Source organism: Pseudomonas sihuiensis (assembly GCF_900106015.1).
GTDB classification, from domain to species: Bacteria; Pseudomonadota; Gammaproteobacteria; order Pseudomonadales; family Pseudomonadaceae; genus Aquipseudomonas; species Aquipseudomonas sihuiensis.
This window is the reverse complement of the sequence record NZ_LT629797.1, coordinates 2043246-2100916: the sequence shown is the minus strand read 5'-3', so window position 1 is coordinate 2100916 and position 57671 is coordinate 2043246. Positions and strand designations below refer to the sequence as shown.

Below are 57671 nucleotides of genomic sequence, written 5' to 3'. Positions count from 1 at the left end.
GAAACCACTGGCGTCGACGTACGCCTGAACACCCGCGTGTCGGTGGACGATCTGCTCAAGGGGGGCTTCGACGAAATCATCCTGGCCACCGGTATTGCCCCGCGCACCCCGGATATTCCGGGTATCGAGCATGCCAAGGTGATCAGCTACCTGGACGCGATTCTCGAGCGCAAGCCGGTCGGGCATAAGGTCGCTGTCATCGGTGCCGGCGGTATCGGTTTCGACGTGTCCGAATTCATCACGCACCAAGGCAAGGCCACCAGCCTCGACCGTGACGAGTTCTGGAAAGAGTGGGGCATCGACACGGCGCTGGAAGCCCGTGGTGGCGTGGCGGGTGTCAAGGCGCATCCGCACCCGGCGGCGCGTCAGGTATTCCTGCTGCAGCGTAAGAAGTCCAAGGTCGGCGATGGCCTGGGCAAGACCACCGGCTGGATTCACCGCACCGGCCTGAAGAACAAGAACGTGCAGATGCTCAACAGCGTCGAGTACGTGCAGATCGACGATGCCGGCCTGCATATCCGCATTGCTGGTGGCGAGCAGCAGGTGCTGCCAGTCGATACCGTGATCGTTTGCGCTGGCCAGGACCCGCTGCGTGAGCTGCAGGAAGGTCTGGAAAATGCCGGCCAGCGTGTGCACCTGGTCGGCGGTGCGGATGTCGCCGCCGAGCTTGACGCCAAGCGGGCGATCAACCAGGGCTCGCGCCTGGCGGCCGAACTCTGATCGAACCGACGCCCCGCCTTGTGCGGGGCGTCTGCTTAGTGGCTGAGAATAACAAGGAGACGCCCATGTCGCTCGATGCTCAACTCAACCCATCCGCCGCAGCCAGCCTGGCACGCTGGCACCAGTTCGTCGCCGCCAAGGACCTGAGTGCCTTGCCCGAGTTGCTGCACCCTCAGGCGGTGTTCCGTTCGCCCATGGCGCACACCCCTTATCCGGGCGCGCAGGTGGTCAATCTGATCCTCAATACCGTGCTCAAGGTGTTCGAAGATTTTGCCTATCACCGCGAACTGGCTACTGCCGATGGCCTCAGTGTGGTGCTGGAGTTTTCCGCGAAGGTTGGCGGGCGCGAGTTGAAGGGCATCGACATGATTCGCTTCGACGAGTCGGGACGAATCGTCGAGTTCGAGGTGATGGTGCGCCCGATGAGCGGACTGCAGGCGCTCGGCGCGGAAATGGCGCAGCGCCTGGCACCCTTTCTCGCAGCCGCCAAGGGCTGAGGGGCGCTCTACTTGAGAACGCCCACCTCACGATAGAAGCGCTCGGCGCCGGGGTGCAGCGGAATCGGCAGACCACTGGTCGCCCGTTCCAGTCTGATGTCCCTGGCGGCTGGATGCGCTTCGGCCAGTCGGTCGAGGTTCTCGAAGAGCAACTTGGTCATCTGATAGGCCACGGCGTCGGAAACGCTGGTCTGACTGACCAGAACGTTGGTGATGGTCGCCGTCGTCACGTCGTTGGCCTGGCCCTTGTAGGTGCCGGCAGGAATGGTGCCCGACTGATAGGCGCTGCTGCCGATACGTGACACCACCTGCTCTGGGATGGCGACGAAGGTGATCGGCACGCGTTCGGCCAGGTCGCGAATCGCCGCCATACCCAGGCCGGCCGACTGCAGGGTGGCGTCCAGTTGGCCTTTCTCGATCAGTTCGACCGATTCGGCGTAGGGCTTGAATTCGACGTGGCCCATATCCGCGTAGCTGAGACCCGCGGCCTTGAAAATGGCCCTGGCGTTGAGCTCGGTACCCGAGCGCGGCGCCCCGACGGAAATACGTTTGCCGCGCAGATCCTCCAGGCTGGTGATCCCCGATGCCTTGCTGGCAACGATCTGGATGTAGTTCGGGTAGATCCCGGCGATAGCGCGCAGGCGATCACGCGGGGCTCTGAAGCCAGCTTCTTCATCGCCTTTCCAGGCATCGGCAACGGAGTCGCCCAGGGCGAAGGCCAACTGGCCACGGGCGATCTGCAGCAGGTTGAGGTTCTCCACCGAGGCCTTGGTAGCCCGCACGCTGGTGGTCGAGTCTGCGATACGCTCGCTGTAAAGCTCGGACAGGCTCATGCCCAGCGGGTAATAAACGCCACTGGTACCGCCGGTAAGGATGTTGATCGAGGTTGGGTTGGCGTGAGCGTTGGGGCTACTGGCCAAAATCGCGGCAGCGGCGAGCAGGCCAAGGCGCTTGGCTAAGTACATGAGAATTCTCCGTTGTTGTTATTTTTAGCTAAGGACGCGGCAGTGCTGTGCAGGCAGTCTTCTGGCGCCGGGATAGGCACTCGCGAAGCGGATTGAACGATGAGGGGTTGGCAGTGAAGTGATGGCGGAACATGGCTGACCTCTTGTCTTTTTTATCAGTCCGGCCGCGCGACAGGCGCGCGAGCTTGTAAGAGCCAGAGCAGGTCACGTGCCAGGTTGTCGGACCACCGCTCTAGAGCGGATGAGCCCAATGGCACTGGCTGGAATAGGCAAAATTCCGCTTGTGAGGCATGGGTGAAAAGCAAGAATCCGCCGATCGAGTTGTGCTTGGCAGGCTGTTAACCATCCAGGCGGACCGGACCGCTGGCAGCTTTCGTACTTTCCGGTCTTGTCACATTTTTGCGCTAAGCGGTGGTCTATTCGGCCTGGCTCGCAGAGTGAGTGCCAACCCAGTCACATTGCTGTGGTCGGGTTTTCCCCTAGACTTGCCTCAGATATCAAGGACGATATCAGTACCGGAGTATGCGCTGCTCCGGCACGCGACTATGCGCGCGCGTATTCCCGGTTGGTCCAGAGGGTCCTCAATGAGCATGCAGAACAAGCCGCAGATGGTGGAAGCCGTGATGTTCTTCAGTGAACGCGGTATCTGCAAACAGATGATGTTCCCTGAGTTCGAAGCCTTGCTCGATGGTGTGGTGAACATGCCCGAGTTCGCCGACGAACAGATGCGCGCGGTATTCGTGGTGATCAACCCGCGGCTGCTGGTGAGGGCGGCGGTATTCTTCTTTCTGGATTTCGACGAGGACGGTCGCCCCGACAAGGGTTGGAACATTCCTCTGCAACATCTGGCAGAACGTGCCGGCCGTGGCCCGGACCTCGGCGCCGGGCCGATTCGTCTGGCTTGTCGCAGTCAGTGCCCGGTGTCCTGGCACCAGATGCACCTGTGGGACCCCAGCCTGGCGCCGGGGCAAAACGATCTGGTTTTGCTGCGCGATGCAGTCAAACGTAACCAGCTAGGGCTCCTGATCGAGGACGACAGTGCCCAGTCGGTGGTTGCCGAGCGTTTGCAGGTAGCTTCCGAAGACAAATGGTATGCGCCGGATCCGGCCAAGGAAGTGGCCGAGCAACTGGCGCAGAAGATGGATCATGAACATCGCGCCAAGACCGCGCAGCTGATTCAGCAGCAGCGCCTGCGCATCACCAGCCTGACCCAGCAGCATGAAGACGAACTGGCCAAGTTCAAACTGGCCAGCGAGGAGCAGAGCAAGAATCTGCAGGCGCAGATCCATGGGCTGCATCAGGCGCTGCGCCAGCAGGAGGAGCTCAACGCCAACCTCAAGGCGCAACTGGCCGCCCAGGCCGAAAGTTTCCAGAGCAGCCGTGAGGAAATGACTCAACAACTGCGTGCCCTCGAGCGTCATGGTCGTACCGAGGGCGATATCCTGCGTGCGCAGTACGATGGTGAAATGCGCGCCAAGGTCGCTGCGGCTGTGGCGGAGTACAAGGAACAGATCGCCATACGCGACGTCGAACTGGCCTATCGCAACGAGCTGGATGCCCAGTTGCAAGCGGAAATCGAACGCCTCAAGCGTGAGCGCGATGCATTCGCCAGTCAGGGCGGTGACCAGGTGCTCGATCGTCTGGCCAAGCTTGGCGTGGTATTCGTGGTGTACCATCCCGGCGCCGGGCACCTGACCATTCCCCTGCAGGATGTCGCCCGCTATCAGGACAATCCCATGGCCTACGCCGCTGGCAAATGCTTCGTTTCCGAAGATCAGTATCGGCACTGGTTGGCGCATTATCAGCAGCCCAGCTGCGACGCATCCTTGCCCAGTGGGGAGCGCTGCGCCATTCCCATCGATCGCGTCGATACGCCCAGCCGTTTCACCCTGGGTGATTCGAACTGCTGCGCGCGGCACAAGGCGAGCAGTCGTCTGCGCACCGTCAGCTGACCTTGCCAATACGGATTCCCACCTGGCGCCCGCGGGCGCCGCTACAACCTCTGCAACTGGACTGGCTCGAGGCCGCCGGCGTCGAGCTCGCTTGCCTGCGCCTGGATCTTGTCGACCCACTGCTGTCCGGCAACAAGTGGTTCAAGCTCGCGCCCTATCTTGAGCAGGCCGCTGCGGCTGGTGCGCAGGGGGTGATCAGCCTGGGGGGAGCGCACTCCAATCATTTGCATGCGCTGGCCGCTGCGGGCCGGCGTTTCGGTTTCGCCTGCGTCGGTCTGTTGCGTGGTGAAGCGCAGCAGACCCCGACCGTCGATGATCTGCAGCGCATGGGCATGGCGCTGCACTGGCTGGGTTACAGCGGCTACCGTGCGCGGCATCAGCCGGACTTCTGGGCGCCCTGGCTCGCCCGCTATCCGGGTTTCCAGGTGATCAGCGAGGGCGGTCTGGGCCTTCACGGCGCTAGTGGCTGTAGCTGTCTGGTGGCGATGGCCGAAGCGCAGTTGGCCGATATCGGCTGGCCTGATTTCGATGCCTGGTGGCTGGCTACGGGGACCGGCACCACCCTGGCCGGTGTGCTGCTGGGTGATGTTCGGCGCTGCGTGTTCGGCGCGCAGGCGGTACCGAGCGACCACGGCGTCGCCACTCAGGTCGCCAGGCTGCTGGACGAGGCCGGGGCGTCGGAGCGACGCTGCCAACTGATCGACGCCGCGCGCGGCGGTTTTGCCCGGCTCGACGAGCCACTGCGCCAGTTCATCCTGGAGACTGAGCAGGCCAGCGGTGTGCCGCTGGAGCCTGTGTATACCGGCAAGGCGCTTATGGCGCTGCGCGATTTCTGCAAGCGCGGTCATCTTGCGCGCGGCAGTCGGCTGATATTCATTCATACTGGCGGCTTGCAAGGGCGTCGGGTGTTGATGGGCGCCAGCGCCGACTACACTCAGGTCTGACCAGCGGAGCCTGGAAATCCTCATGAGCGAACCCCTTACCCCCGAACAACTGCGCAGCCTGACGCCGCTCAACGTGCTTTCCGAGCAGCAGTGGCGCGAGTTGCGTAGCCAGCTGGTGCCGCAGCCTCTGTTGGCCGGGCAACTGCTGTTTCGTCGGGGGGATCAGGCGCGCCTGACCTGCTATCTGCTGGCCGGCGAGTTGCAGCTGCAGGATGCCGAGGGCAGAACGCAGAGGGTGCAGGCTGGTAGCGAGATCAGCTGCCACCCGTTGTCGCCCGGCCTGCCGCGGTTACATGACGCCCGCGCCGTGAGCGATGTCAGCGTGCTGATGATCGACAGTGCCACGCTCGATCGCCTGCTGACCTGGCGCTTGGCGCATCAGGACCTGTTGCTGGCGCTGCAGCAGAGTGGCGCCGATGTCGAGTGGCTGGAGCGGCTGTTGGAAAACCCGTTGTTTGCCAAGGTGCCGCCGGCCAACGTGCAGAACATGCTCGCTCGCTTGCAGAAGATCGAGCTGGCGGCTGGCAGCCAGATTATCGAAGAGGGTGCCACTGGCGATTGCTGCTATTTCCTGGAAAGCGGCCGCGCCGAGGTGATTCGGGGCGCTGGTAGCGAGCACCAGGTGCTGGCGGAGCTGGAGGTTGGCGCTTGTTTCGGCGAGGAGGCCCTGCTTGCCGACCGGCCGCGAAATGCCACGGTGACCATGGTCGAGGCCGGCAGTGTGTTGCGTCTGGATCGTCAGGATTTCTTTGCCCTGCTCAAGGCGCCCGTGGTGGCCGAGGTGTCGCTGGGCGAGGGCGCCAGGTTGCTGACGCAGGGCGCGCAGTGGCTCGACGTACGCCTGCTGGAAGAGTACGAAAAGGCGCATGCGCCGCAAGCGCTGCATATGCCGCTGCAGCTGTTGCGTCTGAAGGCGCGCCTGCTGGAGCGATCACGCACCTACCTGTGCTACTGCGACAGTGGCAAACGCAGCAGCGGCGCGGTGTTTCTGCTCTCGCAGCTGGGTTACAGCGTTTACGCCTTGCGCGGTGGCCTGGACGCCTTGCCGGCGGTGCAACGCGATGCGCTGCTCTGTGAGAGCGGCGCAGGGTATCTGGCCCGTTCCGGTGGGCGTACCGAACGTAGCCGTTGATCGGCGCAGGCTCTGGGGCAAGCGTAGCCCGGATGAAATCCGGGGATTGCAGACGCATGCGTCCCGGATTGCATCCGGGCTACGAGTGCGTCGGCCACTGATCATTGACCAGAAAGATCCGCTCCACCTCCCGCCAATCCCCGGCGTGATCCTCCTCCAGTCGTACCAGCAGTTGCGCCTGAGCCTCCGGGCGCAACGTGCTCAGCCATTGCTGGAGCATTTCATCAGACCAGACCCCGTCGGCATTCACCAGAGCCGGCGCTAGCCAGGCCAGTCGCGGTAGCGGCTGCCAGTGCGCGCCTGGCTTCGTCGCGGCGAAGTCATTCCAGTCGCGCTGGTACAGCCAGCGCCCCCGGCAGTGTTCGGACGTGGCGCCGTGAGGCGCGGGGGAGTCGTCGGGCCAGGGATAGAACAGGTAGCCGCCGAGCCAGAAGGCGGATCGGGTTTCGCCCAGTTGCAGGTCGTTCAGCGCTCCCCGTGCCTCGCTGCGCGAAGACAGGGGTAACTGGTGCTGCGCGAGGTGGCTCAGTTTCAGATCGAGCCGATCATGACTGCCCGGGCCTAGCCAGTCAGCGGCGTCGCTGCCGTCCGTGCCGAGATAGAACTTCACTGCCAATTCAAGATGGTGTTCGCCTTCTGCGTCGCGCAGCAGCAGGTCCAGTTCGCCCAGGGTCTGACCGTTCTGGCGGATCGGCAGGTTGGCGGCGACGACCTCGACATCCGGTGCCGCATGCAGGGCGAACTGCCACAAGCGTTCGTAATAGAGGCCAAGGCGGCGCACCGGTTTCGCGGCCAACCAGGCATGCAGGGCACCGGCATCGTTGTCCTGCTGCACGAGCCAGTCAGCCAGCCGCTGCGGTTGCCGCGTCCAGCAACTGGCCTGTAGCGGATGACGCTGGACTTTCGGGGTCTCACCCAGCATGGGTGGCGAGAACAGCGCCCAGGCCAGGTCACGCACAGCCGGGGTACGCAAGCCCAGCAGCAGATCGTGCAGCGAGTCGGGAGCAGTCATCACCCGAGCATAGCGCAGTAACAGTGCTGGTTTGCTGCCGCCCAGGCCTTTGGCCGATAATCTCTCTTCGTTTCTTATCTGTCTGGCAGGAGTCCCATGGAGCAATTTCGCAATGTCGGCATCATCGGGCGCCTGGGCAGCACGCGGGTGCTGGAAACCGTGCGGCGACTCAAGCGCTTTCTGATCGACCGTCACCTGCATGTGATCCTCGAGGACACCATCGCCGACGTGCTGCCGGGACACGGCCTGCAAACCTCCTCGCGCAAGATGCTTGGCGAGGTCTGCGACCTGGTAATCGTCGTCGGTGGCGACGGCAGCATGCTTGGCGCCGCCCGCGCCCTGGCGCGGCACAAGGTGCCGGTGCTGGGGATCAACCGTGGCAGCCTGGGTTTTCTCACCGATATTCGCCCTGACGAGCTGGAGCTCAAGGTGGCGCAGGTGCTCGAAGGCCAGTACCTGACCGAGAATCGCTTCTTGCTCGAGGCTGAGGTGCGTCGTCAGGGCGAGGCCATCGGCCAGGGCGACGCGCTCAACGACGTGGTGCTGCACCCCGGCAAGTCGACGCGGATGATCGAGTTCGAGCTGTATATCGACGGTCAGTTCGTCTGCAGCCAGAAGGCCGACGGCCTCATCGTCGCCACGCCCACGGGTTCTACCGCCTATGCGCTGTCTGCTGGCGGGCCGATCATGCATCCCAAGCTCGATGCCATCGTCGTGGTGCCGATGTACCCGCATACGCTGTCCAGCCGGCCCATCGTGGTCGACGGCAATAGCGAGCTGAAGGTGGTGGTGTCGGCGGACATGACCATCTATCCGCAGGTGTCCTGCGACGGCCAGAACCACTTCACCTGTGCCCCGGGCGACACCCTGCACGTGGCCAAGAAGGCGCAGAAGCTGCGTCTGATCCACCCGCTGGATCACAACTACTATGAGGTCTGCCGCACCAAGCTTGGATGGGGCAGCCGCCTGGGAGGGCAGGACTGAATGTCCCTCGACCCCCATCGTGGCTATGACCTGATCGGTGATATCCACGGGTGTGCGCAAACCCTCGAACGCTTGCTCGAACGGCTGGGCTACAGCCGCCAGGGTGGCGTGTGGTGCCATCCGACGCGCATGGTGATCTTCCTCGGTGACCTGGTCGACCGCGGCCCGGGCATTCGTGAAACCCTGCATCTGGTGCATGACATGGTTCGCGCCGGCCAGGCGCTGTGCATCATGGGCAATCACGAGTTCAATGCCTTGGGTTGGAGCACGCCGGCGCCGCCGGGTAGTGGCCGTCAGTACGTGCGCGAACACAGCCCGCGCCACCAGCGCCTGATGCGCGAGACATTGGCGCAGTTCGAGGATCATCCGCAGGAGTGGCGTGAGTTCCTGCGCTGGTTCTACGAGATGCCGCTGTTCATCGATGCCGGGCGCTTCCGCGTGGTGCACGCCTGCTGGGATGATGAGTTGATCACGCCGCTCAAGGCGCAATTCCCCGATGGCTGCATCGATGAACATTTTCTGCAGGCCTCGGCGGTGCCCGGCAGTTTCGCCAACATGGCGCTCGATCGCCTGTTGCGCGGGACCGACATGCGACTGCCGCATGGTCTGACCCTGACCAGCGGTGACGGCTTCACCCGCTCGTACTTCCGCACCAAGTTCTGGGAGGAGGACCCGAAGACTTATGGCGATATCGTCTTCCAGCCCGATGCCTTGCCGGAGCTGGCGGCGCAGACGCCGTTGACCGAACTGCAGAAGGACGAGCTGCTCAGGTACGGCGCGCATGAGCCGCTGCTGTTCGTCGGTCACTACTGGCGGCGTGGCAAGCCGGCGCCGATCAGGCCCAACCTGGCCTGCCTGGATTACAGCGCGGTGGTCGGTGGCCGCCTGGTGGCTTATCGTCTGGATCAGGAAACACGTCTGGACGCGGGTAAATTCGTCTGGGTCGATGTCGACCCTCAGGAGGCGCCGCGATGACGGCTGTGGTTGTGTTGCGCTTGCCGCTGGATCGCGATTTGAGCGGTTTCATCGCTCTGCTGCAGCGTTTGCGTGTGCCGCACCGGGTATCGGAAGAGGGCGGCGAGCAGGTGCTCTGGGTGCCGGGGCAGGAGCTTGCAGAGCAGGTGCGCGAGCTCTATGCGCGTCATCCGCAGGGCGATGATGCCGGAGAGCTGCCGCCAAGCGTCTCCCCTGTGCGCGAGAGTTTCGCCACTCAGCTAAGGAGCAGCCCGGTCACGGCGTTGATGTTGCTGACCACCTTCATCGTCTTTGCGGTGACCCTGGCGGGCGAGAACTTTTCCACCATTCGCTGGCTGAGTTTCGTCGATTTTCGCCTCGACGGTGAGCACATCTATCTGACCTATCTGGATGCCACCCTGGGCAGCGGTCAATGGTGGCGCCTGATCACGCCGATGCTGATCCACTTCGGTTGGTTGCACCTGGCGATGAACAGCCTGTGGTACTGGGAGCTGGGGCGGCGCATCGAATTTCGCCAGGGGGCCATCGGCCTGCTCGGGCTGACCCTGTTGTTCGGCCTGGCATCGAACTTCGCCCAATACTGGTGGGCCGGGCCGTCGTTGTTCGGCGGGTTGTCCGGCGTACTTTATGGTCTGCTCGGGCATTGCTGGATTTACCAGCGCCTGGCGCCCAACCCGGCGTATCGCCTTCCGCCCGGCGTGCTGGTGATGATGCTGGCCTGGCTGCTGATCTGCATGACCGGCATCTTCGAGTTGTTGCAGTTCGGCGCGATCGCCAACGCCGCGCACGTCGGCGGCTTGCTCACCGGCTGCCTGACCGGGCTGCTTGGCGGTATGCTGGCCCGACGTAGCGCTTGATTCGACTTTTTGACCTGTAGGGCGGGTGCAACCCGCCAGCTCGGCGTTTCGGCGGGTTTCACCCGCCCTATGATTCACTTGGAGAGCTGTATGTCGTCCTTTCTCGATGCGATTGAAAACATCACCCCGGAAATCTACGAGAGCCTCAAGCTGGCCGTGGAAATCGGCAAGTGGCCGGACGGCCGCAAGCTGACCCAGGAACAGAAAGAGCTGAGCCTGCAGGCGATGATCGCCTGGGAAATGCAGAACCTGCCGGAAGAAGAGCGCACCGGCTACATGGGCCCGCAGGAGTGCAGCAGCAAGTCCGAGCCGGTACCCAACCTGCTGTTCAAGTCCTCGGATACCCTGCACTGATGAGCGAGTTGGGACGTGGCTCGCTGAGCAAGATGAAGGCGCATCTGGATGCGCCGGTGCAATACGCCTTCCGTCTTGGCGACGAAGAAGTGCCGGTCAACCCGCTGGTGGGCAAGCACCTGCGCCTGGAATACCTCGGCGCCATCCATTGCACGCACTGCGGACGCAAGACCAAGACCAGCTTCAGCCAGGGCTACTGTTACCCCTGCATGCAGAAGCTGGCGCAATGCGACGTCTGCATCATGAGCCCGGAGAAGTGTCATTACGATGCAGGCACCTGCCGCGAGCCGAGCTGGGGCGAGCAATTCTGCATGACCGATCACATCGTCTACCTGGCCAACTCCAGTGGTGTGAAGGTCGGCATTACCCGCGCCAGTCAGGTGCCGACGCGCTGGATCGACCAGGGTGCGACCCAGGCGCTGCCCATCCTGCGCGTGGCCACCCGGCAGCAGTCCGGTTTCGTCGAGGACCTGTTGCGTAGCCAGGTGGCGGACAAGACCAACTGGCGCGCGCTGCTCAAGGGCGATGCCGTGCCGGTCGATCTGCTGGCGATTCGCGAGCAGTTGTTCGATAGCTGCGGTTCGGGCATCACCGGGCTGCAGCAGCGCTTCGGCCTGCAAGCCATTCAGCCGCTGAGCGCAGCCGAAGTGCTGGAGATTCGTTACCCCATCGAGGCCTATCCGGCCAAGATCAGCAGCTTCAATCTGGACAAGCAGCCCCTGGCCGAAGGTACTCTGCTCGGTATCAAGGGCCAGTACCTGATGTTCGACACCGGCGTGATCAATATCCGCAAGTACACCGCCTATCAGCTGGCCATCCACGAGATCGCCGCCTGACCCCCGATTGCCACCGGCGCCCGGGGCGCCGCAGACGAGAGGCCAAGAGCCATGCGCACCGAACAATCCAAGACCATTTATCTGAAGGACTATCAGGTTCCCGACTACCTGATCGACGAGACCCACCTGACCTTCGAGCTGTTCGAGGATCACAGCCTGGTGCACGCGCAGTTGGTCATGCGTCGCAACCCCGAAGCGGGGGGCGGGCTGCCGAAACTGGTACTGGATGGCCAGCAGCTTGAATTATTGCACCTCAAGCTCGATGACCGCGAACTGGGCGAGGACGACTACACGCTGACCGACAGCCACCTGACCCTGCAGCCGACGCAGGAACGCTTCGTGGTCGACAGCAGTGTGCGCATCCACCCGGAGAGCAACACCGCGCTGGAAGGCCTGTACAAGTCCGGCACTATGTTCTGCACCCAGTGCGAGGCCGAGGGCTTTCGCAAGATCACCTTCTACCTCGACCGCCCGGACGTGATGAGCACGTTCACCACCACGGTCAGCGCCGAACAGCATGCCTACCCGGTGCTGCTGTCCAACGGTAACCCGATTGCCAGCGGCAGTGAGGAGGGCGGTCGTCATTGGGCCACTTGGGAAGACCCGTTCAAGAAGCCGGCCTACCTGTTCGCCCTGGTCGCTGGTGATCTCTGGTGCGTGGAAGACAGCTTCACCACCATGAGCAGCCGCGAAGTGGCGCTGCGCATCTATGTCGAGCCGGAGAACATCGACAAGGTGCAGCACGCCATGGACAGCCTCAAGCGCTCGATGAAGTGGGACGAGGAGGTCTATGGCCGTGAGTACGATCTGGACATCTTCATGATCGTCGCGGTCAACGACTTCAACATGGGCGCCATGGAGAACAAGGGCCTCAACATCTTCAACTCCAGCTGCGTGCTGGCCAAGGCCGAGACCGCCACCGACGCCGCGCACCAGCGCGTCGAGGCGGTGGTGGCGCACGAGTACTTCCACAACTGGTCGGGCAACCGCGTGACCTGCCGCGACTGGTTCCAGCTGTCGCTCAAGGAAGGCTTCACCGTGTTCCGCGACAGCGAGTTCTCTGCCGACACTCACTCGCGTACCGTCAAGCGCATCGAGGACGTGGCCTACCTGCGTACTCACCAGTTCGCCGAAGACGCCGGCCCCATGGCCCACCCGGTGCGCCCGGACGCGTACATGGAAATCTCCAACTTCTACACCCTGACCATCTACGAGAAGGGTTCGGAAGTGCTGCGCATGATTCACACCCTGCTCGGGCCGGAACTGTTCCGCAAGGGCTCGGATCTGTACTTCGAGCGTCACGACGGCCAGGCCGTGACCTGCGACGATTTCGTCAAGGCCATGGAAGATGCCAGTGGCATCGACCTGACCCAGTTCAAGCGCTGGTACACCCAGGCCGGCACGCCGCGTCTGGAAGTCAGCGAAGCCTATGACGAGGCGGCGCAGACCTACAGCCTGACCTTCCGCCAGAGCTGCCCGGCGACGCCGGGGCAGAGCGAAAAGCTGCCGTTCGTGATTCCCGTGGCGCTCGGCCTGCTCGATGCCCAAGGCTTTGAGCCGCCGCTGCGCCTGCAGGGCGAAAGCGCGGCGCAGGGCACCAGTCGCGTTTTGTCGGTGACTGAAGCCGAGCAGACCTTCACCTTTGAAGCCGTCGCCGAGAAGCCGCTGCCGTCGCTGCTGCGCGGCTTCAGTGCGCCGGTCAAGCTGCACTTCCCCTACAGCCGTGACCAACTGATGTTCCTGATGCAGCACGACAGCGACGGCTTCAACCGCTGGGAAGCCGGCCAGCAGCTTTCTGTGCAGGTGCTGCAGGAACTGATTGGCCAGCACCAGCGTGGCGAAGCCCTGGTGCTGGATCAGCGCCTGGTCGCCGCGCTGCGCACCCTGCTTGAAGACGAGTCGCTGGATCAGGCCATGGTCGCCGAGATGCTCTCGCTGCCGGGCGAGGCCTATCTCACCGAGATCAGTGAGGTGGCGGATGTCGAGGCCATCCACGCCGCGCGCGAGTTCGCTCGCAAGGCGCTGGCCGACGCGCTGTTCGCTCCACTGTGGGCGCGCTACCAGGCCAACCGTGAAGTCTCCAAGGCCACGCCTTACGTGGCCGAGGCAGCGCACTTCGCTCGCCGCAGCCTGCAGAACATTGGGCTGTCCTATCTGATGCTCAGCGAGAAGCCCGAGGTGTTGGCGGCCTGCGTCGACCAGTTCGACAACGCCGACAACATGACCGAGCGCCTTGCCGCGCTGGCCGTGCTGGTCAACTCGCCGTTCCAGGAAGAGCAGGGCAAGGCCCTGGCCATGTTCGCCGACTTCTTCAAGGACAATCCGCTAGTGATGGATCAGTGGTTCAGCGTGCAGGCCGGTTGCCCACTGCCGGGAGGCCTGGAGCGTGTGCATGCACTGATGCAGCACGAAGCCTTCACTCTGAAGAACCCGAACAAGGTGCGTGCGCTGATCGGTGCCTTCGCCAACCAGAACCTGATCAACTTTCACCGCGCCGACGGGGCGGGCTACCGCTTTCTCGCCGACCAGGTGATCACTCTCAACGCCCTCAACCCGCAGATCGCTTCGCGCCTGCTGGCGCCGCTGACCCGCTGGCGCAAGTACGGCTCGGCGCGTCAGGCACTGATGAAGGCCGAGCTGGAGCGCATCCTCGCCTCCGGTGAGCTGTCCAGCGATGTCTATGAAGTGGTGAGCAAGAGCCTGGCCTAAGACTAATGCCGATCAGATAGGGCTCCTGAAGCAGTCTTGGTAGCAGCCCCGCCTCGGGGCGATCGCCGGTTTGCGGCGGGGCGCCGCTCATACACACTCGGTGCGTCGACGCTTGACTGGTTGGCTTTAGGCCTGAAGCGGGTTTTGCTCCACAAAAAAGTGTTACCGATCTCTGGTTGGTAACACTTTTTTGTTACCCAATGAAATATGCACGCACTCCGTTATGCCTTTGCACACTTAAGTTCGGGCTTCGTCGCTTGACAGCGAGGTGATATTCGTCGCCCAACTGCGCTGCGAGGCGCGTGGTAAGTGGCATAAAGCGTCGGATCGTAGGACAAAGTGCGCCAGTTTTTCTGACGTATTGGTCAGTGGCTGATCAGTCACGAAAAGAAACTGGCCAACAGCTCTTCCAAGCCTGTTTGCGCTGATACACCTGTTTGAATTGGCACCATGGTTGCAGTACCGAGCTGGATCTGACCGCGTGCGAGCGCACGCTGGTCGTTGGAACATGTCGCTGCAAATAAAAACAGAAGCCGTCGTCAGTACGGCAATCGCGACCCGGATACGGGATCGCTCAAAAGAATGATCTGTCCACGGAGTGAGTCTCGATGGAAATTAAGTCCCGCAAGCCCGTTCTACGTTTTGCCCCGGCCAAGGCCGGCTTTGCGTTCGCAGGCGTTCTGCCGTTGCTGGTCGCCGCCCAGGCTCAAGCGGTGGAGTTCAGCTTCGCCGATAACGAAATCACCGGTTCCATCGACACCACCGTCTCCTACGGCCAGCTATGGCGCGTACAGGGCCAGGACAAGACCAACAACGACATCAATACCAACGATGGCAACCGCAACTTCGATACTGGCCTGGTTTCCGAGGTATTCAAGATCACCACTGATCTGGAAGCTTCCTATCAGAACTACGGTGTATTCGTTCGTGGTACTGCTTTCTATGACACCCAGATCATGGACAAGCGCAACGACTACTACGACGCAAATACTCCGGCTCAGCCCAGCCAAAGCTATCCGCGCGACAACAGCTTCACTCGTGAAACCCGCCACAAGGCCGGTCGCGATGCTCAGATTCTCGACGCCTATGTCTATGGCAACTGGGACGTGGCCGATATGCCGGTCTCTGGTCGTTTCGGTAAGCAGGTATTCAACTGGGGCGAGGGCCTGTTCTACCGCGGTGGGGTGAACACCACCAACCCGGTCGATGCTGCCAAGTTCCGTTTGCCAGGTTCAGAAGTTAAAGAGGTGCTGGTGCCGGTTGAGGCGCTGAGCTTCAACATCGGTTTGACCGATAATCTGTCGATGGAGACCTTCTACCAGTTCAACTGGAAGGAAACCGCAGTCGATCCGGTCGGAACTTATTTCTCCGAGACAGATCTTTTTGCCGACGGCGGGAATACGGCTTATAACGACTTCTCGCAAACCGCACTCGGGGCCAGGAACCCACTGCTGCTCAATAATACCGTGCTGGGCGTATACAATAACCCAGCCCTCATCGGCCAGAGTCAGGCTGTTTTCGGTGCGTTGGGTTTGTACCAAGGGCCGGGTGGGAAGACGTTCGTTTATCCGGGTGATCAGATTGCGCAAGTGGCTAAGATTGGCGGTGATCTGAATGCAAAGAATGACGGTCAGTATGGTGTTGCGTTTCGCTATATAGCAGAGGAACTCAACTCTACTGAGTTTGGTTTTTACTTCGTAAACTACCACGGCAAAGAACCCAGCATCTACGCGGACTTGAACGGTTATCAAGGTGTCAACGTAGGTGCTCTTGCTGGTGCGCTGGGTAATGCGTCGCTTGCTGGTGGTTTGGCTACTGCGGATCTGTTGGCTAACGTGCAGGCTCGCAGGGAGTATGCGGAAGATATCCGTATGTATGGCCTCAGCTTCAATACAACGGTTGGCCAGACATCGGTCTTCGGTGAGCTTTCCTATCGTCCTAACCTGCCTATCGGTATCGCTGCGACTAACGATTTGTTGGGCGACCTGGTGGGGCAGGGGGCACAGCTTGCCGATAATTCTGGTGCGCTGCCAAACGCCGGAACTGCGGTAATCGCTGGGCAGCAGGTCGCTCGTGATGGTTCCATCAGCAACTACACCCGTGTAGAAGCCTTCAATACTTCCCTTGGGGCCATTCATAACTTTGGGCCGACGCTGAGCTTTGACTCTCTGTTCGGTATCGCAGAACTCGCTTCCGAGCATGTGCGTGGCGATAGCCTGAAGTACACGGATTATCAGGGTAATGTTCGTTATTATGCTGGGCGTCCAAACAATTCCTACATTTCGGACTATGGCCGCGACGACCAGATCAACAAGAACGCCTACGGCTATACCCTGGTGCTCTCCGGCACCTGGAACGACGTTTACGCTGGCGTGAACCTGTCGCCGTTCGCGGTGTTCAAGCATGACTTCGAAGGCAACTCGCACCAGACCGGCAACTTCATCGAAGGTCGCAAGGCGTACACCCTCGGTATGCGCGCCAGCTACCTGAACAGCCTGGAAGCCGAGATCCAGTACACCGAGTTCTACGGCGCAGGCCAGAACAACGGTGCGCGTGACCGCGACAACATCGGCCTGAACGTCAAGTACTCCTTCTAATACCTATAACCAGAAATACGTCGGGCGCTCTCGGGCGCCCGGCAATACTCTTCACGGAGAATTACCCATGCTGAACAAGCACAGGCTGATGGCTGTAGCCGTTGCGCTGGCGTTTTCTGCCGGTTCCGCGCTGGCTGCCGTTTCCCCGCAGGAAGCCGCCAAGCTCGGCGATACCCTGACTCCCTTCGGCGCCGAGAAGGCTGGCAACGCTGCCGGCACCATTCCGGCCTGGACCGGTGGTATCACTCAGGCGCCGGCTGGCTACACCCGTTCGGGCCAGCACCACGTCAATCCGTTCCCGGAAGACAAGCCGCTGTTCACCATCACCGCGGCCAACCTGAGCCAGTACGAGGCTAATCTGACGCCGGGTCAGATCGCCATGTTCAAGGCTTACCCGGAAACCTATCAGATGCCGGTCTACCAGACCCGCCGCTCCGGTTCCGCGCCGCAGTGGGTCTATGACAACACCGTCAAGAACGCCACCAGCGCCAAGCTGGTCGATGGCGGCAACGGCTTCTCCGATGCCTACGGCGGTATCCCGTTCCCGATTCCGCAAAATGGTGTCGAGGCGCTGTGGAACCACATCGCCCGCTACCGCGGTACCTACATCGTGCGTCGTGCCTCGGAAGTGGCAGTACAGCGCAATGGTGCTTACTCGCTGGTTACTTCCCAGCAGGAAGCGCTGTTCAAGTACTACCTGCAGAATGGCTCCTTCGCCGACCTGAACAACATCATGTTCTACTACCTGTCCTTCACTACCAGCCCGGCGCGTCTGGCCGGTGGTGCAGTACTGGTTCACGAGACCCTGGATCAGGTCAAGGAACCCCGTCAGGCCTGGGGCTACAACGCTGGTCAGCGTCGCGTACGTCGTGCACCGAACCTGGCCTACGATACCCCGATCGCCGCGGCTGACGGTCTGCGTACCGCCGACGACACCGACATGTTCAACGGTGCCCCGGATCGCTATGACTGGAAACTGGTGGGCAAGAAGGAAATCTACATCCCGTACAACAACTACAAGGTCACCAGCCCTGACGTTAAGTACAAGGATCTGCTGCAGGTCGGTCACCTCAACCCGGCTCTGACTCGTAACGAGCTGCACCGTGTGTGGGTCGTCGAGGGTACGCTGAAGTCCGGCGCCCGCCATATCTACTCCAAGCGTACCCTGTTCCTCGACGAGGACAGCTGGCAGGCTGCGGTGGTGGATCAGTACGACGGCCGTGGTGAGCTGTGGCGCGTTTCCATCGCCTACCTGAAGAACTACTACGATCTTCCGACCACCTGGTCCGCGCTCGATGTGTTCCATGATCTGCAGGCGCGTCGTTACCACGTGCAGAACCTGGACAACGAAGAGAGCAATACCATCGACTTCACCCAGGCCACTCCCGACGACGGTTATTTCAAACCGGCCGCCCTGCGTCGCCGCGGTACGCGATAATAGTCGTGTAGTCTCACGCGAAGGCCGCTACAGTAGTAGCGGCCTTTTCGTATCAGCTTGGCGAATAGGCTTCTATCACGCGGGTTTTGCCTTAACAAAACATAACGTCACGCCAATTGTCAGGGCTTTCCGAAGCTCGCTAGGATGAGCGGCCTGCTAATCAGCAGTACCGCCTATAACAAGAAAGGGGGAAGGTATATGAGTGAGCCCGTCATGCGGCGCACCCAGTCCGGTCTGGCGCCCATCCTGGCGCGCAAATCGGCGCTCCGTGTCCATTCGCCGCTGGCTAAAGCGCTCTCGCTGTGCAGTGTGCTTTCCATTCTGGCTTTCGCTGCCGCACCCTTGCAGGCCGAGACCTCGGCTGCGGCTGATGCCGGCTATGCCATCGAGTCGCCCAAGGCTGTGCACAGCCTGTTGCTCGATGTGGTCAACACCGGCGAGCGCCTGGTTGCCGTCGGTGACCGTGGCCATGTTCTCTATTCCAACGACCAGGGGCAAAGCTGGCAGCAGGCCAAGGTTCCGACCCGCCAGATGCTGACTTCGCTGTTCTTCGTCGATGCCCAGCATGGCTGGGTGGTCGGTCATGATGCGCAGGTTCTCACGACCACCGATGGCGGCCTGACCTGGACCAAGCAGTTCGAAGATCTTGAGCGCGAAGCGCCGCTGCTGGATGTCTGGTTCAAGGATCTTCAGACCGGTTACGCCGTGGGCGCCTATGGCGCGCTGCTGGAAACCACCGATGGTGGCCAGAACTGGGAAGACGTCAGTGATCGTCTCGACAACGAAGATGCCTATCACCTCAATGCCATCACCGCTGTGAAGGACTCGGGCCTGTTCATCGTCGGTGAGTTGGGCCAGATGTTTCGTTCCGCTGACTGGGGTGAGACCTGGGAGCGCATCGAGGATCTGCCCTACGAGGGTTCGCTGTTCGGTGTGATCGGTACCGACCAGCCTGCCACGCTGTTGGCCTATGGTCTGCGCGGCCACCTGTTCCGCTCCACCGATTTCGGTGACAGTTGGCAGCAGATCACGCTCAACACCCCGAACAATGGTCCGCTGGAATTCGGTCTGGCCGATGGCGCGCTGCTCGATGATGGCAGCGTCGCTGTAGTCGGGCACGGTGGCACCGTGCTGCGCAGCAAGGATCACGGCCAGACGTTCAGCCTGATCAACCGTCCCGACCGCCTTTCGCTGGCCGGGGTAGCTGCACTGGATAACGGCAACCTGATCCTGGTGGGGCAGGGCGGCGTTCACCTCGCCGCCTCGACTGGCGCCGATCTGGGCCAACAATAACAAGCCGGGAGCCTTTGCATGACCAAGCATCAACAACAGCCTGCTTCCTTCCTCGAACGGCTGATTTTCAATAATCGCCCGGCGGTGATCCTGATCTGCCTGCTGATCAGTATCTTCCTGTTCTATCAGGCCGCGCAGGTACGTCCGCAGACCAGCTTCGAGAAAATGATTCCGCTGGGGCACCCTTATATCCAGAAGATGCTCGAACACCGTAACGACCTGGCCAACCTGGGTAACACGGTACGCATTTCGGTGGAGGCCACCGACGGCGACATCTTCAGCAAGGAATACATGGAAACGCTGCGGCAGATCCATGACGAGGCGTTCTACATTCCCGGCGTCGACCGTTCCGGTCTGAAATCGCTGTGGAGTCCGAGCGTGCGCTGGACCGAAGTAACCGAAGAGGGCTTCGCCGGCGGCGAAGTGATCCCGCAGACCTACGACGGTTCTGCAGACAGCCTCGAGGATCTGCGTAGCAACATCCTCAAGTCGGGTCAGATCGGTCGCCTGGTGGCGAACAACTTCAAGTCCAGCATCGTCGATATTCCGCTGCTCGAGTCCTACCCGGACCCGAATGATCAGAGCAAGCTGATCAAGCTGGACTACCAGAAGTTCTCTCACGAGCTTGAAGACAAGATTCGTGAGAAGTACGAGGCGCAGAATCCCAACGTCAAGGTGCATATCATCGGCTTCGCCAAGAAGGTCGGTGATCTCATCGATGGCCTGATCGGTGTGGCGTTGTTCTTTGCCGTGGCCATTGGCATCACCTTCGTGCTGCTGTTGTGGTTCACCCACTGCATTAAGAGCACCTTGGCGGTACTGATCACCACGTTGGTCGCGGTGATCTGGCAGCTCGGTCTGCTGCATACCCTGGGCTTTGGTCTCGATCCCTATTCGATGCTGGTGCCTTTCCTGGTATTCGCCATCGGTATCTCCCACGGGGTACAGAAGATCAACGGGATCGCCATGGCGTCGGGTGAGGCGACCGATGCGCTGTCTGCCGCGCGCATGGCCTTCCGTCAACTGTTCATCCCGGGGCTGGTGGCGCTGCTGTCCGACGCCGTCGGCTTCGTTACCCTGCTGCTGATCGATATCGGCGTGATCCGTGAGCTGGCAATCGGCGCATCGATGGGTGTGGCGGTGATCATCCTCACCAACCTGATCCTGCTGCCGGTCGTGATTTCCTATATCGGTATCGGTAACCGTGCGGTGAAGAAGAGTCGCGAAGAGGCCGCCAAGGATCATCCGGTCTGGCGCGCCATTTCCAACTGTGCCCATCCGATGGTGGCACCGATCTCCGTTGTCGTTGCCGTGGTGGCGCTGGCTGGTGGTGTCTGGTACGGCCAGAACCTGAAGATCGGTGACCTTGATCAGGGCGCGCCGGAACTGCATCCGGACTCGCGTTACAACCTGGACAACGACTTCGTCATCCGCAACTACTCGACCAGCTCCGACGTACTGGTAGTCATGATCAAGACCGGCCCCGAAGGCTGCTCTACCTATGACAGCCTGGCCGCCATGGACGAGCTGATGTGGAAGATGGAGAACACCGAGGGCGTGCAGTCGGCCATCTCCATGGTCACCGTGTCCAAACAGGTGATCAAGGGCATGAACGAGGGCAACCTGAAATGGGAAACCTTGTCGCGCAACCAGGACGTACTGAACAACTCCATCGCCCGCGCTGAAGGCCTGTACAACGCCGACTGCTCGGTGGCGCCGGTACTGGTGTTCCTCGAAGACCACAAGGCCGAGACGCTGTCGCGTGCCGTGGGTGCTGCCGAAGAGTTCGCCGCCCTGCACACCACTGACGAGCTGCAGGTGGTACTGGCAGCGGGTAACGCCGGTATCGAGGCGGCTACCAACGAAGTGATCGCTGCCTCCGAGACCACCATGCTGATCGCGGTCTACGCGGCGGTGAGCATCATGTGTCTGCTGACCTTCCGTTCGCTGGCAGCGACCCTGTGCGTGATTCTGCCGCTGGTGCTGACTTCGGTGCTGGGCAACGCACTGATGGCTTTCATGGGCATCGGGGTTAAGGTCGCCACTCTGCCGGTGATCGCGCTGGGTGTGGGTATCGGTGTCGACTACGGCATCTACATCTACAGCCGTCTGGAGACCTATCTGCGTCAGGGCATGCCGCTGCAGGAAGCCTACTACGAGACGCTGAAGTCTACCGGTAAGGCGGTACTGTTCACCGGTGTCTGCCTGGCGATCGGTGTGGCGACCTGGATCTTCTCGGCGATCAAGTTCCAGGCCGATATGGGCTTGATGCTGACCTTCATGTTCCTGTGGAACATGATCGGTGCGATCTGGCTGCTGCCGGCTCTGGCTCGTTTCCTGATCAACACCGAGAAAATGCGCGCCAAGGCTTGATGCCTATCGCGTAGAACGAAAACCGCGGCCCTTGGGCCGCGGTTTTTTTATGTGCGTAGCGCCGGTATACGAGATGGCAAGCCGACTGCTGGATGGCTGCCTGGGGTAGGAGCCCCGCCTCGGGGCGAATGCTTTTGTTGCCGGCGTGTATGGCCCCCCGACCGTTGCAGCTGAGGTTAGGCAAGCTGCTGTGGGTGTGCAGATTCGCGGCGAGGCGCCGCTCCTACAAATGGACCGCGTCGCCGCTCAACGCATACATAGCACTAGCCCCGTCCGCCAATGTTCAGCCCCGTGTAGCCCGGATGAAATCCGGGGGGCGTCGTCGACAGTCATATCCGCAATGCCAGGCCCAAGTCTCGCGGCTACCGGCCAGGGCGAATGCCCGGCTACTGGCCACGGCAGAGCGAACCCTCTGGCGGGGACAGTGCCATGGTCGATTGGTGCGCGGCGTATCCTGCAAGCCCATCGCACGCCTAGCGCGGATACAGCGGCGGCAGCGCGCTGCTTTCCTGCGGCGCTGCGCTTGGCTCCTGTGCGGCGGGCAGGTTGCGAATCGCCTTCCACAGCTCCTCGCCTTGCCATTGCTGGCCAACTTCGCTGTACAGCGCGCCGTTGAGACCGTCCAGGGCGTCCGACAGCGGCACGTAGCGTGCGGCCATATCGGCGAGGGTTTCCGGTTGTTGGCGAGCCCAGGCGTCGAGTGCATGACGAGTGGCCTGGGCATCGCCGGCCTGGCAGGCACGCTTGATGTCGTCGAGCAGCGTGCGCGGGCTCGGGCCACTCTGCGCCGCGCGCTGGATCGCCGGTTGCCGGCGGGCATGCCACCACAAGCCGAAGCCGAGCAGCGTGGTCAGGCTCAGCACTGCGCAGGCCAGTTGCCAGGGCCACAGTTCCGGCCCCTCGATCACCTGGGTCGTTACCATCGGCGTATTGGGTTGTTCATCGTTCTGCAGTTGCGGGTTTTCCGCGACCTGCAGCGTACGGGCGGAGAGGGTGGTGCGCTCCAGCGTGTCGGTCTGGGTGTTCCACCACAGCACTTCCAGGGGCGGCAGATCGAAACTGCCGCTGCGATTGGGTACCAGCGCCTCGCGTTCTTCGCGGGTACCGATGATGCCCGTTTCGCTCTTCTGGTCGCTCATTTGCGGCTGATCCGGGTAGCGACGCAGGCCGTCGACCTGGGTTGCCGGCAATGGCGGCAGCTGGGCGCTGGAAAGGCCATCGACCTTGAGAATCAGGCGGCGGGTCAGGGAATCGCCAACCTGGCTCTGCTCCGGTTGCGGGTTCCAGGTTTCCGCCAGGCCCAGGGCACGCGCCGGTAGCCAGGGCGCGTCAGCCGGGTAATCGGCCGGCTTGGGTTTGACCTGCAGCGGAATGTCCGGTGATTTGACCCGCGAGACCTTGCCGGTGCGGGGGCCGAAGGGCAGGAAATCATTGTTGCGCGAGCGGTCGACCAGGGTGGCGCTGAAGGTCTGGCCCGGGATCACCAGTTGTCCGCTGCGCTGCGGGTAGATGGCGTATTGCAGCTCGATCACGCCGTGCAGCACGCCGCCAATGCTCTTCTCGTAGGTGCGTGGTTCGCCCAGTTGCTCGACACGCGCATCCGCTATGCGCAGGGGCGTCAGGCTGCTGTCGTCGTACATGGACACCGAGTGGTAGATGCGCAGGGTCAGCACGGCCTGGGCCTGAACGTAGACGTTGTCCTGATCGAGGCTGGCATCGATGAATACCGGTGCCAGCTGTTCGCCGTTGCCGGCGCTGACGGCTGCTTCGACGTTCAGCGTGATCGGCAGGGTTTCGGCGTCTTCCAGGCGGATTGCCGGGATCGTCACCTCGCCGTTGCGGCGTGGCTGCAGGGTCAGGATCCAGCGAGTGCTGGCGCGTGGCGTATCGCCGATGCTGCTCAGGCGATTGACCTGGCGGCTGCCAAGTACCTCGAAGTCTTTATCCAGCGGGCTCAGGTCGGGTCGGCCGAAGCGGGTCGGGTCGGTCGACTCCAGCGTCAGCACCACGGTTTCGCCCTCGCTCAGGCGAGTGCGGTCGACGCTGGCGAAAAAGCCCTCTGCATGGGCCTGCCCCGCGAGCAGTAGAAGAAGCAGGAAGACCAGACGCTTCATTGATTCGAGTCCTGACGCTGTTGCTGTTCGTACCAGAATTTGCGCCGCAGCAGTTCGGCCGGGTCATCCGGGATCTGCCGCAGCCATTGTTCCAGCGCCTGTCGGCGTTCCGCCGCCGTGCCCAGATCGGCTGCCGTGCGGGGTGGCGCAACGGGCTCGGCGTCGCTCGGGAGTTCACTGCTGGTGCTGGGCTGGGTGTCTTCCCCGGCGCCATTGGCGCTGCCCTGTACGTCGCTGTTTTCACTGCTCTCACCGCTACTGCCCGGCTGGGTAGGCTGTGCGGCAGTACTCTCGGCGGGCTGGCCGGCCGGCGATTCATTCGGCTGTGACTGCTCGTTGGCGTGTTCCTGCTGCTCGGTCGAATCACCCTCGCCGGATTGCTGCTGATTTTCGCGCTGACGTAGCGCTTGTTCCACCAATGCTTTGTTGTGCTGCGCCGCGGCCAGCTCCGGCTGGCGCTCCAGGGCCTGCTCATAGGCATCCAGCGCTGCCTCCAGTTCGCCGGCCTTGGCCAGGGCATTGCCGCGATTGTAATGATCGGCTGCGCTGTCGCCCTTGGCGAAACGTTCTGCGGCGGCGGCATAATCCTCGGCCTCATAGAGTGCCTTGCCTTGCCACTGCGGCTCGACGAAGCGTTGCGCGGCCTCGGCCGGGCGTTGCGCCTGAAGCAGGCGCTGGCCCTGCTGATCGGGGCGCAGCCAGAGATCGTCGAGTTCGAAGGCATGGCTGCTCTGTGGTGGCAGCATCAGCAGCAGTGGCAGGCAGAACAGCCAGCCGCGACGACCGGCGCAGGCGGCGAGCAACAGCAGCGGTAGCAGTAGCCAGTAGCCCTGGTCGATATGGCTGTCGAGCTGTGTCGGCTCACCCGCTGCGCGCATGGCCTGCGGGCCGTCGAGCAGGCCCAGGCGACGCAGGTCCTCGTCGTCCAGGCGGCTCGCTGCGTAGCGGCCGCTATGGGCTTCAGCGGTTTCACGCAGGCCGCGCGCATCGAGGCGCGGAATCAGGATGGCGCCGTGCGAATCCTTGAGGAAGCTGCCGTCCTCCTGCACCACCGGCGCGCCTTCGCGACTACCCACGCCGAGGATCAGCAATGGTACCGAGCGCTTTTGCAGCGCTTGCTGGATGCCGCTGCGTTCCTCTTCAGAGAGGGCACTGGTGATCAGCAGCAGGCGACCCTGGCCCAGCTGCGCTTGGTCGAGCAGCTGCAGTGCACGGGCCACGGCCAGGTCGGCACGGCGACCCGGCTCGGGCATCAGCGAGGGCTTCAGCGCTTCGAGCAAATTACGGCTGGTGGCCAGGTCATCGGACAGCGGCACCAGGCTGTGTGCGCTACCGGCATAGACGATGATCGCCGTCTGTGCATCGCGACGCGCTTCGAGCAGATCGAGCAGCTTGCGCCGGGTCTGTTCCAGGCGGTTGGGGCGACCGTCGGTGGCGAGCATCTGCGGCGTCAGTTCGAGCAGCACCACCAACGGATCGGCAGGCTTCTGGTTGCTCTGCTCGACGCGCTGCCAGCTGGGACCGAGCAGCGCCAGTACGGCCAGCAGCCAGGCCAGGCCGAGTGCCAGCCAGGGCAGCTTGCTGGAGCGGCCGCTGCCACCCTTGAGCAGCGCCTGATGGAAGGCCGCTGGTAACAGGAGTTGCCAGCGCCCGCTCTGGCGCTCGCGATGCCACAGGCGCCAGAGCAGCCAGGCCAACACAGGCACTGCCAGCAGCCACAGTGGGCGCAGCCATTCCGGCCAGAGCAGGCTCATGTACGCCTCCGCAGCCGCTGCAGCAGCTCGGGCCACAGTACCTGACCGACCAGCAGCAGCGAGCCCAGTAGCGCCAGCGCCAGCGGCCAGGGATAGAGGGCCAGGACCGGGCGGGCGAGGGTAGGTTGCTGGGCGACCGGCTCGAGACGGTCGAGGGTCAGTTCGATCTGCTCCAGCTCGGCCTGATTGCGTGCACGGAAATACTCACCGCCAGTGACGTCGGCGATCGCGCGCAGGCTGGTTTCGTCCAGATCCAGGGCGCTGAAGCCGAAGCTGCCGAATGCACCGCTTTGCTGCGGATCGGCGCCGATGCCGATGGCATAGATGCGCACGCCCTCATCGGCGGCCAGTTGCGCGGCGACCATCGGATCGATCTCGCCGCCGTTGTTGGCGCCGTCGGTGATCAGCACCAGCACGCGGCTCTGCGCCGGGCGCTGGCGCAGGCGCTTGACCGCCAGGCCGATGGCATCGCCGATGGCGGTGTTCTTGCCGGCGATGCCGATCATGGCTTCGTCCAGCCAGGTGCGCACCGTGTGACGGTCGAAGGTCAGCGGTGCCTGCAGATAGGCCTGGCTGCCGAACAGGATCAGGCCGACCCGATCGCCACGGCGGCCTTCGATGAAATCGCCGAGCAGGCGCTTGACCAGTTCCAGGCGGCTGATGGGCTCGTCGTCCCACTGCATGTCGGCGTAATCCATGGAGCCGGAGACATCCACCGCCAGCAGCAGGTCGCGGCCGCTGGCCGGCAGCGGCAGCGGTTCGCCGACCCACTGCGGCCGTGCGGCGGCGCACAGCAGCAGAAACCAGAGCAGCGCCAGCGGTGCTTGTTGGCGCCAACTGGGCAGTGCGGCGCGGGCGCGGCGCCCGCTCAGGGCCTGCAATTCGTCGAGAAAGCCGACGCGCAGCGCCGCATCGCCGCTGTCGGCTGGAGGCAGCAGCAGGCGCAGCAGCCAGGGCAGCGGCGCGAGCAGAAAGACCCAGAGCCAGGCGAACTCAAACATGCTTGCGAATCCAGATGGCGATGGCCTGATCGAGCTCCACGATGGCCTTGTCGCTCAGGGTGCACTGCGGCCTGTAGCCGCCATCGACGAGGATCATCCAGCGGGTCAGGCCGGCTGCCGGGCAGCGGTTGTCGAGAAACGCCAGCCAGGCGCGGCTGCTCAGGGTGTGGCTGGCGCTCTCAGGATAGCGTTCGCGGCACAGGCGCTTGAGCAGGGCGTTGAGCTGCTGTAGCCAGGGGCCTGCCGGGGCGCCGTCATAGGGTTTGCTCAAGCGTGCCAGCTCATCGAGCGCGGCCTGACGCAGTGGGTCGAGTGTCTGCTCGGCCGCCACTTTGGGCGTAGGCCGGCGCCAGTTGCGTAGCAAACGCCACAGTGCCCAGCCGAGCACCGGCAGCAGCACGGCCAGCACCCACCAGCCCGGAGCCGGCGGCCACCAGTGTACGGGGGGCGGGTCGATCAGCGGCTGCAACTGGTCGATGGGGTTCATAGCGACTTTCTCGAATGCAGGGCGCTGAGTTGCTCCTGCAATTGCTCGACCAGTTCGAACTGGGTGCTCAGCGGCAGCAGCGGCACGCCGAGCTTCTGCGCCAGACGCTGCCAGCGCGCTTCACGGGCCTGAGCCTGGGTGCGGTAGGCCTGGCGCAGGTCACCATTGTGGCTGTCGAGCTCCAGCTGAGCGCCGTTCTGGGTAAAGCGCAGCAGGCCGGCGGCGGGCAGGGCGTGGTCGAGCGGGTCGGACAGCGGCAGCAGTAACAGATCGGTGTGGCGCGCGAGCAGTGTCAGCTGCTGTTCGGCGTTATCGCTGAGGGCGCGTTCGTCGCACAGCACGATCACCAGGCTGCCTGGGCGTAGTACTTCACGAGCGCGGCGCAGGGCCAGGCCGAAGTTGTCGCGGCCCGTGTTGGCCTGGCTCTCCGGGCCGAGCGCCTGGTTGGCACGGGCCAGCAGATTGAGCAGTTGCAGCAGGCTCTGCTTGCTGCGCCGGGGTTTCACTTCGTGATGTTCGTTGTCGGCGAACACCAGGCCGCCGATGCGGTCGTTGTGGCCCAGTGCGGCCCAGCCGATCAGCGCTGCAGCACGCGCGGCCAGCACCGACTTGAAGCACTGGCCGGAGCCGAAGAACAGGCGCTGGCTCTGCTCGGCGATGATGAAGATGGGGCGCTCGCGCTCCTCATGGAACAGCTTGGTGTGCGGCTCCTGGGTGCGTGCGGTGACGCGCCAGTCGATGGTGCGCACGTCGTCGCCCGGCTGATAAACGCGCACCTGGTCGAAGTCCACGCCGCGACCGCGCAACTTGGAGTGGTGCAGGCCGATCAGCGGGCTGCGCCGAGCCGGGGTGGAGAACAGCGGCACTTCATGCACCTTGTGGCGCATGTCGATCAGCTCGCCGAGGGCGATATGGATGCCGGGTTGGCTGGCCGGGGTTTGCATGGGCTTCAGCCCGTAGCCCGGATGCAATCCGGGGAGGCAGCGTGATCAGCCCCGGATTGCATCCGGGCTACGTGGGACAGGCGCATGGTGCGCGGCTGCATCAAGCCACCGCCACCACGTCGAGGATGCGCTGGATCACGCGGTCCTGATCGACGCCCGAGGCTTCCGCCTCGAAGGAGAGGATGATGCGATGGCGCAACACGTCGAACAGCACCGCCTGGATATCTTCCGGGCTGACGAAGTCGCGCCCGGCCAGCCAGGCGTGGGCGCGGGCGCAACGGTCGAGGGAGATGGAGCCGCGCGGGCTGGCGCCATAGGCGATCCAGTCGGCCAGCTCGGCGTCGAACTTGGCCGGGGTGCGGCTGGCCATCACCAGTTGCACCAGGTACTCCTCCACGGCATCGGCCATGTACAGGCCGAGAATTTCCTTGCGCGCGGCGAACACCGCCTGCTGGCTGACCCGGTGCTCGGGCTTGGCCTCACCGTTGAGCGCATCGCCACGAGCCTGGGCAAGAATCTTGCGCTCCACCGCCGCGTCGGGAAAACCGATCTTCACGTGCATCAGGAAACGGTCGAGCTGCGCTTCCGGCAGTGGGTAGGTGCCTTCCTGCTCGATGGGGTTCTGCGTGGCCATGACCAGAAACAGCGGCGACAGGTCGTAGGTGCTGCGGCCCACCGACACCTGGCGCTCGGCCATGGCTTCGAGCAGCGCCGATTGCACCTTGGCCGGGGCACGGTTGATCTCGTCGGCCAGCACCAGGTTGTGGAAGATCGGCCCCTGCTGGAACACGAAGCTGCCGGTTTCCGGACGGTAGATCTCGGTGCCGGTGATGTCCGCCGGGAGCAGATCGGGGGTGAATTGGATGCGATGGAACTCGCCTTCTATGCCTTCGGCCAGTTCCTTGATCGCCTTGGTCTTGGCCAGACCAGGGGCGCCTTCGACCAGTAGATGGCCGTCGGCGAGCAGGGCGATCAGCAGGCGCTCGATGAGCTTTTCCTGGCCGAGAATCTGGGTGGAGAGAAATTGGCGTAATGCGACCAGCGCTTCACGGTGTTCCATCGTCGGGCTCTTCTGGCGGATGGGCGGGCTTTTACTGCCGCGCGTGCAGACCGCCGACTTTAATGCATTTGCGGCTTCGGCCGCTATGTGCGGCGCGGGTCATGAACAGTCTGGCAACAGAAATGCGAGGGATGTCGCCAGCGCTGAAATGACCCGCCGTCGACGAGGGCGGGTCATGCAGCCAGGTGCGACGCTATTGCCACTGCGCCAGGAGCCGGCGCTGGGTGAGCAGGGCGCTGTCCTGCGTGGTGGGAGCAAGCTGTATGGTCTGCCCCGGCAGGCATTGCGCCAGCCGAGCCACGGCCTGTGGCGTCAGCGCGCCGAGACGCGGGTAGCCACCGATGGTCTGGCGGTCGTTGAGCAGGATGATCGGTTGGCCATCCGGCGGCACCTGCACGGCGCCCAGCGGGATGCCTTCGGAGATCATCGAACTGCGCTGGCATTGCAGCTGCGGGCCGTTGAGACGAATGCCCATGCGGTCGGCGCGCTGATCGATCAGCCATTGGCTGTTGAAGGCGTCGAACAGGCTCTGGCCGCGAAAGTCACCGATCTGCGCACCCAACACCAACTGCAGGCGCGGCGCATCCTGATACTCGGGAATGAACTCGGCGGGCATCTGCCGCGTTGCGCTGGTGCTACCGGTCCAGCCCAGAGCATCGCCGACAGAGATGGCGCGGCCATCGCCCTGCAGGCCACCAAGGCCTTCACGTAGCATGCTGGCGCAACTGCCCAGCACCAGCGGCGCCTGGAATCCACCTGGCGCTGCGAGATAGGCGCGCGCGCCCTGGCGCGGCTGGGCGAAGCTCAGACGCTGGCCCTGGCGCACCTCGAAGCTGCGCCACGGCGCCAGCGGCTGCTCGTCCAGACGCGCGCCGAGGTCGGCACCGGTCAGCGCCAGTGTGGCGTCACGGCGGCATTCGAACTCGGCGTTGCCCAGGGTGATCTCCACCACAGCGGCAGTCAGCGGGTTGCCCAGCAGCCAGTTGGCCCAGCGATGGGCGATCCAGTCCAGGGCGCCGCACTGGGTCACGCCGAGGTGGCGTACGCCGAAGCGGCCAGCATCCTGCAGTTGAATGAACGGGCTGCTGCGCAATACGCGCAGGCCGCCATCGATAGCGCTCATTGGCTGGCCTCCAGCGGGCTGTCGTCGCCACCCAGGCGGATGAATTCGGCGCGCTCGATGGGCACGAAACGCACCCGATCACCGGGTTGCAGCAGGCTGTAGCCTTCGATGTCGCTGCCGAACAGGCGGCTCGGCGTGCGCCCGATCAGGTTCCAGCCACCGGGCGAAACCACCGGGTAGGCGGCCGTCTGCCGTTCGGCGATGCCGACGCTGCCGGCGGCGATGCGCTTGCGTGGTGTGCTCAGGCGCGGCGCGGCGAGGATTTCCTCGACCAGCCCCATGAAGGCGAAGCCGGGCGCGAAACCCAGGGCGAATACCTGATAGGCATGGCCGCTGTGTCGGGCGATCACCTCGGCCTCGCTGAGCCCGCTGCGCCGGGCCAGCAGTTGCAGCTCCGGGCCGACGCTGCGGTCGTACCAGGTGGGCAACTGGTGTTCGCGACCGCCTTGCAGATCGGCAGGCTGCAAGCCATCGAGTGCTTCGGCGACCTTCGCTCGTGCCTGCTCGCTATCGAGCTGGCACAGGTCGTAGTGCAGCAACAGCGTGGTGTAGGAGGGGACGAGGTCGATCAGCGCGCCGCCGAACACTTCCTGCAGGCGCGTGCGTGCGGCCAGCATCCACGGCATGTTGGCTTCATCAATAAAGTCGAACAGGCGCAGGATCACACTATCGATGCCGGCGACTTCCAGCCGGGCGTTGGGCGCCTTCATGCCTGAACCAGGCTGTCGAAGGCCTGGCGGATGCGTTGCACGGCAGCCACCGAACTGGCGTTGTCGCCATGCACGCACAGCGTCTGCGCGGCCAGGTGCAGTACGCTGCCGTCGCTGGCCTGCAGGGCCTCGCCACGCGCCAGGGTGACTGCCTGGCTGACGATCACCTCGCTGTCGTGATGCACGGCCCCCGGCAGGCTGCGGCTGACCAGGAAACCGGCGGCGTCGTAGGCGCGGTCGGCGAAGGCTTCGAACCACAGGGTCAGGCCGAATTCGTCGCCCAGTACCTGGGCTGCGCTGTTGTCACGGGTGCACATCAGCATCAGCGGCAACTGGCGGTCGTACTTGGCCACGGCGCTCATCACCGCGCGCAGGGTGGCGGGCTTGCGCATCATGTCCTGATACAGCGCGCCGTGAGGTTTGACGTAGCTGACACGGGTGCCCTGGCTGCGGCAAATGCCTTCCAGTGCACCGATCTGGTAGAGCATCAGGTCTTCGACTTCCTGCGGCGTGCAGTCCATCGAGCGGCGGCCGAAACCGACCAGATCCTGGTAAGCGGTGTGTGCACCGATGCGTACATCGTGGGTCACGGCCAGGGCCACGGTCTTGCGCATCACGCTGGGGTCGGAAGCGTGGAAACCGCAGGCGATGTTGGCGCAGTCGATATAGGGCATGACCTCGGCGTCCAGGCCCATGGTCCAGGCGCCGAAGCTTTCGCCGATGTCGCAATTCAAAAGCAGGCTGTTCAAGTGAGCATCCTAATCATGAGGTGCATGGATATGGCCGGACAGCTTTGAGCTGTTCTGGGAGTTGGCCTCATTTTTCCGGCGTCGCCCAGAGGCGTCCAACTAATAAAAACATCCGCCGGAGATAGGAAAAGCTGATGGTGTCGGACATCGGATTTTCTGATCGCCACACGCCGGTTTTTCCCGTTGGACAGTGCCGACCGTCGCGCTCGACAGTGAGTCGGGTGAACGCTCCTTGGCGCCGTTCTGGTGCACCCCCGGTGTCTCCCGTACCCGGGGGCTTTTGCGTTCCTTTCGAGTCGACTCAGTACCTGGCTACCAGTCTACGGGGGAACCCCAGTGAAGACCGCACCCTGTCTGTCCGCGCTCTGCGCCTTGCTTGTCGCTCTACCCATGGCTTTACCCGTACACGGCAGCGAACGCTGGTCGATGTCGGTGGAACAGCCGGCCGGCAATTTCATCAGCCGTGTAGCGGTGGAGTTTGCCAGGAATGTTCGCCAGGCCACCAATGGCCAGCTGAACATACGCGTTCACCCCAACTCCACCCTGTATCGCCGCCCTGAGGTCAAGCCTGCGGTAACCCGCGGCGATATTCAGATCGGCGATGTGTTCATGTCTGCCCTGGGCAATGAAGATCCGATCTACGAGCTGGACAGCCTGCCGTTTCTCGCCACCGACTACGAGCAGGCGCGCAAGCTCTGGGCGGTGAGCCGTGAGGCGGTGGAGCGACGCCTGCTGGCCGATGGCGTGCGCCTCGTTTACGCAGTGCCGTGGCCGGCGCAGAGCCTGTTCAGCAATCGCCCGTTGCAGGCTGCGGAGGATGTTCGCGATCTGCGTTTTCGCAGTTACAACCCGACCATCTCGCGTCTGGCCCATTTACTTCATGCGCAACCGACGACCATCAATACCGAGGACGTACCGCAGGCCTTCCGCGACGGTCAGGTGGACATCATGCTCACCTCCAGTGCGACAGGCATGGACCTGCGCGCCTGGGACTTCGTCTCGCATTTCTATGACGTACGCGCCTTCATCCCGAAGAACATCGTCATCGTCAACGAGCGTGCCTTCCAGCGTCTACCCGAGGCCCAGCGCAGCGCCTTGCTGCATGCCGGTGAACGGGCCGAGCGGGCAGGGTGGGAGTTATCCTGGGCCTTGACCGGTTATCAGACGCGGATGCTCGCCAGGCACGGCATGACTGTGGTGCAGGACATTGACCCGCAATTGCGCCGGGAGCTGACCGAAGTCGGTCAGCAGATTACCGAGGAGTGGCTGGCGCGTGCCGGCGATGAGCATGCGCAGATCATCGAGGCGTATCTCGACGGGCAGTCACGTTAGAGCGCCTGCGCGAATGCCCGGTCGGCATTGCGACCGGGCTCTAACTGCATTCAGGCCAGTCGGAACTGCCTGGCGCTACGTCCCAGTGCATCGACCTGGGATGACAGCCCCTCGGTATGGCCGCCCAGAGTATGGCGCAGGTCCTTGCTCTGCCCGGTGTGCACGTGGATGGTTTCCATCTTGTCGGCGATGTCCTCGGTGGTGGTGGACACTTCCTCGATGGCCACCACGACCTGGTTCATCTCGCCGGTCAGGCGCTCCATCGCCGAGGTGATGGAGCTGATGGCGTCGGCCACCTGAGCAGCATGTCGCTCGCTGTCGGCAGCCAGGTTCAGGCCGTTGCTCATCAGCTGGTGCATGTGCCGGGTCTGTTGCTGGAACTCACCGACGATGGCGCTGATGTCGGTGGTTGCCGAGACCGTCTTCTGCGCCAGCGAGCGCACTTCATCGGCGACCACCGAGAAGCCGCGGCCGGCGTCACCGGCTCTTGCCGCCTCGATTGCCGCGTTGAGGGCGAGCAGGTTGGTCTGATCGGCGAGGCTGTTGATCACATCGACGATACCGCTGACCCGCGCGCTGCTCTGGCCGAGGGCATCGACCTGGCTGTGGGTGTCCTGAATCAGCTGCGCCAGGCGACTCATGCTGTCGACGCTGGCGGCGATCACTTCGCCGCCGTTACGCGCGGCATCGTAGGCGCTGGTGGTGGCGGTGCCGACTTGCGCCGTGCGCTGCGCCATGTCGTTGAGGGTGGCGCTGATCTGGTGCGAGGCCGAGGCGGCCTGCTCGGTCTGCATTTCCACCTGGGTGCTGTTGTCACCCAACTGACGCATGGCATCGCCCAGGTGATGGTGCAGGCGGCTCAGCTCGCCGTTGGCGCGCACCACTTCGGCAACGATACCGCCGATGCCCTGGATCATGCGGTTGGCGGCGTCGGCCAGCTGGTTGAATTCGTCACGCGGATTGCTGCCCACCGGCAGCTTGCCGGTGAGATCGCCGGAGGCGACCTGAGTGAGCAACTGAATGACGTTGCGCAGGCGGCTGACCAGGGTGCGTGAAGCCTGCAACAGGGTGAAGCAGAGCAGGGCGGCAACGGCGAGGAAGCTCAGCCCCATCATCCACAGTGCGGACAGGCGGGCCTGCTCGGCTTCCTGGGTGCGGCGCAACAACAGGCCGCTCTGCAGCGCCTGCGCTTGTTCGTCGATGCGCGTCTGCAGTTGCTCGCCCAGTTGGCGCAGGCGCTGATTGGTCGCGTTGATGCGCTCGATGTTGCCATGGATATCAGTGAACGCCTGGGCGTAGCCCTGCACGTTCTTGCCGATCGGCGTGTCCTGCCATTCGAGATCCGCGATCTGCTCCTGCAGCTTACCGATCGCCGTCAGGGCAATCTGGGCGAACGCCGGGTCGAAGGTCGACAGATAGTCACGCTGGCTGCTCAGAGCGCTGGTAATGAAAGGTTTGATCAGGTCGAAGCTGATCGCTTCCAACGCCTTGCCTTTTTCCGTCAATGTTTTGCGCTGGCCCTCGAAAGGCGTCAGGCCCAGGGCCTGATTGAGGCTCAGCCACTGGCGCTGCTGGGCCAGTTCCTCGAGCAGCACGGCCTGGATCTGCTGGGCGTGTTGCAAGGTGGCGTCGTCTTCCAGTGCCTGGGCTTGCGTCAACAGTTGTCCGATGAGTTCTTGCAGCTCATTGAGACCGCTGTCGAACGCTGCCTGCAGGTCGGGGGTGATCTGTTGGCGCAGTGCGTTCTGTTGCCACCAGTGGTTCATCAACTGGGTACTGGCGCTGGCATAGGCTGCCGCCTGTTCCCTCGCCTGTAATGCGCTGCTGACGCGATGGTTGGCCCATAACGAAGCGGCCGCCATCAAGATCAGGCTGATCAGGGTGAGCGCGATAAGGGCGCGGAATTTTTGTTGCCAGGACAGTAAAAAGCTCACGATAACGCCTCGCCATCTTCTTCAGGATGATTCTCAGGAGTCGGCAAGTTGTCATACAACTTGATTAAAAGTCTATGGCCTTCTTGCTTCCCGAGAAATGCAAACGGGGCCGTGATGGCCCCGTCATCGGGTTGAAGTGCTTACCAGAGCGCCAGGGTGTAGCTGAGAATCAGGCGGTTCTCGTCGAGATCGTTGCCGAAATTGGAGCGAACGGTGGCGTTACGCCATTTCAGCCCCAGGTTCTTCAGCGGACCGTTCTGCACCACGTAGGCGATATCGGTATTGCGTTCCCATTCCTTGCCTTCGCTGCTGCGGCCGGCGACCTCGACGTTGTCGCCGGAGATGTAGCGGGTCATGAAGGTCAGGCCGGGGATGCCGATGCTGGCGAAGTTGTAGTCGTAGCGCACCTGCCAGGAGCGCTCCTCGACGTTGGCAAAGTCGTTGATCTGCACGAAGTTGACCAGGAACGGGTCGCTGCTGGCGATGTACGGGAACGGATCGTCACCGCTCATGCGCTGGTAGCCGGCGCCGACGGCGTGGCCACCCAGGCTGTAGGTGAACATGGCGCCGAAGGCCTTGTTGTCGAGGTCACGGAAGTTGCCGTCCTCGCGGCTTTGCGAGTAGCGCAGGTCGGTTTTGAACGACTGGCCATCGCCCAGCGGCAGTACGTGCACCAGCGTGCCGTAGTACTGCTGGTAGATATCCTCGAGGGTGCCGTAGTGCAGGCCGGCGGTCAGTTGCGGGGTGATCTTGTACTCGCCGCCGCCGAACACGAAGGAGTCGCTGTTGCCGCCGATGCGGTTGCCGCTCATCTCGGTGTAGTCGGTGGAGCTGTTGGCCTTGATCCGGTTGATCTTGCCGCCCTGCAGGGTCAGGTTGTCGATTTCCTGAACATTCAGCAGTGCTCCCTGGAAGGTCTGCGGCAGCAGGCGTGAATCGTTGGCCGAGACGATCGGGCTGCGAAAGTGCAGGGCGCCAGCTTTCAGTGTGCTGTTGGATACCTTCACTTTGGCGGTCAGGCCGAGCTTGGAGTACTCATCCTGCGAGCCGCCGGAGCCATCGGCCGGGAGCAGGCCGCTGCCAGCGGTGCCGTCACCGGAGTCGAGTTTCACACCGAGCATCCCCAATGCATCGATACCGAAACCGACGGTGCCCTCGGTGTATCCGGACTCCATGCGCAGCAGAAAGCCCTGCGCCCATTCCTCGGCCTTGTCACGGGCGCCGCTCTGGCGGAAGTCACGGTTGAAGTAGAAGTTGCGCATCTCGACGCTGGCCTTGCTGTCAGCGATGAAATCGGCATGCGCGAGGGTTGGCAGGCCGCTGCCGAGCAGCAGCGCGGATGCCAATGGGTAATGGGGTTTCATGGTGCAGTGTCTCCTGTTGGGAGCGCGCAGCCGACGAGAGCGGCTGCTTGGCAGAGCGCGTTTTGAATGATGTTGTTGTGGTCTGCGCAGAGCGCGGCGCCATTCTTCAAAGCGTTGTTCGGCTGCGTCCAACGAGAAAAAACAGGGGGCCAGCGATAGGAAAATTCATCGGCTGGGCGAAAAACCTCTGGCATACAACCTGCTACGCCTGAGGCTGCGTGGGCGCTGCAAATCAGCCCCTGAGAAGAACATTGCGAAGAGGCGTTACGGCATGAATTTGAGATTTCTCGAGACCTTCGTCTGGGTGGCACGGCTCAAGAGCTTCCGCCTGACAGCCGAGAAGCTGTTCAGCACCCAGGCGTCCATTTCCAGCCGCATCGCTGCGCTCGAGGATGAACTCGGCACGCGTCTTTTCCTGCGTGATTCCAAGGGCGTATCGCTGACCCCGGAAGGGCAGAAGGTGCTCGAATATGCCGAGCGCATGATCGACACCATGCAGGCCTTGAAGCAGTCGATCAGCGATACCGGCAACATTCAGGGGCGTATTCGCGTCGGGGCTATGGATACCGTCATTCACACCTGGTTGAGTCCGTTCGTAACACGGGTGATGGAGCGCTACCCCGCGGTGGAGATCGAGCTGACGGCCGACACCGCACGCAACCTCAACGAGCAATTGCTCAAGGGCTATCTGGATATCGTGTTCCAGACCGACATGGTCAACGGCGACAGCGTGCGCAATCTGGAACTGGCTGCCTTTCCGGTGCGCTGGATCGTCCCGACCGGTTCGCTGTACCACCGCTGCTACGCCTCGATGGAGGAGCTGGCACGTGAGCGCATCATCACCTTCTCGAAGAATTCGCGGCCGCATCAGGACATTCTCAACCTGCTGCATGCCGGCAGCGTCAGTGCGCCACGCATCAATTGCGTCAACTCCATCGCCGCGATGACGCGTCTGGTGCGCGACGGTTTCGGTATCGGCGCGCTGCCGCCAGCGCTGGTACATGACGAACTCAAGCAAGGCCTGCTGACCATTCTCGACGAGGTTCCCGAGCCGCCGCCCTTGCCGGTGGTAGCCACCTGGCGTACAGGCGTGGGCCTGGAACTCAGTGAAGACATCATCGCCCTGGCCTGCGAAGCACTGGACGTCTACGCCGAGGAAATGGGCGAGGCCTGCATGGCGCGAGTCGCGCCAGCGCCGGAACAGCAAAGCGCCTGATTAACTTCCATTCGCTGGTCTGCGGGCCCGGAAACGGCTGCCCGCTGCTGGTGCATTTGTCGCGAAAACGCCCCTTTTCATCCCATAACGATTTCCGATCATGCGCCTCCGGTTTTTCTAGTTGGACAGGGTAGTGCGATGCGCTGAGACTCGAAATCGTCTTCCAGCCGCGCCTTGCGGCGCACAAAAAACAATGAACAGGAGAGCACCATGAAAAGCATCGCATCGCGTTTCGCCATTACCGCTCTGGCTTGCGCACTGGGCTTCGGTGCCCAGGCCGCCGAGCGCTGGAACATGACCGCCGAGAACCCCGATGGCAACTTCATCACCACCGTGGCCAAGGAGTTCGCGCAGGATGTGGAGAAAGCCAGTAACGGCGAACTGCTTATTCGCGTGCACGCCAACTCGGTGCTGTTCAAGCGCCCCGAGGTCAAACGTGCCGTACAGACCGGCCAGGTGCAGGTGGGTGACGTGCTGATGTCGGTACTGGGTAACGAAGATCCGATCTTCGAAATCGACAGCGTGCCGTTTCTGGTGCGCAACTACGAGCAGGCCCAGGCCCTGTGGGACGCGAGCCGCCCGGCTGTGGAAGAGCGCCTGGCCAAGCAGGGCATCAAGCTGCTGTACGCCATGCCCTGGTCGCCGCAGAGCATCTTCACCAAGACGCCGATCGCGAGCATGGATGACTTCAAGGGTATGAAGTTTCGTGCCTACAACCCGGCCACTTCGCGCATGACCGAATTGATGGGCGCAGTGCCGACCGTGATCCAGACCGGCGAAATACCGCAAGCCTTCAGCACCGGCATGATCAACGGCATGCTCACCTCGCCGACCACCGGTGTGGACTCCCAGGCCTGGGACTTCTCCTCCTACTACTATGACGTCAAGGCGTTCATTCCGAAGAACTTCGTCATCGTCAACGCGCGTGCCTTCGCCCGCCTGCCGGAAGCGACTCAGGCTGCCGTGCTGGCTGCCGCTGAGCGTGCCGAAAAACGTGGCTGGGCGATTGCCCAGGAAAAGACCAGTGAGCTGGTCAAGACCCTGGCCGACAATGGCATGCAGGTATCCGAGCAAGCCCCGGCGGCGGTAGAGAGCGGCTTCGAGCAGATCGGCCAGAGCATGACCGATGAGTGGCTCAAGCGTGCTGGTGCCGATGGCAAGGCGATTCTCGACACCTACCAGCCGTGATTCTGCTGCCCGCCGCACTGGTTGCGGCGGGCTTTTCTCGTGGCTTGACCAGGGAGCCCGTTGTTAATGACCCCACTGCACAAGCTCTACACCCTGTCCGGATGGTTGTCCGGCGTGTTTCTCGTCCTGATCTGTATGCTGGTCGTGGCGCAGATCGTCGCCCGCCAACTGGGCACCATGGTGCCCGCCGCCGATGAGTTCGCCGCCTACGCGATGGCCGCATCGGGCTTTCTCGCCTTGCCCTACGCCCTGCAACGTGGCGCGCACATCCGTGTGGAACTGCTGTTGCGTCTGCTGCCCGCTGGCGGTCGCCGTGTGGTCGATGTATTGGCCACGCTGGTCGGTTTGGGGATCGCTACCTATATGGCCTGGTACTGCGCGTTGTTCGTTCTGGAGTCCTACGAGTTCAAGGAGGTGTCGTCCGGCCTGTTGCCGATTCCCATGTGGCTGCCACAGCTGCCGATGCTGCTGGGCACGCTGATTCTGGTGGTGGCGATGGCCGAGCGCCTGGTGCTGACCTGCCAGGGCAAGCGCTTCGAAGCTGCCGAAGCCGGTACGGCGATGAGCGAGTGAGCCCGCTGGCTCGACCTTTAATTGCGGCCAGCGCCGCACTGCATTCGTGAGTGAACCCGTGGACTACACAATCATTACAATCACCCTGCTGCTGGCGCTGTTCGTGCTGCTTGGCGGCGGCGTCTGGGTTGCCCTGTCGTTGCTCGGCGTTGGCATCATCGGCATGGAGCTGTTCGGCGGTGCGCCGGCCGGCTCGATTCTCGCCTCCACCAGCTGGGCTTCCAGCGCCAGCTGGACATTGACGGCGCTGCCGCTGTTCATCTGGATGGGCGAGATTCTCTATCGCACCCGACTTTCCGAAGACATGTTCAATGGCCTGGCGCCGTGGATGCGGGGCCTGCCGGGGCGGTTGTTGCACGTCAACGTGTTCGGCTGCGGCCTGTTCGCCGCGGTCAGCGGCTCTTCCGCTGCCACCGCTGCCACCATCGGCCGTATCTCTCTGCCCGAGCTGAAGTCGCGCGGCTACCCGGAATCCATCGCCATGGGCTCGCTGGCCGGTGCCGGCACGCTCGGTTTGCTGATTCCGCCGTCGATCATGATGATTGTCTATGGCGTGGCGGCGCAGGTATCGATCTCGCGCCTGTTCATCGCCGGCATTCTGCCGGGCCTGCTGCTGCTGGCGATCTTCAGCGGCTACCTGATGCTCTGGTCTGCCTGCAATCGCAGCAAGCTGCCGGAGGAGGGCGAGCGCCTGCCGTTCATGGACAAACTGCGCCGAGCCAAACTGCTGATTCCGGTACTAGGGCTGATCGTCGCGGTGATCGGTTCGATCTACGGCGGCATCGCCACGGCCACCGAGGCAGCGGCTGTGGGGGTGGTCGGTGCGCTGCTGATCGCGCTGGTCTCGGGGGCGCTGACTCGCGAAACCTTCATGGCCAGCCTGATGGGCGCGGTGTCCACCTCGTGCATGATCTTCTTCATCCTGCTCGGCGCGGCGTACCTGACCTCGGCCATGAGCTTCACCGGCCTGCCGGCGGCGCTGGCCGACTGGATCATCGCCAAACAGCTGTCGCCATACCTGTTGCTGCTGGCGCTGACGTTGTTCTTCATTGCCCTGGGCTGCTTCCTCGACGGTATCTCGATCATCCTGCTGACCACCGCAGTGATTCTGCCGGCAGTGCAGGCTGCCGGGATCGATCTGCTGTGGTTCGGCATCTTCGTCATCCTGGTGGTGGAAATGGCGCAGATCACCCCGCCGGTGGGTTTCAACCTGTTCGTCATCCAGAACCTCACCGGGCGCAACCTGGGCGCGGTGGCGCGTGCCAGCTTTCCGTTCTTCCTCCTGCTGGTGCTGGCGGCGATCCTGATCACCTTGTTCCCGCAGATCGTACTGGCGCTGCCCCAAGCGATGCGCGGCACCTGATCTCTCTCCCTGGCCCGCTCGCGCTCCGCTGGCGGGCCAAGGCTTTTCTTTTTGCACCGTGCCGGTGCAGCCTTGAAAGAAAATGTCGCAGCGCCGCAAGCGGTTGCGGGCCATCCCTCGTTAAGCTCGCTGGCTATATGTGACCAGTCGGTCGCTCCCTTCACGCCGGTCCGCATGCGACTCGCAAGTGTCATCGTCGCTTCATGGACTAACGTTGAACTAACACCTCACGACAGCGATCCAGACCTCCTGTCGAACCACCAGCCCAATGGAGCAAAACCATGGCGTTCTTTACGGCGGCCAGCAAAGCCGACTTCCAGCACCAACTGCAAGCGGCCCTGGCACAGCACGTGAGTGAGCAGGCGCTGCCACAAGTAGCCCTATTCGCCGAACAGTTCTTCGGCATCATCGCCCTCGAGGAGTTGACCCAGCGGCGTCTGTCCGACCTGGTCGGCTGCACCCTGTCGGCCTGGCACATGCTGGAGCATTTCGATCACGCCAAGCCGCAGGTGCGCACCTTCAACCCCGATTACGAGAAGCACGGCTGGCAGTCCACCCACACGGCGGTGGAAATCCTGCATGGCGACATCCCGTTCCTGGTCGACTCGGTGCGCATGGAACTCAATCGCCATGGTTACAGCATCCACACCCTGCAGAACAGCGTGTTCAGCGTGCGCCGCGACAAGAATGGCCAGCTGCTGGAGATCCTGCCGCGTGGTACCCAGGGCGAGGGCGTGCTGCAGGAAGCGCTGATGTTCCTGGAAATCGACCGCTGCTCCAGCTCCGCCGAACTGAAAACCCTGGAGAGGGCCATTCACGAAGTTTTCAGTGACGTGCGCATGAGCGTCGCCGACTTCCAGCCGATGAAGGCCAAGGCACGCGAGCTGCTGGCCTGGCTGGATCGCGCCAAGCTCAAGGTGGACAAGGCCGAACTGGATGAAATCAAGATCTACCTGAACTGGTTGCTGGACAACCACTTCACCTTCCTCGGCTACGAGGAATTCACCGTCGTGCCGACCGCCGATGGCGGCAGCATCGTCTACGACGAGAAATCCCTGCTCGGCCTGTCCAAGCGCCTGCGCACCGGCTTGTCCGCCGAGGAGCTGCACATTGAGCCTGAGGCGGTGGCTTACCTGCGCGAGCCGCAGCTGTTGTCTTTCGCCAAGGCTGCAGTGCCGAGCCGTGTGCATCGGCCGGCCTATCCGGATTTCGTCTCCATCCGCGAGCTCGATGCCAAGGGCAACGTGGTCAAGGAATGCCGCTTCATGGGCCTGTACACCTCGGCGGTGTATGCCGAGAGCGTATGGAATATTCCCTACATCCGCCGCAAGGTGGACGTGATCAAGCAGCGTTCGGGCTTCGACAGCAGTGCTCACCTGGGCAAGGAACTGGCTCAGGTGCTGGAAGTGCTGCCGCGTGACGACCTGTTCCAGACCCCGGTGGACGACCTGTTCAACACCGCGCTGTCCATCGTGCAGATTCAGGAGCGCAACAAGATTCGCGTGTTCCTGCGTCGCGATCCCTACGGCCGCTTCTGCTACTGCCTGGCCTACGTGCCGCGCGACGTCTATTCCACCGAAACCCGGATGAAGATCCAGCAGGTGCTGATGGAGCGTCTGCAGGCCACCGATTGCGAGTTCTGGACCTTCTTCTCCGAGTCGGTGCTGGCACGCGTGCAGTTCATCCTGCGCGTCGACCCGAAGAACAAGACCCAGATCGACCCCGTGCTTCTGGAGAAGGAAGTCATCCAGGCCTGCCGTTCGTGGAAGGACGACTACGCCAGCCTGATGGTCGAAAGCCTCGGCGAAGCCCAGGGCACCAACGTCCTGGCGGAATTCCCCGGCGGCTTCCCGGCCGGTTACCGCGAGCGTTTCGCCCCGCACTCGGCAGTGGTGGACATGCAGCACCTGCTCAGCCTGAGCAACGACAAACCGCTGGTGATGAGCTTCTACCAGCCATTGGCCCAGACAGGGCAGCAACTGCACTGCAAGCTGTATCACGCCGATACACCGCTGCCGCTGTCCGACGTGCTGCCGATTCTGGAGAACCTCGGCCTGCGCGTGCTTGGCGAGTTCCCCTACAAGCTGCGCCGCAATGACGGCCGCGAATTCTGGATCCACGACTTCGCCTTCACCTACGCCGAAGGCCTGGACGTCGACATCCAGCAGCTCAACGACACCCTTCAGGACGCCTTCATTCACATCGTCGGCGGCGATGCCGAGAACGATGCGTTCAACCGCCTGGTGCTGACCGCCGCCATGCCCTGGCGTGAAGTGGCGCTGCTGCGTGCCTACGCGCGCTACCTGAAGCAGATCCGCCTGGGCTTCGACCTCAGCTATATCGCTGCGACCCTGATCAACCACGCCAATATCGCCAAGGAGCTGGTGCGCCTGTTCCGCACCCGTTTTTACCTCGCGCGCAAGCTCACCGCCGAGGATCTGGAAGACAAGCAGCAGAAGCTCGAACAGGCCATCCTCGCCGCGCTGGACAACGTCGCCGTGCTCAACGAAGACCGCATCCTGCGTCGTTATCTGGACCTGATCAAAGCCACCCTGCGCACCAACTTCTTCCAGGCCGATGCCAGCGGCGCGGCCAAGTCCTATTTCAGCTTCAAACTCAGCCCGCGCCTGATCCCGGAGATTCCACGGCCGGTGCCGAAGTTCGAGATCTTCGTCTACAGCCCGCGCGTCGAAGGTGTGCACCTGCGCTTCGGTGACGTCGCTCGCGGCGGCCTGCGCTGGTCGGATCGTGAAGAGGACTTCCGCACCGAGGTGCTCGGCCTGGTCAAGGCGCAGCAGGTGAAGAACGCGGTGATCGTGCCGATGGGCGCCAAGGGCGGCTTCGTACCGCGCAAGATGCCGGTCGGCGGTTCGCGTGACGAGGTGATGGCCGAGGGTATCGCCTGCTACCGCATCTTCATCAGCGGCCTGCTCGACATTACCGACAACCTCAAGGAAGGCGAGGTAGTACCGCCGCAGAACGTGGTGCGCCACGACGCCGATGACCCCTACCTGGTAGTGGCGGCGGACAAGGGCACCGCGACCTTCTCCGACATCGCCAACGGCATCGCCGCCGAATATGACTTCTGGCTCGGTGACGCCTTCGCCTCCGGCGGCTCGGCCGGCTACGACCACAAGGGCATGGGCATCACCGCCAAGGGCGGCTGGGTTTCGGTGCAGCGTCACTTCCGCGAGCGCGGCATCGACGTGCAGAAGGACAATGTCACCGTGATCGGCATCGGCGACATGGCCGGCGACGTATTCGGCAATGGCTTGCTGCTGTCGGAAAGCCTGCAGCTGGTAGCGGCCTTCAACCACATGCATATCTTCATCGACCCGAACCCGGACGCCGCCAAGAGCTTCGTCGAGCGCAAGCGTTTGTTCGAGCTGCCGCGTTCGAGCTGGGCCGATTACGACGCCAAGCTGATTTCCGACGGCGGCGGCATCTTCCTGCGCAGCGCCAAGAGCATCGCCATCACCCCGCAGATGAAGGCGCGCTTCGACATCGCTGCCGACAAGCTGGCGCCTACCGAGCTGCTCAACGCGCTGCTCAAGGCTCCGGTCGACCTGCTGTGGAACGGCGGCATCGGCACTTACGTCAAATCCAGCAAGGAGAGCCACGCCGACGTCGGCGACAAGGCCAACGACGCGCTGCGCGTGGACGGCCGTGAACTGCGCGCCAAGGTGGTGGGCGAGGGCGGCAACCTGGGCATGACCCAGCTCGGCCGCGTCGAATTCGGCCTGCATGGCGGCGCCAGCAACACCGACTTCATCGACAACGCCGGTGGCGTGGACTGCTCCGACCACGAGGTGAACATCAAGATCCTACTCGGCGAGATCGTGTCCGGCGGTGACATGACCGAGAAGCAGCGCAACAAGCTGCTGGTCGAGATGACCGACGATGTGTCCGAGCTGGTACTGGGCAACAACTACAAGCAGACCCAGGCGCTGTCGCTGGCCGAGCGCCGCGCCCGCGAGCGTGTCGGCGAGTACAAGCGCCTGATGAACGCGCTGGAAAGCGCCGGCAAGCTCGACCGCGCCCTGGAGTTCCTGCCTTCGGACGAAGAACTGAACGAGCGCGCCACCAACGGCCAGGGCCTGACCCGGCCAGAGCTGTCGGTGCTGATCTCCTACAGCAAGATCGACCTCAAGGAGTCGCTGCTCAAGTCCCTGGTGCCGGACGATGAGTACCTGGCGCGCGAGATGGAAACCGCCTTCCCGGCGATCCTCACCGAGAAGTTCGGCGACGCCATGCGCCGTCACCGCCTCAAGCGCGAAATCGTCAGCACGCAGATCGCCAACGACCTGGTCAACCACATGGGCATCACCTTCGTGCAGCGCCTGAAGGAGTCCACCGGCATGAGCGCGGCCAACGTCGCTGGCGCCTACGTCATCGTGCGTGACCTGTTCCGCTTGCCGCACTGGTGGGCGCAGATCGAGGCGCTGGACTACAAGGTCCCGGCCGAACTGCAACTGCAGTTGATGGACGAGCTGATGCGCCTTGGCCGCCGCGCTACTCGCTGGTTCCTGCGTAGCCGCCGTAACGAGCTGGACGCTGCGCGCGACGTGGCGCATTTTGCACCGCGTATCGAAGCGCTGGTCGGCCGTCTGGACGAACTGCTCGAGGGCCCGGCCCGTGAGCAGTGGCTGGCGCGCTACCAGAGCTTCGTCGAGGCCGGTACGCCGGAAGAGCTGGCCCGCGTGGTCGCCGGCACCAGCCATCTGTACACCTTGCTGCCGATCATCGAAGCAGCGGACGTCACCGGCAAGGATGCCAGTGAAGTGGCGACTGCCTACTTCGCCGTGGGCGGCTCCCTGGAGCTGTCCTGGTACCTGCAGCAGATCACCAGTCTGCCGGTGGAGAACAACTGGCAGGCGCTGGCCCGCGAAGCCTTCCGTGATGATCTGGACTGGCAACAGCGTGCGATCACCGTGTCGGTGCTGCAGATGGCCGATGGTCCGCAGGAAATCGAAGCGCGCGTGGCCCTGTGGCTTGACCAGCATCAACGCCTGGTCGACCGCTGGAAGGCGATGCTGACCGAGCTGCGTTCGGCGACCGGCACCGACTACGCCATGTACGCGGTGGCCAACCGCGAACTGATGGACCTGGCGCAAAGCGCCTGAGCCGTGCGCTGAAATAAAAGAGCCCCGCCAAGTGCGGGGCTTCTTTTTGTTGGGCGGTATTCACAGGCTTACGTAGCCCGGATGAAATCCGGGGAATTTGCCGCCGATGTCCCGGATTGCATCCGGGCTACGCACTCACGTTCTACGCAATGTGCTCCCCTCTCCCATTTATTGGGGGCACGCCTAGTGGAGAGGGGCTGGGGGAGAGGGCGGTAGCGCCGCGAGTCGTCTGTCTGTCGCGCTAGACAGAAATCCCAAGCCCGGATGCAATCCGGGATCAGGGAGGTAGGGTGCGCTGCGCGCACCGCCATGCTCCGGATCAGCGCAGCATCTGCTCGACCAGGCGCTTCTCCTCGGAGAGTTCGCGCTGACGGGCATCGATGCGCGAGGCCAGCTGGAAGTTGTTGCTGGCGCGGCGCTTGGCGAAGTCCAACTGCTCGATGGCCTGGTTGTAGTCGCCGACCAGGGCGAAGAACTCCGCGCGTGCCTGGTGCAGGCCGATGGTATTACCACTCAGGCCGCGTACCTCTGCGACCTGATACCAGACGTCCGGGTCCTTGGCGCGAGTCTTGAGCAGATTGTCCAGGGCGCGCTCGGCATCGGCGATGCGTTGCTGCTTGAGCAGCAGATCGACGCGAGCCTGCTGCAATGGGTAGTTGCTCGGATAGAGGGTGAACATGCGCTCCAGACGACGCTCGGCAGCGTCCAGGCGATTGGCCGCCATATCCAGCTCGATCTGCGCCAGGTTGTAGGTGATGTCGTCCGGGGTCTTGCTCAGCAGCGGCGCCAGGGTTTCACCGGCTTCGGCGAGTTGGCCGGTTTTCATCTGCGCCAGTACCAGGCCGTAGCGTGCGGCATCAAGGCCGGGGTTCTCGTCGAGCATGGCGCGGAAACGCTTGGCCGCAACGCCCGGCGTCTCTTCGTAGGTCAGTTGCACGCGGGCGCGCATCAACTGGTAGCGCAAGCTATCTTCGCGGCCCGTGGCCGGGTACTGCTCGGCGCGGTTGCGGGTGTCGGCAATACGCGATTCCGACACCGGGTGGGTCAGCAGGAATTCCGGCGGGCGGGCGTCGTAACGGTACTGACGCATCAGCCGTTCGAACATCAGTGGCATGGCGCGTGGGTCGTAGCCGGCCTTTTCCAGGTTGACCAGGCCAATGCGGTCGGCCTCCTGTTCGTTCTGCCGGGAGAAACGCCGTTGTTCCTGAATGGCAGCGGCCTGGGTCGACATGATCGCTGCCATACCGGCATCGCCGGCGCCGGCCGCCGCGGCGACAATGCCGGCGAGCATGGCCGCCATCATCGGCAACTGCATGCGTTGCTGGGCCTCGACGCCACGGGCGAAGTGGCGCTGCGACAAGTGCGCCAATTCGTGCGCCATGACCGAGGCGTACTCGGCTTCGGTCTGGGCATAAAGGAACAGGCCACCGTTGACCCCGACGATCCCGCCGGGGGCGGCGAAGGCGTTGAGCTGCGGGCTGTTGAGCAACACGAACTCCAGGCGGCGGTCCTGCAACTGGCTGGTTTCCGACAGGCGATAGACGCTGGACTCGACGAAATCCTTCAGTTGCGGGTCGTCCAGTTGCGAAACCTGGCCACGCAGCAGGCCGAGCCAGGCACGGCCGAGCTGGTGTTCTTGCTGGGGCGAGACGATCGAGGAGCTGGCGTCGCCTAGCGACGGCAGGTCACTGGCACCGGTGTGGGCGGCGAACAGGCAGGCCAGCGTCAGCAGGGTGGGGCGCAGAAAAGTCATGCACTCAGGGCTCTCGGGAGGCAAAGGCGTTACTGTAGCCGGCCAGCTACCGCGCTGGCCAGGGTTGTGGCGGCTTGGGTATCCTAGCCGACCTATCAGGAGTAGATGATGACAGACGTACCGGCTTTCGATGCTGAACTCGATGCCTGCGGGCTCAGCTGCCCGCTGCCCTTGCTCAAGGCCAAGCTCGAACTCAATCGCCTGGCCAGTGGCGCGGTGCTCAAGGTCAGCGCCACTGACGCCGGCTCGCAGCGCGACTTTCGTGCCTTCGCCAGCCTGGCCGGGCATGCGCTGCTGCATGAAGAGCTCGAGGCAGGCGTTTACCGCTATTGGCTGCGCAAGGCCTGAACAGCTGTTGCAGCTTGAAACACATCCCCGTGGTCATTCATGCGCGGCGTGCGCCATTTTTCATGTGGCGGGCGTAGTGAAAGAACCGGCACTTCTCTGCGTTAAGGAATTCTGATGGTCAAGGTTTTACGCGATTGGCTGCACCGCTACTTCTCCGACGAACAGGCGGTGGTGTTGGCGGTGCTGCTGGTGCTCGGCTTTGCCGTGGTGCTGACGCTGGGCGGCATGCTCGCGCCGGTGCTGACCGGCCTGGTGCTGGCCTTTCTCATGCAGGGCCTGGTCAACGGCCTGGAGCGCCTGAAGGTGCCGCAGGTACTGGCGGTCTGGCTGGTGTTCACCCTGTTCATGGGCGGCCTGACGGTGTTTCTGCTGGTGCTGATGCCGCTGCTCTGGCAACAGTTGAGTACGCTGTTCAATGAACTGCCGCGTATGGCCGCCGAATGGCAATCGGTGTTCCTGCTGCTGCCGGAGCGTTACCCGAACCTGATCACCGACGCGCAGGTCGTGCAACTGATCGACAGCATGCGCGGCGAAGCTGGCAAGTTTGGCCAGTGGGCGCTGTCGTTCTCCCTGTCCAGCCTGCCGATGCTGGTCAGCGTGATGATCTACCTGGTACTGGTGCCGATCCTGGTGTTCTTCTTCCTCAAGGACCGCGAGCAGATCGGCCAGTGGTTTCGCAGCTACCTACCGCGCGAGCGCTCACTGATTACCCAGGTGGCGCAGGAAATGAACCAGCAGATCGCCAACTACATCCGTGGCAAGTTCATCGAGATCATCATCTGCGGCGTGGTCACCTATATCGCCTTCGCCTACCTGGGCCTCAATTACGCCGCGCTGCTGGCCTTGCTGGTCGGCCTGTCGGTGGTGGTGCCTTATATCGGCGCGGTGGTGGTGACCGTGCCGGTGGCGCTGATCGGTCTGTTCCAGTGGGGCTGGAGCGACCAGTTCCTCTATCTGATGGTGATCTACGGGATCATCCAGGCGCTCGATGGCAATGTGCTGGTGCCGCTGTTGTTCTCCGAGGCGGTCAACCTGCATCCGGTGGCGATCATCTGCGCGGTGCTGCTGTTCGGCGGGCTGTGGGGCTTCTGGGGTGTGTTCTTCGCCATTCCGCTGGCCACCCTGTTCAAGGCCGTGATCAACGCCTGGCCGCGTACCGAACCGGTGTCCGCCGAATAAGGCGTCGATGGCAAAGGCTGTGCCTGGGTTCCAGCGCGGTCTTGTGTAGGAGCCCCGCCCCGGGGCGAAGCTTTTCGATTGCGCTCCACCCATGTTCGCGGCGGGGCGCCGCTCCTACACATGTGCCGCAACGATGCTTGGCTGAGCGGCAAACCAGGCTACCGCCGAACAAAAACGCCGCGACGGCCATTGGCCGTCGCGGCGTTTCATTTGCAGGGCAGGGGCTCAGCCTTTGTTCAGGGCTTCGGCGGCTGCCAGCACCTTGTCGACATGGCCGGCGACCTTGACGTTGCGCCACTCTTCACGCAACACGCCGTCCTTATCAATGAGGAAGGTACTGCGCACGATGCCCATGTATTCTTTGCCGTAGTTCTTCTTCAACTGGTACACGCCGAACAGGTCGCACAGCTGGTGCTCTTCGTCGCTGATCAGCTCGAAGGGAAACGCCTGCTTGCACTTGAAGCTTTCGTGCTTCTTCAGGCTGTCCATCGACACGCCGAAGATCAGCGTGTTGGCCGCCTTGAACTGCTCGAAGCGAGCGCTGAAGTCCATACCCTCGGTGGTGCAGCCCGGGGTCGCGTCCTTCGGATAAAAATACAGCACGACCTGCTGGCCCTTGAGGGCGGACAGCTTTACCTGCTGGCCACTGGTGGCCTCGGCCTGGAAGTCGGCAACGGCTTTGTCGAGTTCAACGGGCATGGAAACTCCTTCATTTAGAGGTTGTCGGCGATCTCGCGAGCTAGAGCCATGCAAGGCAGAAACAGGTGAGGCCGCGGAGTTTACGAGTTGTAAATGAGCAGGCCGAACCTGTTTCTAACGCAGCAGGGCCGACGCACAGCAGATCGTCATGGATTCTGCGGGCGCCAGGGTTCGATCAAGGCATCAAGATTCAGCGCATCGGCGAAATCGAGGAACTGATCGCGCAGCCAACTGATCTGTGTGCCGGCCGGCAGCGTCACGGTCAGGGTGGCGTTGAGCATGGTGCCGCCGGTCTGTGGCGCCTGGTAGGTGTCGCAGGTCAGGGCTTCCAGCTCGACGCGGTGGTCGATGAAGAACTGGCATAGTTCGTTGAGAATGTCCGGGCGGTACACCGCGCTGACGTAGGCCACATAAGGCAGCGCCTGCGGGCGCACTTCGGCGGCGGCGCTGCGCGCCAGGTCCACGCTGAAATCATGCTTCTTGGCCAGCAGCGGCAGGCTCGACTCCAGGCGCGCCAGTGCATCCCAGCTACCGGACACCTGCAGCACCAGGGCGCTGAATTCACCGTGACGGCTCAGGCGAGTGCTGATCACCGCACAACGGTTCTCATGGCTGGTGCGGCTGAGCAGGTTGGTCAGGGCCATGGCATCGCGGCCGAGAGCGCTGATGACGAGGAATTGTTCGCGAACGAGGGGGGTGGACATGCAGCCTTCCTAAAGCGATGAACGGTCCACGCACGAGAAGCCGCAGACCAAAGACAGCAGGTTAGCGAAAAGCACCGCCGAGGGGAATGGCGAAGCCTTGTGCATCGGACGACGGCCTGCGCCGATAGCCGGTCGCGGAAAAACGCAGGTAGTGTTCAAACGACCTGATAAGCCCTTGTCCGTTGCTTGTGCCGGATTGGTGGCACCAGTACCATTACGGCTCAAATTTTCCGGCAGGAGCGGTTGCATGATTGCGGGCAGTATGGTGGCACTGGTCACGCCCATGGATGCGCAGGGTGGTCTGGATTGGGAGGCCCTGAGCAAATTGGTGGATTTCCACCTGCAAGAGGGCACCAATGCCATCGTCGCGGTCGGCACCACCGGTGAGTCCGCCACGCTGGAAGTGCCCGAGCACATCGAAGTGATCAAGCGCGTGGTCAAGCAGGTTGCCGGCCGTATCCCGGTGATCGCCGGCACCGGCGGCAACTCCACCCGCGAATCGGTCGAGCTGACCCGTGCCGCGCAGGAAGTCGGCGCCGACGCCGCCCTGCTGGTCACCCCGTACTACAACAAGCCCACCCAGGAAGGCCTGTACCTGCATTTCCGCCACATCGCCGAAGCCGTCTCGATCCCGCAGATCCTCTACAACGTGCCGGGCCGTACCGTGTGCGACATGTTGCCGGAGACCGTCGAGCGCCTGTCGAAGATCGACAACATCATCGGCATCAAGGAAGCCACCGGCGACCTGCAGCGCGCCCAGGACGTACTGGATCGCGTCAGCAAGGATTTCCTCGTCTACTCCGGTGACGACGCCACTGCCGTCGAACTGATGCTGCTGGGCGGCAAGGGCAACATCTCCGTCACCGCCAACGTTGCGCCGCGTGCCATGAGCGATCTGTGCGCTGCCGCCATGCGTGGCGAGGCTGCCATCGCCCGCGCCATCAACGACCGTCTGATGCCGCTGCACAAGGCACTGTTCCTCGAATCCAACCCGATTCCGGTGAAATGGGCGCTGCACGAAATGGGTCTGATGGGCGATGGTATTCGTCTGCCGCTGACCTGGCTCAGCCCGCGCTGTCACGAACCGCTGCGCCAGGCCATGCGCCAGTGCGGTGTATTGGCTTAACTCAAGGATTCTACGCATGAAGCGACTGGCCGGATTTTCCGCCCTTGCTCTGATCGTCTCCAGCACCAGCGGTTGCGGCTGGCTCTGGGGTGAAAATGGCTACTTCCGTGATCGCGGTAGCGACTATCTGGAAGCGCGTCAGACTGCACCGATGCAATTGCCGGCTGATGTCCAGGCCAAGCGTCTCGATCCGCTGCTGCCGGTGCCTGCCCAGGTGGCCAGCAGCACCGCGACCCCGGCCGAATTCGAAGTGCCGCGCCCGCAAGGCCTGCAGGTACGTGCCGACGAGCGCGAGTTCAGCCTGCAGCGCAGCGGCGATTCGCGTTGGGTCGTGGCTCAGCGCGTGCCGGCCGAAGTCTGGCCGCTGGTGCGTCAGTTTTTCGAGGACAACGGTTTCCGCATCGCCAGCGAGCGTCCGCAAACCGGTGAATTCATCACCTCCTGGCAGCGTTTCGATGAGCTCTCCACGAGCATGGCGCGCAGTCTGAGCAGCCGCGTTTCCGGCGTTGCGGCGGACGCCGAAACCCGTGTGCGCGTGCGCATCGAGCCGGGTGTGCAGCGCAACACCAGTGAAGTCTTCGTCACCAGCGCCGAGCGTCCTGCCGGCAGCACCGCCGATGTCGATTTCGCTGCCCGTAGCGGCAATGCCAGCCTCGAAGCTGCACTGCTCGACGAAATGCTGGTGAGCATGGCCCGTGGCGTGGAGCAGGGCGGCTCGGTATCGCTGCTCGCCGCACGCGACTACGATGCGCCCAGCCGCGTCAGCCTGAGCGAAGACGGCAACGGCAACCCGGTGCTCAACCTCGGCGCCGATTTCGACCGCGCCTGGTCTGGCGTCGGCCGTTCGCTGGAGCTCGGCAACGTGCGCGTCGACGACCTCAACCGCAGCCTTGGCCTGTACTACATCAACATGGCCGAAGGCGCTCAGATCAACGAAGAGAAGCCAGGCTTCTTCGGTCGCATGTTCGGCAGCGCGCCGAGCAAGGAAGAGATCGAAGCCCGCGCCGAGCGCTATCAGGTGCGCCTGACTCCGGTTGGCGATGGCGTCCAGGTCACCGTGGAAAAAGACCTCAACACCGTAGCCCCGGCCGATGTATCGCGCCGCGTGCTGAGCCTGATCCAGGATAATCTCGGCTGATCGGCGCCTGCAGGTCGTTGAAAAACGGCCTGCAGCGCGCTCCAGCCGTTAATCGATGGGCGAAACCCGCAAAGGTTTCGCCTGTTTTGTTTGCCAGAAACGGAAATGCCGACATGAGCACACCCACCACCCTGAGCCTGAAGAAGATCTACTCGGGCAAGGTCCGCGACCTCTACGAAATCGACGACAAGCGCATGCTGATGGTGGCCACTGATCGTCTGTCGGCATTCGACGTCATTCTCGAACAACCGATTCCGGAGAAGGGCAAGATCCTCACCGCCATCTCCAACTTCTGGTTCGACAAGCTGGCTGGCGTGGTGCCCAACCACTTCACCGGTGACAAGGTCGAGGACGTGGTGCCGGCAGCCGAGCTGCCACTGGTCGAAGGCCGTGCGGTCGTCGCCAAGCGCCTCAAGCCCGTCGCCGTGGAAGCCATCGTGCGTGGCTACATCGTCGGCTCCGGCTGGAAGGAATACCAGAAGAGCGGCACCGTGTGCGGCATCGCCCTGCCAGCAGGCCTGAAGGAAGCAGCCAAACTGCCGCAACCGATCTTCACCCCCTCGACCAAGGCCGCCGTGGGCGATCATGACGAGAACATCAGCTTCGCGCAGTGCGAAGCCATCATCGGCGCCGAACTGGCTGCCCAGGTGCGTGACACGGCGATCAAGCTGTACACCACGGCTGTCGAGTACGCCGCTACCCGCGGCATCATCATCGCTGACACCAAGTTCGAATTCGGTCTGGACGAAGACGGCACCCTGACCCTGATGGACGAAGTGCTGACCCCGGACTCCAGCCGCTTCTGGCCGGCCGACAGCTACGCCGAAGGCAGCAACCCGCCGAGCTTCGACAAGCAGTTCGTGCGCGACTGGCTGGAATCCACCGGCTGGAACAAGCAAGCCCCGGCCCCGGCCGTACCGGCAGACGTCGCGCAGAAAACCGCCGACAAGTACCGCGAAGCGCTGACCCGCCTGACCGCTTGAGCCATGCGAGAGAAGGCCGGGCAGCCCCCGGCTTTTTCACAAGCGCCTGATAGAACACGAAAAATTTTCAAAATAAGCTTCGCCAAAGCGCATTCAGCTGTTATGATTCGCGCCGCTTGGGAAGATGCCGGAGTGGTCGAACGGGACGGATTCGAAATCCGTTGTGTCAGCAATGGCACCTAGGGTTCAAATCCCTATCTTCCCGCCATATCTCAAGCCTAAGCCCCTGAAATTCATAGAGTTTCGGGGGCTTTTGCTTTCTACGGCATGCAAGGTGTCGAAAGGTCGCATAGCACCCAGGATTGCGCTTTGCTAGCGTGTAGTGCGGCACCCGCTACATCCTCTGTCACTGCCGATTGCCGGCGAGGGCGTAGGGGGGCTTTAACACTACTCACCAGCTATTTTAAGGAAGAAAAAGATGACTGATAGAAGGCCGATTAACCCTCACGTAAATGTCCCTAAGCCTGGCGGCGGAGAGCAGCCACGTAGCAGGAACAACGACGGTCAAATTCGTGATAAACGAAGCGACGCAGGCAAACCCAAGAAGAAGTAAAAAGTGTCAATTAGGCAGATCTACTGAGCTGTGGTCTGCCTTCACTGCAGGCTCAGCTCTGGGTCGGTGGTGGCCACATTCTGGCGACACGCACCAGAACGAGAATCTAGATCGCGTCACGCTCTCAGTCTGATACACAAGGCCGAAGTGCTCGTGAGGGATCGGCTCACGAGTGTTGGTAGCCGTTCCTTGTTAGCCCGTGCTGCGAGGTCTAAGAGGGCTGTCGGTGACAATGAGATATCCAGCCGACCCTGCAGGGCCTCGGCGTCCAGGTAACCTCCATCCTAGCCCTTGGCACGGCGAGCGGCGAATTCGGCTTCGACGTCATCGTTGGATCGACCACGACCGGCCTCTACCGATGCCCTGGCAACAGCGACCTTTAGTTGCACGAACTCATCATGCTCTCTGATGATCTGCTGCTGGTGGATGAAATCGTACATAAGGTCAAGCATGACCTGAGAGGCTGGCCGGTGTACAGCTTTAGCGGCTGCCGTAAATTCTTCTAGCAGCGCGGGCTCCAGCTTCAATTGGAAGACGGTTTCTTTGGCCATGCTGCTTCACCTCAGACAAGAAACGGGGCAGGTCTTTTCAGGAGCATAACTAACTTGAAATATGCCCCCTTTTCTCGAGAGGCCTTGATGGGTTCCGGTCAGCTCTTGCCGTTCTTCGCAAAGAGTGAAAGATTTTGCATCTTGCTAGTTGATATTGATAGTCTCAATATTCTTTCACTATTTGCACTTATAGGGCGGCGCTTGGTTTCCATGTCTAGGGTGGCACTTTTTCTTATTTCTGCCATCTCTTTGTCTGGGAAATTGCTGGCAGTTATTCTTGAGAGCTGCTTTATGCTAAAGCTCAAGCGCTGCTGTGCAGTGATTATATGTGCCTTGGTGTACTTCGAGTCCTTCGCTGTCCAATAGTCGAGGGATTTGTCCTCGAAGTCTGTTAGTAGTCTTAGTGCGTTGTCTATTGCGTCATGCCTTTCTTTTCGCTGTGCAAGCTTCTCTGCATGACGTATTCGAATGTACAGTACGGAAAAAGTTACGCCGATACCTATCAGGCCAAGAACGAGGCTCAGTAACCAGCCTGCCCATTTTATAAGCTCTTCAGGGTTAGGAGTTTCTGGCATTTTTATTTCGATGCTCTATGGCTTCTTTTATATATTCTGTTATTTCTATTTTTAGGGATGGATCTATTTCTGATATTAAATTGTTTGCTATTTCAAGTGCCACTTCTGATTGTACGCCATCTCGTATTAAGCCGCCGAAAGCTTCTTCTAAAAAAGATGACCCGTATCCAAGTACTCCGTCAAGGTTGACTATTATTTTTTCTGGTTTCTTGGATATTGCTTCTAGCAACACTTCGCGTCTGAAGCGTTCTCCTGAATTCGGTCCGTGCTGCTCATATCGAGGTCCCGGGAATTCACTGAAATCTACAACATTGACATTTATGGTCGTCATTTTTTCATGTCCTTGATGGACAGGTTCCATTCAACAATTGTGCCTAGTATTGACTCGGAAATGTTTGATTTCCATTCACGCTTGTCAGTACCTGCAATGTAGTTTTGCTTCTCGTTTCTATGAGCTTTGGATCGGTGATCTTTACCTTTTAGCACGTACCTGCCCATGTTGCTACGAATGCTGAGCAGGGCTGATGGGAATGTCTCAACGATGGACCTAAGGTCTGGGCCGCCCTTTCCCCTATGACCAAGCTCGGTGCGTGTTCGTTTCACAAAAGTCGACGCGTGAATCAAATCAGCATCCGTATCATTCTTTAGGCCTATCGTGGATGCGATTCTCGATAGTACGTCTTTATCGTGGTTTCGGATTGTGTTCGGAATCCCAACGCCGAGGTCGCATACCAAAATTGCAAGGCTGTCATCTTTTATTCCAACGAACATCCACCAGCGCTTGTCTTGTATATTCAAACCGTCTTTTCGTGGCGCCGGATGAGCATGTTCTACGCAGTTAGCCATTGCTTCAAATGTTCCGCGGTAGAGCTTTGAGCGTGCGTACGCGTTTAGCTCTTTAGGGAGGGAATTGAAAAGTGAAGCAGTTAAGCTGCCATCAGCCATGCTGCCGGAGAGTTGTCTCCAGAACGCGACGCTTGAATAATTTCTGATCTGCCTGGTTCTCTGCCCGATTAGCGTGAAGAAGCCAATTTGTTTTAGCGCACTTTCAACTATGTATTCCTGATTGTTGTGTTTTCCGCCTGGAGACATCGGCGGTAGTGTACATGATATCTTTAGTCCGGGTAAATGCCGCAGTAGTCTATCCGTTTCTGCATATAGTAGAAGGCAAGCCGCTGCTGTAATTCTGCTAGTGTTTCTAAAGCAGATCTGGATTGACTTATTATACCTTGCCTTGATTCTAAAATGATTGAGGAATTGTAGGAATTGAACGGCTGCTTTGGGTGAGTAAATGTCTATCTTTCCAGGTGCAATTATTCTGGTTGTGTCAGTACTTCGCGCTATTGCTGTATTGGTGGAACGTCTTTTGCCTTTAGACGCTTTTCTACTGTTTCTGGTTGCGCGTTTTTCTGCGGCCCTTATTATAAATCTTAGCTTGTCCTTTCTAAGCTTTTTCAATATGACTCCCATGATTTGCATCTTTGGTGATTGGTGCAGATCAATATTTAATCTGGTGGTTGAGGCTTGGTTTAACCCAAGCTTGATGTTTATCAAAATAGAGATGGCCATAATAGGGTGCAGGCCACGATTTACGGAAAATTAATCGTAGTCTGCACCCTGTTGTTTCTGTATTTCTGAAAAGCCAAGCACTTGCCAAGCCTAGTAAGTCATACTTAAATTAAACATCAATAGTATGAGTCCATTGAGGAATCCAATTTTTGGATAGAAAATTCACTAAATTTCTATCTCCATAAAACTGAATTCTTCCGCCAGATTTATACGCTAATGCAGATTGATCAACCCGCAAGCCTGATGCACGTGCGGCCTGAGTTAGCTGATATAACAAACCATCGTTATCACCTGTTGTAGATCTAGCATCAAATACTGCGAAATTTATCCAGCCCCCGCCTGTTGAGCGTTCACGCAAGTGGGCCATATTAATCTTCATGACGAACCTCCTTGTATTATGTGGCGTTTCTTTTGACAGGTGGCAATGTATGTGAGCCACATATCATCTGTCGAGAATCGAGCTGAATGTTACAAAGAAGACTATATACGACGCGAGAGAAGGCTTAATCCCTCATTTGTGATGGCCAAAAGCTACCTATGGCTTTTGAGCTTGTCTAGTCCTGTGTCGGAAAAGTGTCGAAATCAACGGACGACAAAGGGCCGCATAGGCAGAGGGATGGGAGGGAAGGCCTGATTTTGCTGACTTTTGACAACGATGGCCGCGGGCAAAGGCTAAAGCGGGCTCAAATCCCCAATCTTCCCGCCATATCCAAACCAAAGCCCCGAACCGTAATGCGCTTCGGGGCTTTGTCGTTTCCGGGGCTTCGCCTTGGCCTAACGCAAATGGTCGAACGCCCTCGAAGCAACGCTCGCCGCGCTA

47 protein-coding genes and 1 tRNA gene (1 of these 48 only partly in view) are annotated in these 57671 nt (G+C 61.9%); 27 read left to right on the top strand and 21 right to left on the bottom strand.

What is annotated here, in order from left to right; translation table 11 throughout:
- Window positions 1-720, top strand: partial view of an NADPH-dependent 2,4-dienoyl-CoA reductase gene (locus tag BLT86_RS09910; protein WP_026088778.1) — the 3' end only. Its footprint begins 1314 nt before the window's first position; only the last 720 of its 2034 coding nucleotides appear in the window; the start codon falls outside the window, past its left edge; it ends in the stop codon at window positions 718-720.
- Between the two features lie 65 nt (window positions 721-785).
- Window positions 786-1217, top strand: coding sequence for a nuclear transport factor 2 family protein (locus BLT86_RS09905; RefSeq protein ID WP_017679046.1), 432 nt, complete (start codon window positions 786-788; stop codon window positions 1215-1217).
- A gap of 8 nt (window positions 1218-1225) precedes the next feature.
- On the opposite strand, the gene BLT86_RS09900 is transcribed toward BLT86_RS09905, so the two are convergent.
- Window positions 1226-2182, bottom strand: a complete 957-nt coding sequence (locus BLT86_RS09900) for a TAXI family TRAP transporter solute-binding subunit (protein ID WP_017679047.1) — start codon at window positions 2180-2182, stop codon at window positions 1226-1228.
- Window positions 2183-2766: 584 nt separating this feature from the next.
- On the opposite strand from BLT86_RS09900, the gene BLT86_RS09895 reads away from it, so the two are divergent.
- The 3 genes from BLT86_RS09895 to BLT86_RS09885 are packed head-to-tail and all read left to right on the top strand — an operon-like array spanning window position 2767 to window position 6210.
- The gene (locus BLT86_RS09895) at window positions 2767-4134 is read left to right on the top strand and encodes a hypothetical protein (protein ID WP_017679048.1); all 1368 of its coding nucleotides are present in this window, start codon (window positions 2767-2769) and stop codon (window positions 4132-4134) included.
- Window positions 4135-4136: 2 nt separating this feature from the next.
- On the top strand, window positions 4137-5078 hold the full coding sequence (locus BLT86_RS09890) for a 1-aminocyclopropane-1-carboxylate deaminase/D-cysteine desulfhydrase (RefSeq protein WP_017679049.1): 942 nt from the start codon (window positions 4137-4139) through the stop codon (window positions 5076-5078).
- 22 nt (window positions 5079-5100) lie between these two features.
- Window positions 5101-6210: a cyclic nucleotide-binding domain-containing protein gene (locus BLT86_RS09885; RefSeq protein WP_017679050.1), complete on the top strand. Its 1110-nt coding sequence runs from the start codon at window positions 5101-5103 to the stop codon at window positions 6208-6210.
- Window positions 6211-6289: 79 nt separating this feature from the next.
- Here the strand turns inward: BLT86_RS09885 and BLT86_RS09880 are convergent, their stop codons facing one another.
- Entirely contained in the window at window positions 6290-7222 is a 933-nt protein-coding gene (locus tag BLT86_RS09880; protein WP_017679051.1) for a DUF1853 family protein, read from the bottom strand.
- Between the two features lie 96 nt (window positions 7223-7318).
- Here BLT86_RS09880 and BLT86_RS09875 point away from each other — a divergent pair, with 96 nt between their 5' ends.
- The 10 genes from BLT86_RS09875 (at window position 7319) to BLT86_RS09830 (ending at window position 21638) form a co-directional block, all read left to right on the top strand.
- Entirely contained in the window at window positions 7319-8206 is an 888-nt protein-coding gene (locus BLT86_RS09875) for an NAD(+) kinase (RefSeq protein ID WP_017679052.1), read from the top strand.
- A complete protein-coding gene (locus tag BLT86_RS09870; RefSeq protein ID WP_017679053.1) occupies window positions 8207-9181 on the top strand; it encodes a metallophosphoesterase in 975 nt (324 codons plus the stop codon).
- The gene (locus tag BLT86_RS09865) at window positions 9178-10038 is read left to right on the top strand and encodes a rhomboid family intramembrane serine protease (RefSeq protein ID WP_017679054.1); all 861 of its coding nucleotides are present in this window, start codon (window positions 9178-9180) and stop codon (window positions 10036-10038) included. Before BLT86_RS09870 ends, BLT86_RS09865 begins: the two co-directional genes overlap by 4 nt.
- A gap of 90 nt (window positions 10039-10128) precedes the next feature.
- Window positions 10129-10392, top strand: coding sequence for a YeaC family protein (locus BLT86_RS09860; RefSeq protein ID WP_017679055.1), 264 nt, complete (start codon window positions 10129-10131; stop codon window positions 10390-10392).
- Entirely contained in the window at window positions 10392-11228 is an 837-nt protein-coding gene (locus BLT86_RS09855) for a DUF2797 domain-containing protein (RefSeq protein ID WP_017679056.1), read from the top strand. Before BLT86_RS09860 ends, BLT86_RS09855 begins: the two co-directional genes overlap by 1 nt.
- Before the next feature lie 51 nt (window positions 11229-11279).
- Window positions 11280-13937, top strand: coding sequence for an aminopeptidase N (gene pepN / locus BLT86_RS09850; RefSeq protein WP_017679057.1), 2658 nt, complete (start codon window positions 11280-11282; stop codon window positions 13935-13937).
- A 608-nt stretch (window positions 13938-14545) separates the two neighbouring features.
- The gene (locus tag BLT86_RS09845; RefSeq protein ID WP_017679058.1) at window positions 14546-16534 is read left to right on the top strand and encodes a DUF1302 domain-containing protein; all 1989 of its coding nucleotides are present in this window, start codon (window positions 14546-14548) and stop codon (window positions 16532-16534) included.
- A gap of 67 nt (window positions 16535-16601) precedes the next feature.
- Complete coding sequence (locus BLT86_RS09840) at window positions 16602-17972, top strand: DUF1329 domain-containing protein (RefSeq protein ID WP_017679059.1); 1371 nt, start codon at window positions 16602-16604, stop codon at window positions 17970-17972.
- A 198-nt stretch (window positions 17973-18170) separates the two neighbouring features.
- Window positions 18171-19265, top strand: coding sequence for a YCF48-related protein (locus tag BLT86_RS09835; protein WP_021489723.1), 1095 nt, complete (start codon window positions 18171-18173; stop codon window positions 19263-19265).
- A gap of 18 nt (window positions 19266-19283) precedes the next feature.
- Complete coding sequence (locus tag BLT86_RS09830) at window positions 19284-21638, top strand: efflux RND transporter permease subunit (protein ID WP_017679061.1); 2355 nt, start codon at window positions 19284-19286, stop codon at window positions 21636-21638.
- A gap of 473 nt (window positions 21639-22111) precedes the next feature.
- Here BLT86_RS09830 and BLT86_RS09825 read toward each other — a convergent pair whose 3' ends face one another.
- The 9 genes from BLT86_RS09825 to BLT86_RS09785 all read right to left on the bottom strand — a co-directional run bounded on the left by BLT86_RS09825 (window position 22112) and on the right by BLT86_RS09785 (window position 31580).
- Window positions 22112-23752, bottom strand: coding sequence for a BatD family protein (locus BLT86_RS09825; RefSeq protein WP_092376424.1), 1641 nt, complete (start codon window positions 23750-23752; stop codon window positions 22112-22114).
- The gene (locus tag BLT86_RS09820) at window positions 23749-25506 is read right to left on the bottom strand and encodes a VWA domain-containing protein (protein WP_092376421.1); all 1758 of its coding nucleotides are present in this window, start codon (window positions 25504-25506) and stop codon (window positions 23749-23751) included. Before BLT86_RS09820 ends, BLT86_RS09825 begins: the two co-directional genes overlap by 4 nt.
- Entirely contained in the window at window positions 25503-26507 is a 1005-nt protein-coding gene (locus tag BLT86_RS09815; protein WP_074856742.1) for a vWA domain-containing protein, read from the bottom strand. The genes BLT86_RS09820 and BLT86_RS09815 overlap by 4 nt, the downstream gene beginning before the upstream one ends.
- On the bottom strand, window positions 26500-26994 hold the full coding sequence (locus tag BLT86_RS09810) for a DUF4381 domain-containing protein (protein ID WP_092376418.1): 495 nt from the start codon (window positions 26992-26994) through the stop codon (window positions 26500-26502). The genes BLT86_RS09815 and BLT86_RS09810 overlap by 8 nt, the downstream gene beginning before the upstream one ends.
- Window positions 26991-27938 carry a DUF58 domain-containing protein gene (locus BLT86_RS09805; RefSeq protein WP_075748576.1) on the bottom strand — a complete coding sequence of 316 codons (948 nt, stop codon included), beginning with the start codon at window positions 27936-27938 and terminating at the stop codon, window positions 26991-26993. Before BLT86_RS09805 ends, BLT86_RS09810 begins: the two co-directional genes overlap by 4 nt.
- A gap of 100 nt (window positions 27939-28038) precedes the next feature.
- Window positions 28039-28998 (bottom strand): AAA family ATPase, encoded by a 960-nt coding sequence (locus BLT86_RS09800; protein WP_017679067.1) that lies wholly within the window; start codon window positions 28996-28998, stop codon window positions 28039-28041.
- A 193-nt stretch (window positions 28999-29191) separates the two neighbouring features.
- Entirely contained in the window at window positions 29192-30121 is a 930-nt protein-coding gene (locus BLT86_RS09795; protein ID WP_017679068.1) for a 5-oxoprolinase subunit C family protein, read from the bottom strand.
- A complete protein-coding gene (locus tag BLT86_RS09790) occupies window positions 30118-30831 on the bottom strand; it encodes a 5-oxoprolinase subunit B family protein (protein WP_017679069.1) in 714 nt (237 codons plus the stop codon). Before BLT86_RS09790 ends, BLT86_RS09795 begins: the two co-directional genes overlap by 4 nt.
- Window positions 30828-31580: a 5-oxoprolinase subunit PxpA gene (locus BLT86_RS09785; protein ID WP_017679070.1), complete on the bottom strand. Its 753-nt coding sequence runs from the start codon at window positions 31578-31580 to the stop codon at window positions 30828-30830. Before BLT86_RS09785 ends, BLT86_RS09790 begins: the two co-directional genes overlap by 4 nt.
- A gap of 390 nt (window positions 31581-31970) precedes the next feature.
- On the opposite strand from BLT86_RS09785, the gene BLT86_RS09780 reads away from it, so the two are divergent.
- Window positions 31971-32912, top strand: a complete 942-nt coding sequence (locus BLT86_RS09780) for a TRAP transporter substrate-binding protein (protein ID WP_231976591.1) — start codon at window positions 31971-31973, stop codon at window positions 32910-32912.
- Window positions 32913-32962: 50 nt separating this feature from the next.
- Here BLT86_RS09780 and BLT86_RS09775 read toward each other — a convergent pair whose 3' ends face one another.
- Together BLT86_RS09775 and BLT86_RS09770 are read right to left on the bottom strand one after the other, a co-directional pair.
- Complete coding sequence (locus tag BLT86_RS09775; RefSeq protein ID WP_017679072.1) at window positions 32963-34846, bottom strand: methyl-accepting chemotaxis protein; 1884 nt, start codon at window positions 34844-34846, stop codon at window positions 32963-32965.
- A 140-nt stretch (window positions 34847-34986) separates the two neighbouring features.
- Window positions 34987-36210 carry an OprD family porin gene (locus BLT86_RS09770; protein WP_017679073.1) on the bottom strand — a complete coding sequence of 408 codons (1224 nt, stop codon included), beginning with the start codon at window positions 36208-36210 and terminating at the stop codon, window positions 34987-34989.
- Between the two features lie 271 nt (window positions 36211-36481).
- Here BLT86_RS09770 and BLT86_RS09765 point away from each other — a divergent pair, with 271 nt between their 5' ends.
- The 5 genes from BLT86_RS09765 (at window position 36482) to BLT86_RS09745 (ending at window position 45673) form a co-directional block, all read left to right on the top strand.
- Window positions 36482-37426, top strand: a complete 945-nt coding sequence (locus BLT86_RS09765; RefSeq protein ID WP_017679074.1) for a LysR family transcriptional regulator — start codon at window positions 36482-36484, stop codon at window positions 37424-37426.
- 210 nt (window positions 37427-37636) lie between these two features.
- Window positions 37637-38614 carry a TRAP transporter substrate-binding protein gene (locus BLT86_RS09760; RefSeq protein WP_017679075.1) on the top strand — a complete coding sequence of 326 codons (978 nt, stop codon included), beginning with the start codon at window positions 37637-37639 and terminating at the stop codon, window positions 38612-38614.
- Window positions 38615-38680: 66 nt separating this feature from the next.
- Window positions 38681-39187 (top strand): TRAP transporter small permease, encoded by a 507-nt coding sequence (locus BLT86_RS09755; protein ID WP_017679076.1) that lies wholly within the window; start codon window positions 38681-38683, stop codon window positions 39185-39187.
- A gap of 58 nt (window positions 39188-39245) precedes the next feature.
- Window positions 39246-40550 carry a TRAP transporter large permease gene (locus tag BLT86_RS09750; RefSeq protein WP_017679077.1) on the top strand — a complete coding sequence of 435 codons (1305 nt, stop codon included), beginning with the start codon at window positions 39246-39248 and terminating at the stop codon, window positions 40548-40550.
- 281 nt (window positions 40551-40831) lie between these two features.
- Window positions 40832-45673, top strand: a complete 4842-nt coding sequence (locus BLT86_RS09745; protein ID WP_092376415.1) for an NAD-glutamate dehydrogenase — start codon at window positions 40832-40834, stop codon at window positions 45671-45673.
- 319 nt (window positions 45674-45992) lie between these two features.
- On the opposite strand, the gene BLT86_RS09740 is transcribed toward BLT86_RS09745, so the two are convergent.
- Window positions 45993-47426, bottom strand: coding sequence for a M48 family metalloprotease (locus tag BLT86_RS09740; protein WP_017679079.1), 1434 nt, complete (start codon window positions 47424-47426; stop codon window positions 45993-45995).
- Between the two features lie 108 nt (window positions 47427-47534).
- Here BLT86_RS09740 and BLT86_RS09735 point away from each other — a divergent pair, with 108 nt between their 5' ends.
- The gene (locus tag BLT86_RS09735; protein WP_021489708.1) at window positions 47535-47774 is read left to right on the top strand and encodes a sulfurtransferase TusA family protein; all 240 of its coding nucleotides are present in this window, start codon (window positions 47535-47537) and stop codon (window positions 47772-47774) included.
- Between the two features lie 114 nt (window positions 47775-47888).
- Complete coding sequence (locus BLT86_RS09730; RefSeq protein WP_092376412.1) at window positions 47889-48953, top strand: AI-2E family transporter; 1065 nt, start codon at window positions 47889-47891, stop codon at window positions 48951-48953.
- A gap of 225 nt (window positions 48954-49178) precedes the next feature.
- Here BLT86_RS09730 and BLT86_RS09725 read toward each other — a convergent pair whose 3' ends face one another.
- Window positions 49179-49652: a peroxiredoxin gene (locus BLT86_RS09725; RefSeq protein WP_017679082.1), complete on the bottom strand. Its 474-nt coding sequence runs from the start codon at window positions 49650-49652 to the stop codon at window positions 49179-49181.
- Window positions 49653-49798: 146 nt separating this feature from the next.
- Entirely contained in the window at window positions 49799-50356 is a 558-nt protein-coding gene (locus BLT86_RS09720; RefSeq protein WP_003460630.1) for a glycine cleavage system protein R, read from the bottom strand.
- A 247-nt stretch (window positions 50357-50603) separates the two neighbouring features.
- Between BLT86_RS09720 and dapA the strand changes: the two genes are divergently transcribed.
- From dapA to BLT86_RS09700, 4 genes are all read left to right on the top strand, one after another.
- On the top strand, window positions 50604-51482 hold the full coding sequence (dapA, locus tag BLT86_RS09715) for a 4-hydroxy-tetrahydrodipicolinate synthase (protein WP_003460631.1): 879 nt from the start codon (window positions 50604-50606) through the stop codon (window positions 51480-51482).
- Between the two features lie 16 nt (window positions 51483-51498).
- Entirely contained in the window at window positions 51499-52620 is a 1122-nt protein-coding gene (bamC, locus tag BLT86_RS09710) for an outer membrane protein assembly factor BamC (protein ID WP_017679083.1), read from the top strand.
- Between the two features lie 113 nt (window positions 52621-52733).
- Entirely contained in the window at window positions 52734-53603 is an 870-nt protein-coding gene (locus BLT86_RS09705; protein WP_059391407.1) for a phosphoribosylaminoimidazolesuccinocarboxamide synthase, read from the top strand.
- A gap of 118 nt (window positions 53604-53721) precedes the next feature.
- A tRNA-Ser gene (locus BLT86_RS09700) sits at window positions 53722-53811 on the top strand.
- A gap of 629 nt (window positions 53812-54440) precedes the next feature.
- On the opposite strand, the gene BLT86_RS09695 is transcribed toward BLT86_RS09700, so the two are convergent.
- From BLT86_RS09695 to BLT86_RS09680, 5 genes are all read right to left on the bottom strand, one after another.
- Window positions 54441-54707, bottom strand: a complete 267-nt coding sequence (locus tag BLT86_RS09695) for an antitoxin of toxin-antitoxin stability system (protein ID WP_092376409.1) — start codon at window positions 54705-54707, stop codon at window positions 54441-54443.
- Window positions 54708-54805: 98 nt separating this feature from the next.
- Window positions 54806-55282: a hypothetical protein gene (locus BLT86_RS25765; protein ID WP_157719671.1), complete on the bottom strand. Its 477-nt coding sequence runs from the start codon at window positions 55280-55282 to the stop codon at window positions 54806-54808.
- Window positions 55266-55613, bottom strand: coding sequence for an STAS-like domain-containing protein (locus BLT86_RS09685; RefSeq protein WP_092376403.1), 348 nt, complete (start codon window positions 55611-55613; stop codon window positions 55266-55268). Before BLT86_RS09685 ends, BLT86_RS25765 begins: the two co-directional genes overlap by 17 nt.
- Window positions 55610-56752: a hypothetical protein gene (locus BLT86_RS25760; RefSeq protein WP_157719670.1), complete on the bottom strand. Its 1143-nt coding sequence runs from the start codon at window positions 56750-56752 to the stop codon at window positions 55610-55612. The genes BLT86_RS09685 and BLT86_RS25760 overlap by 4 nt, the downstream gene beginning before the upstream one ends.
- Before the next feature lie 208 nt (window positions 56753-56960).
- Entirely contained in the window at window positions 56961-57230 is a 270-nt protein-coding gene (locus BLT86_RS09680) for a hypothetical protein (RefSeq protein ID WP_092376398.1), read from the bottom strand.
- Window positions 57231-57671 lie beyond the last annotated feature (441 nt).

Bases quoted from the DNA above. Each gene is read 5' to 3' on its own strand.
- BLT86_RS25765 (WP_157719671.1), bottom strand. From the start codon at position 55,282: ATGCCAGAAACTCCTAACCCTGAAGAGCTTATAAAATGGGCAGGCTGG.
- BLT86_RS09845 (WP_017679058.1), top strand. From the start codon at position 14,546: ATGGAAATTAAGTCCCGCAAGCCCGTTCTACGTTTTGCCCCGGCCAAG.
- BLT86_RS09825 (WP_092376424.1), bottom strand. From the start codon at position 23,752: ATGAAGCGTCTGGTCTTCCTGCTTCTTCTACTGCTCGCGGGGCAGGCC.
- BLT86_RS09885 (WP_017679050.1), top strand. From the start codon at position 5,101: ATGAGCGAACCCCTTACCCCCGAACAACTGCGCAGCCTGACGCCGCTC.
- BLT86_RS09860 (WP_017679055.1), top strand. From the start codon at position 10,129: ATGTCGTCCTTTCTCGATGCGATTGAAAACATCACCCCGGAAATCTAC.
- BLT86_RS09835 (WP_021489723.1), top strand. From the start codon at position 18,171: ATGAGTGAGCCCGTCATGCGGCGCACCCAGTCCGGTCTGGCGCCCATC.
- BLT86_RS09855 (WP_017679056.1), top strand. From the start codon at position 10,392: ATGAGCGAGTTGGGACGTGGCTCGCTGAGCAAGATGAAGGCGCATCTG.
- BLT86_RS09685 (WP_092376403.1), bottom strand. From the start codon at position 55,613: ATGACGACCATAAATGTCAATGTTGTAGATTTCAGTGAATTCCCGGGA.
- dapA (WP_003460631.1), top strand. From the start codon at position 50,604: ATGATTGCGGGCAGTATGGTGGCACTGGTCACGCCCATGGATGCGCAG.
- BLT86_RS09765 (WP_017679074.1), top strand. From the start codon at position 36,482: ATGAATTTGAGATTTCTCGAGACCTTCGTCTGGGTGGCACGGCTCAAG.
- BLT86_RS09810 (WP_092376418.1), bottom strand. From the start codon at position 26,994: ATGAACCCCATCGACCAGTTGCAGCCGCTGATCGACCCGCCCCCCGTA.
- BLT86_RS09780 (WP_231976591.1), top strand. From the start codon at position 31,971: ATGGCTTTACCCGTACACGGCAGCGAACGCTGGTCGATGTCGGTGGAA.
- BLT86_RS09745 (WP_092376415.1), top strand. From the start codon at position 40,832: ATGGCGTTCTTTACGGCGGCCAGCAAAGCCGACTTCCAGCACCAACTG.
- BLT86_RS09755 (WP_017679076.1), top strand. From the start codon at position 38,681: ATGACCCCACTGCACAAGCTCTACACCCTGTCCGGATGGTTGTCCGGC.
- BLT86_RS09760 (WP_017679075.1), top strand. From the start codon at position 37,637: ATGAAAAGCATCGCATCGCGTTTCGCCATTACCGCTCTGGCTTGCGCA.
- BLT86_RS09865 (WP_017679054.1), top strand. From the start codon at position 9,178: ATGACGGCTGTGGTTGTGTTGCGCTTGCCGCTGGATCGCGATTTGAGC.
- BLT86_RS09740 (WP_017679079.1), bottom strand. From the start codon at position 47,426: ATGACTTTTCTGCGCCCCACCCTGCTGACGCTGGCCTGCCTGTTCGCC.
- BLT86_RS09735 (WP_021489708.1), top strand. From the start codon at position 47,535: ATGACAGACGTACCGGCTTTCGATGCTGAACTCGATGCCTGCGGGCTC.
- BLT86_RS09830 (WP_017679061.1), top strand. From the start codon at position 19,284: ATGACCAAGCATCAACAACAGCCTGCTTCCTTCCTCGAACGGCTGATT.
- BLT86_RS09905 (WP_017679046.1), top strand. From the start codon at position 786: ATGTCGCTCGATGCTCAACTCAACCCATCCGCCGCAGCCAGCCTGGCA.
- BLT86_RS09770 (WP_017679073.1), bottom strand. From the start codon at position 36,210: ATGAAACCCCATTACCCATTGGCATCCGCGCTGCTGCTCGGCAGCGGC.
- BLT86_RS09895 (WP_017679048.1), top strand. From the start codon at position 2,767: ATGAGCATGCAGAACAAGCCGCAGATGGTGGAAGCCGTGATGTTCTTC.
- BLT86_RS09705 (WP_059391407.1), top strand. From the start codon at position 52,734: ATGAGCACACCCACCACCCTGAGCCTGAAGAAGATCTACTCGGGCAAG.
- bamC (WP_017679083.1), top strand. From the start codon at position 51,499: ATGAAGCGACTGGCCGGATTTTCCGCCCTTGCTCTGATCGTCTCCAGC.
- BLT86_RS25760 (WP_157719670.1), bottom strand. From the start codon at position 56,752: ATGGGAGTCATATTGAAAAAGCTTAGAAAGGACAAGCTAAGATTTATA.
- BLT86_RS09695 (WP_092376409.1), bottom strand. From the start codon at position 54,707: ATGGCCAAAGAAACCGTCTTCCAATTGAAGCTGGAGCCCGCGCTGCTA.
- BLT86_RS09730 (WP_092376412.1), top strand. From the start codon at position 47,889: ATGGTCAAGGTTTTACGCGATTGGCTGCACCGCTACTTCTCCGACGAA.
- BLT86_RS09800 (WP_017679067.1), bottom strand. From the start codon at position 28,998: ATGGAACACCGTGAAGCGCTGGTCGCATTACGCCAATTTCTCTCCACC.
- BLT86_RS09680 (WP_092376398.1), bottom strand. From the start codon at position 57,230: ATGAAGATTAATATGGCCCACTTGCGTGAACGCTCAACAGGCGGGGGC.
- BLT86_RS09840 (WP_017679059.1), top strand. From the start codon at position 16,602: ATGCTGAACAAGCACAGGCTGATGGCTGTAGCCGTTGCGCTGGCGTTT.
- BLT86_RS09870 (WP_017679053.1), top strand. From the start codon at position 8,207: ATGTCCCTCGACCCCCATCGTGGCTATGACCTGATCGGTGATATCCAC.
- BLT86_RS09795 (WP_017679068.1), bottom strand. From the start codon at position 30,121: ATGAGCGCTATCGATGGCGGCCTGCGCGTATTGCGCAGCAGCCCGTTC.
- BLT86_RS09815 (WP_074856742.1), bottom strand. From the start codon at position 26,507: ATGTTTGAGTTCGCCTGGCTCTGGGTCTTTCTGCTCGCGCCGCTGCCC.
- BLT86_RS09790 (WP_017679069.1), bottom strand. From the start codon at position 30,831: ATGAAGGCGCCCAACGCCCGGCTGGAAGTCGCCGGCATCGATAGTGTG.
- BLT86_RS09875 (WP_017679052.1), top strand. From the start codon at position 7,319: ATGGAGCAATTTCGCAATGTCGGCATCATCGGGCGCCTGGGCAGCACG.
- BLT86_RS09805 (WP_075748576.1), bottom strand. From the start codon at position 27,938: ATGCAAACCCCGGCCAGCCAACCCGGCATCCATATCGCCCTCGGCGAG.
- pepN (WP_017679057.1), top strand. From the start codon at position 11,280: ATGCGCACCGAACAATCCAAGACCATTTATCTGAAGGACTATCAGGTT.
- BLT86_RS09820 (WP_092376421.1), bottom strand. From the start codon at position 25,506: ATGAGCCTGCTCTGGCCGGAATGGCTGCGCCCACTGTGGCTGCTGGCA.
- BLT86_RS09720 (WP_003460630.1), bottom strand. From the start codon at position 50,356: ATGTCCACCCCCCTCGTTCGCGAACAATTCCTCGTCATCAGCGCTCTC.
- BLT86_RS09880 (WP_017679051.1), bottom strand. From the start codon at position 7,222: ATGACTGCTCCCGACTCGCTGCACGATCTGCTGCTGGGCTTGCGTACC.
- BLT86_RS09725 (WP_017679082.1), bottom strand. From the start codon at position 49,652: ATGCCCGTTGAACTCGACAAAGCCGTTGCCGACTTCCAGGCCGAGGCC.
- BLT86_RS09900 (WP_017679047.1), bottom strand. From the start codon at position 2,182: ATGTACTTAGCCAAGCGCCTTGGCCTGCTCGCCGCTGCCGCGATTTTG.